The organism is Escherichia sp. MOD1-EC6842 (genome assembly GCF_002965705.1).
GTDB classification, from domain to species: Bacteria; Pseudomonadota; Gammaproteobacteria; order Enterobacterales; family Enterobacteriaceae; genus Escherichia; species Escherichia ruysiae.
The window spans coordinates 169,069-226,739 of sequence record NZ_PTRF01000007.1 but is presented as its reverse complement, the minus strand read 5'-3'; the positions used below and the strand labels follow the sequence as shown (position 1 = coordinate 226,739).

52 protein-coding genes and 3 pseudogenes (2 of these 55 only partly in view) are annotated in these 57,671 nt (G+C 50.1%); 25 read left to right on the top strand and 30 right to left on the bottom strand.

Annotated features, from left to right (window positions below):
* Positions 1-1,497, top strand: the 3' portion of a protein-coding gene (gene dosP, locus A7Z29_RS11380; RefSeq protein ID WP_105286806.1) for an oxygen-sensing cyclic-di-GMP phosphodiesterase DosP. The gene continues 909 nt to the left of window position 1, outside the view; only the last 1,497 of its 2,406 coding nucleotides appear in the window; its start codon lies off the left edge, out of view; it ends in the stop codon at positions 1,495-1,497.
* 67 nt (positions 1,498-1,564) lie between these two features.
* Here dosP and A7Z29_RS11375 read toward each other — a convergent pair whose 3' ends face one another.
* Both A7Z29_RS11375 and osmC read right to left on the bottom strand, forming a co-directional pair.
* Positions 1,565-2,488: an omptin family outer membrane protease gene (locus A7Z29_RS11375; protein ID WP_000928773.1), complete on the bottom strand. Its 924-nt coding sequence runs from the start codon at positions 2,486-2,488 to the stop codon at positions 1,565-1,567.
* A gap of 310 nt (positions 2,489-2,798) precedes the next feature.
* Positions 2,799-3,230, bottom strand: a complete 432-nt coding sequence (gene osmC, locus A7Z29_RS11370) for a peroxiredoxin OsmC (protein WP_000152304.1) — start codon at positions 3,228-3,230, stop codon at positions 2,799-2,801.
* 344 nt (positions 3,231-3,574) lie between these two features.
* Here osmC and bdm point away from each other — a divergent pair, with 344 nt between their 5' ends.
* The 5 genes and pseudogenes from bdm to A7Z29_RS11340 form a co-directional block, all read left to right on the top strand.
* Complete coding sequence (gene bdm, locus A7Z29_RS11360; protein WP_000495764.1) at positions 3,575-3,790, top strand: biofilm-dependent modulation protein; 216 nt, start codon at positions 3,575-3,577, stop codon at positions 3,788-3,790.
* A gap of 101 nt (positions 3,791-3,891) precedes the next feature.
* Positions 3,892-4,029 (top strand): stationary-phase-induced ribosome-associated protein, encoded by a 138-nt coding sequence (gene sra, locus A7Z29_RS11355; RefSeq protein WP_000841554.1) that lies wholly within the window; start codon positions 3,892-3,894, stop codon positions 4,027-4,029.
* Between the two features lie 156 nt (positions 4,030-4,185).
* The gene (maeA, locus tag A7Z29_RS11350) at positions 4,186-5,883 is read left to right on the top strand and encodes a malate dehydrogenase (RefSeq protein ID WP_000433478.1); all 1,698 of its coding nucleotides are present in this window, start codon (positions 4,186-4,188) and stop codon (positions 5,881-5,883) included.
* Positions 5,884-6,016: 133 nt separating this feature from the next.
* Positions 6,017-7,027, top strand: coding sequence for an alcohol dehydrogenase AdhP (gene adhP / locus A7Z29_RS11345; RefSeq protein ID WP_000642407.1), 1,011 nt, complete (start codon positions 6,017-6,019; stop codon positions 7,025-7,027).
* Between the two features lie 52 nt (positions 7,028-7,079).
* Positions 7,080-7,184: pseudogene (locus A7Z29_RS11340) on the top strand (HigA family addiction module antitoxin); the annotation flags it as partial.
* Between the two features lie 227 nt (positions 7,185-7,411).
* On the opposite strand, the gene fdnI reads toward A7Z29_RS11340, so the two are convergent.
* The 3 genes from fdnI to fdnG are packed head-to-tail and all read right to left on the bottom strand — an operon-like array spanning position 7,412 to position 12,002.
* Positions 7,412-8,065 (bottom strand): formate dehydrogenase-N subunit gamma, encoded by a 654-nt coding sequence (fdnI, locus tag A7Z29_RS11335; protein ID WP_000045648.1) that lies wholly within the window; start codon positions 8,063-8,065, stop codon positions 7,412-7,414.
* A complete protein-coding gene (fdnH, locus tag A7Z29_RS11330; RefSeq protein WP_001240581.1) occupies positions 8,058-8,942 on the bottom strand; it encodes a formate dehydrogenase N subunit beta in 885 nt (294 codons plus the stop codon). The genes fdnI and fdnH overlap by 8 nt, the downstream gene beginning before the upstream one ends.
* Before the next feature lie 12 nt (positions 8,943-8,954).
* Entirely contained in the window at positions 8,955-12,002 is a 3,048-nt protein-coding gene (gene fdnG / locus A7Z29_RS11325) for a formate dehydrogenase-N subunit alpha (protein ID WP_135522432.1), read from the bottom strand.
* Positions 12,003-12,233: 231 nt separating this feature from the next.
* On the opposite strand from fdnG, the gene yddG reads away from it, so the two are divergent.
* From yddG to A7Z29_RS11285, 7 genes are all read left to right on the top strand, one after another.
* Positions 12,234-13,115 (top strand): aromatic amino acid efflux DMT transporter YddG, encoded by an 882-nt coding sequence (gene yddG, locus A7Z29_RS11315; RefSeq protein WP_010347315.1) that lies wholly within the window; start codon positions 12,234-12,236, stop codon positions 13,113-13,115.
* 251 nt (positions 13,116-13,366) lie between these two features.
* On the top strand, positions 13,367-14,755 hold the full coding sequence (gene narU, locus A7Z29_RS11310; RefSeq protein ID WP_105290246.1) for a nitrate/nitrite transporter NarU: 1,389 nt from the start codon (positions 13,367-13,369) through the stop codon (positions 14,753-14,755).
* Between the two features lie 109 nt (positions 14,756-14,864).
* Entirely contained in the window at positions 14,865-18,605 is a 3,741-nt protein-coding gene (narZ, locus tag A7Z29_RS11305; RefSeq protein ID WP_105290245.1) for a nitrate reductase Z subunit alpha, read from the top strand.
* Complete coding sequence (narH, locus tag A7Z29_RS11300) at positions 18,602-20,146, top strand: nitrate reductase subunit beta (protein WP_000702538.1); 1,545 nt, start codon at positions 18,602-18,604, stop codon at positions 20,144-20,146. Before narZ ends, narH begins: the two co-directional genes overlap by 4 nt.
* A complete protein-coding gene (gene narW / locus A7Z29_RS11295; protein ID WP_001166381.1) occupies positions 20,146-20,841 on the top strand; it encodes a nitrate reductase molybdenum cofactor assembly chaperone in 696 nt (231 codons plus the stop codon). The genes narH and narW overlap by 1 nt, the downstream gene beginning before the upstream one ends.
* A complete protein-coding gene (narI, locus tag A7Z29_RS11290; RefSeq protein WP_000617141.1) occupies positions 20,838-21,518 on the top strand; it encodes a respiratory nitrate reductase subunit gamma in 681 nt (226 codons plus the stop codon). The genes narW and narI overlap by 4 nt, the downstream gene beginning before the upstream one ends.
* A 79-nt stretch (positions 21,519-21,597) precedes the next feature.
* Positions 21,598-22,491, top strand: coding sequence for a PhzF family isomerase (locus tag A7Z29_RS11285; protein ID WP_105290244.1), 894 nt, complete (start codon positions 21,598-21,600; stop codon positions 22,489-22,491).
* A gap of 110 nt (positions 22,492-22,601) precedes the next feature.
* Here A7Z29_RS11285 and nhoA read toward each other — a convergent pair whose 3' ends face one another.
* The gene (gene nhoA / locus A7Z29_RS11280) at positions 22,602-23,447 is read right to left on the bottom strand and encodes an N-hydroxyarylamine O-acetyltransferase (RefSeq protein WP_105290243.1); all 846 of its coding nucleotides are present in this window, start codon (positions 23,445-23,447) and stop codon (positions 22,602-22,604) included.
* A gap of 174 nt (positions 23,448-23,621) precedes the next feature.
* On the opposite strand from nhoA, the gene A7Z29_RS11275 reads away from it, so the two are divergent.
* Positions 23,622-24,191: a flavin reductase family protein gene (locus A7Z29_RS11275; RefSeq protein ID WP_000077277.1), complete on the top strand. Its 570-nt coding sequence runs from the start codon at positions 23,622-23,624 to the stop codon at positions 24,189-24,191.
* Between the two features lie 3 nt (positions 24,192-24,194).
* Here A7Z29_RS11275 and pptA read toward each other — a convergent pair whose 3' ends face one another.
* Positions 24,195-24,422 carry a tautomerase PptA gene (gene pptA, locus A7Z29_RS11270; protein WP_001120152.1) on the bottom strand — a complete coding sequence of 76 codons (228 nt, stop codon included), beginning with the start codon at positions 24,420-24,422 and terminating at the stop codon, positions 24,195-24,197.
* Between the two features lie 311 nt (positions 24,423-24,733).
* On the opposite strand from pptA, the gene A7Z29_RS11265 reads away from it, so the two are divergent.
* On the top strand, positions 24,734-26,710 hold the full coding sequence (locus A7Z29_RS11265; protein ID WP_085460733.1) for an alkyl/aryl-sulfatase: 1,977 nt from the start codon (positions 24,734-24,736) through the stop codon (positions 26,708-26,710).
* Between the two features lie 105 nt (positions 26,711-26,815).
* Positions 26,816-27,865 carry a GGDEF domain-containing protein gene (locus A7Z29_RS11260; protein ID WP_000236737.1) on the top strand — a complete coding sequence of 350 codons (1,050 nt, stop codon included), beginning with the start codon at positions 26,816-26,818 and terminating at the stop codon, positions 27,863-27,865.
* Here the strand turns inward: A7Z29_RS11260 and A7Z29_RS23710 are convergent.
* Positions 27,866-27,931, bottom strand: a pseudogene (locus A7Z29_RS23710) (glutathione S-transferase); the annotation flags it as partial.
* A 292-nt stretch (positions 27,932-28,223) separates the two neighbouring features.
* On the opposite strand from A7Z29_RS23710, the gene ansP reads away from it, so the two are divergent.
* Complete coding sequence (ansP, locus tag A7Z29_RS11255; protein ID WP_105290242.1) at positions 28,224-29,723, top strand: L-asparagine permease; 1,500 nt, start codon at positions 28,224-28,226, stop codon at positions 29,721-29,723.
* A 112-nt stretch (positions 29,724-29,835) separates the two neighbouring features.
* Here the strand turns inward: ansP and yncE are convergent, their stop codons facing one another.
* A complete protein-coding gene (gene yncE / locus A7Z29_RS11250; RefSeq protein ID WP_105290241.1) occupies positions 29,836-30,897 on the bottom strand; it encodes a 7-bladed beta-propeller protein YncE in 1,062 nt (353 codons plus the stop codon).
* A gap of 240 nt (positions 30,898-31,137) precedes the next feature.
* On the opposite strand from yncE, the gene pqqU reads away from it, so the two are divergent.
* Entirely contained in the window at positions 31,138-33,240 is a 2,103-nt protein-coding gene (pqqU, locus tag A7Z29_RS11245) for a TonB-dependent receptor PqqU (RefSeq protein WP_105290240.1), read from the top strand.
* A gap of 39 nt (positions 33,241-33,279) precedes the next feature.
* Here the strand turns inward: pqqU and curA are convergent, their stop codons facing one another.
* On the bottom strand, positions 33,280-34,317 hold the full coding sequence (curA, locus tag A7Z29_RS11240) for an NADPH-dependent curcumin/dihydrocurcumin reductase (protein WP_105290239.1): 1,038 nt from the start codon (positions 34,315-34,317) through the stop codon (positions 33,280-33,282).
* A gap of 180 nt (positions 34,318-34,497) precedes the next feature.
* Between curA and A7Z29_RS11235 the strand changes: the two genes are divergently transcribed.
* Entirely contained in the window at positions 34,498-35,016 is a 519-nt protein-coding gene (locus A7Z29_RS11235) for a GNAT family N-acetyltransferase (protein WP_010347329.1), read from the top strand.
* Positions 35,013-35,462, top strand: coding sequence for a DMT family transporter (locus A7Z29_RS11230; RefSeq protein ID WP_105290238.1), 450 nt, complete (start codon positions 35,013-35,015; stop codon positions 35,460-35,462). Before A7Z29_RS11235 ends, A7Z29_RS11230 begins: the two co-directional genes overlap by 4 nt.
* On the opposite strand, the gene ydcY is transcribed toward A7Z29_RS11230, so the two are convergent.
* Positions 35,463-35,696, bottom strand: a complete 234-nt coding sequence (gene ydcY / locus A7Z29_RS11225; RefSeq protein ID WP_000018633.1) for a DUF2526 family protein YdcY — start codon at positions 35,694-35,696, stop codon at positions 35,463-35,465.
* An 85-nt stretch (positions 35,697-35,781) separates the two neighbouring features.
* Positions 35,782-35,955 carry a GhoT/OrtT family toxin gene (locus A7Z29_RS11220; protein WP_000061189.1) on the bottom strand — a complete coding sequence of 58 codons (174 nt, stop codon included), beginning with the start codon at positions 35,953-35,955 and terminating at the stop codon, positions 35,782-35,784.
* Positions 35,956-36,148: 193 nt separating this feature from the next.
* Here A7Z29_RS11220 and yncL point away from each other — a divergent pair, with 193 nt between their 5' ends.
* Positions 36,149-36,244 carry a stress response membrane protein YncL gene (gene yncL, locus A7Z29_RS11210; RefSeq protein WP_071598995.1) on the top strand — a complete coding sequence of 32 codons (96 nt, stop codon included), beginning with the start codon at positions 36,149-36,151 and terminating at the stop codon, positions 36,242-36,244.
* Positions 36,245-36,342: 98 nt separating this feature from the next.
* On the opposite strand, the gene patD is transcribed toward yncL, so the two are convergent.
* The 8 genes and pseudogenes from patD to A7Z29_RS11170 all read right to left on the bottom strand — a co-directional run bounded on the left by patD (position 36,343) and on the right by A7Z29_RS11170 (position 44,047).
* Positions 36,343-37,767, bottom strand: a complete 1,425-nt coding sequence (gene patD, locus A7Z29_RS11205) for an aminobutyraldehyde dehydrogenase (protein WP_105290237.1) — start codon at positions 37,765-37,767, stop codon at positions 36,343-36,345.
* 21 nt (positions 37,768-37,788) lie between these two features.
* Positions 37,789-38,583 carry an ABC transporter permease gene (locus A7Z29_RS11200; protein ID WP_105290236.1) on the bottom strand — a complete coding sequence of 265 codons (795 nt, stop codon included), beginning with the start codon at positions 38,581-38,583 and terminating at the stop codon, positions 37,789-37,791.
* Positions 38,573-39,514: an ABC transporter permease gene (locus tag A7Z29_RS11195; protein ID WP_001251309.1), complete on the bottom strand. Its 942-nt coding sequence runs from the start codon at positions 39,512-39,514 to the stop codon at positions 38,573-38,575. The genes A7Z29_RS11200 and A7Z29_RS11195 overlap by 11 nt, the downstream gene beginning before the upstream one ends.
* Positions 39,515-40,528: an ABC transporter ATP-binding protein gene (locus A7Z29_RS11190; protein ID WP_000220384.1), complete on the bottom strand. Its 1,014-nt coding sequence runs from the start codon at positions 40,526-40,528 to the stop codon at positions 39,515-39,517.
* Positions 40,529-40,545: 17 nt separating this feature from the next.
* Positions 40,546-41,691: a putative ABC transporter substrate-binding protein YdcS gene (gene ydcS / locus A7Z29_RS11185; RefSeq protein ID WP_000047453.1), complete on the bottom strand. Its 1,146-nt coding sequence runs from the start codon at positions 41,689-41,691 to the stop codon at positions 40,546-40,548.
* 241 nt (positions 41,692-41,932) lie between these two features.
* Positions 41,933-43,342, bottom strand: coding sequence for an aminotransferase-like domain-containing protein (locus A7Z29_RS11180; protein WP_105290235.1), 1,410 nt, complete (start codon positions 43,340-43,342; stop codon positions 41,933-41,935).
* Between the two features lie 78 nt (positions 43,343-43,420).
* On the bottom strand, positions 43,421-43,837 hold the full coding sequence (hicB, locus tag A7Z29_RS11175) for a type II toxin-antitoxin system antitoxin HicB (protein WP_105290255.1): 417 nt from the start codon (positions 43,835-43,837) through the stop codon (positions 43,421-43,423).
* A 44-nt stretch (positions 43,838-43,881) separates the two neighbouring features.
* Positions 43,882-44,047: pseudogene (locus A7Z29_RS11170) on the bottom strand (type II toxin-antitoxin system HicA family toxin).
* 221 nt (positions 44,048-44,268) lie between these two features.
* Here A7Z29_RS11170 and A7Z29_RS11165 point away from each other — a divergent pair.
* Complete coding sequence (locus A7Z29_RS11165) at positions 44,269-44,499, top strand: DUF2554 family protein (RefSeq protein WP_000494236.1); 231 nt, start codon at positions 44,269-44,271, stop codon at positions 44,497-44,499.
* Between the two features lie 92 nt (positions 44,500-44,591).
* On the opposite strand, the gene rlhA is transcribed toward A7Z29_RS11165, so the two are convergent.
* Together rlhA and A7Z29_RS11155 are read right to left on the bottom strand one after the other, a co-directional pair.
* Positions 44,592-46,553 (bottom strand): 23S rRNA 5-hydroxycytidine C2501 synthase, encoded by a 1,962-nt coding sequence (gene rlhA / locus A7Z29_RS11160; protein ID WP_105290234.1) that lies wholly within the window; start codon positions 46,551-46,553, stop codon positions 44,592-44,594.
* A 72-nt stretch (positions 46,554-46,625) separates the two neighbouring features.
* A complete protein-coding gene (locus A7Z29_RS11155; RefSeq protein WP_000429135.1) occupies positions 46,626-47,162 on the bottom strand; it encodes a helix-turn-helix domain-containing protein in 537 nt (178 codons plus the stop codon).
* A 52-nt stretch (positions 47,163-47,214) separates the two neighbouring features.
* Here A7Z29_RS11155 and ydcO point away from each other — a divergent pair, with 52 nt between their 5' ends.
* Positions 47,215-48,426, top strand: a complete 1,212-nt coding sequence (gene ydcO, locus A7Z29_RS11150) for a BenE family transporter YdcO (protein ID WP_105290254.1) — start codon at positions 47,215-47,217, stop codon at positions 48,424-48,426.
* A gap of 34 nt (positions 48,427-48,460) precedes the next feature.
* Here the strand turns inward: ydcO and A7Z29_RS11145 are convergent, their stop codons facing one another.
* The 3 genes from A7Z29_RS11145 to tehA form a co-directional block, all read right to left on the bottom strand.
* Positions 48,461-49,129: a DUF3313 domain-containing protein gene (locus tag A7Z29_RS11145; protein WP_001261028.1), complete on the bottom strand. Its 669-nt coding sequence runs from the start codon at positions 49,127-49,129 to the stop codon at positions 48,461-48,463.
* 283 nt (positions 49,130-49,412) lie between these two features.
* Positions 49,413-50,006, bottom strand: coding sequence for a tellurite resistance methyltransferase TehB (gene tehB, locus A7Z29_RS11140; RefSeq protein ID WP_000586748.1), 594 nt, complete (start codon positions 50,004-50,006; stop codon positions 49,413-49,415).
* Positions 50,003-50,995 carry a dicarboxylate transporter/tellurite-resistance protein TehA gene (gene tehA / locus A7Z29_RS11135; protein ID WP_001190280.1) on the bottom strand — a complete coding sequence of 331 codons (993 nt, stop codon included), beginning with the start codon at positions 50,993-50,995 and terminating at the stop codon, positions 50,003-50,005. The genes tehB and tehA overlap by 4 nt, the downstream gene beginning before the upstream one ends.
* 123 nt (positions 50,996-51,118) lie before the next feature.
* Here tehA and ydcK point away from each other — a divergent pair, with 123 nt between their 5' ends.
* Entirely contained in the window at positions 51,119-52,099 is a 981-nt protein-coding gene (gene ydcK / locus A7Z29_RS11130) for a YdcK family protein (protein ID WP_105290233.1), read from the top strand.
* On the opposite strand, the gene rimL is transcribed toward ydcK, so the two are convergent.
* The 4 genes from rimL to hglS form a co-directional block, all read right to left on the bottom strand.
* Entirely contained in the window at positions 52,091-52,630 is a 540-nt protein-coding gene (gene rimL, locus A7Z29_RS11125; RefSeq protein WP_000140870.1) for a 50S ribosomal protein L7/L12-serine acetyltransferase, read from the bottom strand. The two genes, ydcK and rimL, sit on opposite strands and share 9 nt — an antisense overlap.
* Before the next feature lie 61 nt (positions 52,631-52,691).
* Complete coding sequence (locus A7Z29_RS11120; RefSeq protein ID WP_010351400.1) at positions 52,692-52,916, bottom strand: YdcH family protein; 225 nt, start codon at positions 52,914-52,916, stop codon at positions 52,692-52,694.
* A 141-nt stretch (positions 52,917-53,057) separates the two neighbouring features.
* The gene (opgD, locus tag A7Z29_RS11115; RefSeq protein ID WP_000375980.1) at positions 53,058-54,713 is read right to left on the bottom strand and encodes a glucan biosynthesis protein OpgD; all 1,656 of its coding nucleotides are present in this window, start codon (positions 54,711-54,713) and stop codon (positions 53,058-53,060) included.
* A gap of 224 nt (positions 54,714-54,937) precedes the next feature.
* Positions 54,938-56,281, bottom strand: a complete 1,344-nt coding sequence (gene hglS / locus A7Z29_RS11105; RefSeq protein WP_000013827.1) for a 2-oxoadipate dioxygenase/decarboxylase HglS — start codon at positions 56,279-56,281, stop codon at positions 54,938-54,940.
* Positions 56,282-56,497: 216 nt separating this feature from the next.
* Here hglS and A7Z29_RS11100 point away from each other — a divergent pair, with 216 nt between their 5' ends.
* Positions 56,498-57,421, top strand: a complete 924-nt coding sequence (locus tag A7Z29_RS11100) for a LysR substrate-binding domain-containing protein (RefSeq protein WP_000414570.1) — start codon at positions 56,498-56,500, stop codon at positions 57,419-57,421.
* A 37-nt stretch (positions 57,422-57,458) separates the two neighbouring features.
* Here A7Z29_RS11100 and A7Z29_RS11095 read toward each other — a convergent pair whose 3' ends face one another.
* Positions 57,459-57,671 carry the 3' end of a methyl-accepting chemotaxis protein gene (locus A7Z29_RS11095; RefSeq protein WP_105290232.1) on the bottom strand. Its footprint extends 1,428 nt past the window's final position, so the window shows 213 of its 1,641 coding nt (coding positions 1,429-1,641); the start codon falls outside the window, past its right edge; its stop codon occupies positions 57,459-57,461.

Sequence of the window (57,671 nt, the reverse complement as noted above, 5' to 3'; positions counted from 1 at the left end):
TGGGCGTCGTCCTCTCATGGGACAGAAGTAAAGAATGCACAAAGCTGGGCTGTTACCATTCGCCAGCGCGATGGCGCACCAGCGGGAGTTCTGCAAATCAAGACGGCTGCAGGGACAGAAACCAGTGCATTTGTCGAACGCGTGGCAGACATCAGCCAGCATATGGCCGCACTGGCGCTGGAACAGGAGAAAAGCCGCCAGCACATCGAACAGCTAATCCAGTTTGATCCGATGACCGGTCTGCCAAATCGCAATAATCTGCACAATTACCTCGATGACCTTGTCGATAGAGCTGTATCTCCGGTGGTTTATCTTATTGGCGTCGACCATATTCAGGATGTGATCGACAGCCTCGGCTATGCGTGGGCCGATCAGGCATTGTTAGAAGTCGTTAATCGCTTTCGCGAAAAACTCAAACCCGACCAGTATCTCTGCCGCGTTGAAGGTGCACAGTTTGTCCTCATTAGTCTGGAGGATGAAGTCAGCAACATTACCCAAATCGCTGATGAGCTACGCAACGTCGTTAGCAAACCGGTCATCATTGACGATCAGCCTTTTCCTTTAACCTTAAGTATTGGTATCAGTTACGACGTTGGTAAAAACCGTGACTACCTGCTTTCTACCGCCCACAATGCAATGGATTTCATTCGCAAAAACGGCGGTAACGGCTGGCAGTTCTTTAGCCCGACAATGAACGAAATGGTTAAAGAGCGGTTAATATTAGGCGCGGCGCTGAAGGAAGCGATCAGCAACAACCAGTTGAAGCTGGTTTACCAGCCGCAGATCTTCGCCGAAACGGGTGAACTGTATGGTATTGAAGCTCTTGCTCGCTGGTATGACCCGCAGCATGGACATGTTCCCCCTTCCCGGTTTATTCCCCTCGCAGAAGAGATTGGTGAAATTGAAAATATTGGTCGTTGGGTAATTGCTGAAGCCTGTCGCCAGTTAGCAGAATGGCGAAGCCAGAATATTCATATCCCGGCGTTATCCGTAAACTTATCTGCGCTGCATTTTCGCAGTAATCAGCTACCCAATCAGGTTTGCGATGCGATGGAAGCCTGGCAGATTGACGGCCACCAGCTGACGGTGGAAATCACTGAAAGCATGATGATGGAACACGATACGGAGATCTTTAAACGCATCCAGATCCTGCGGGATATGGGCGTAGGTTTATCTGTCGACGATTTCGGCACCGGCTTTTCCGGCCTGTCACGCTTAGTCAGCCTGCCGGTAACGGAAATTAAAATCGATAAAAGTTTTGTCGATCGTTGCCTGAGCGAAAAACGCATCCGTGCCTTATTAGAAGCCATTACCAGCATTGGGCAAAGCCTGAACTTAACCGTAGTGGCAGAAGGTGTGGAAACGAAAGAACAGTTTGAGATGTTACGCAAGATCCACTGCCCCGTGATTCAGGGTTATTTCTTCTCACGTCCTTTGCCCGCTGAGGAGATCCCTGGCTGGATGTCTACTACGCTACCGCTTCAAATCGACGCTTAGAACATCTTGCCCGCGCAGGCGGGCAAGATTTCATGTATTCATATTCCGCCATTCGCCCGACGCTATATTAAAATTTGTACTGAATGCCCGCGCCAATAATGTAATTATAGTTTTGCATCCCTGGCGAATCTTTCTCTTTTACGCTTTCACCCTTGTCTTTATAAGAAATTACTGTGTTACCAATATCATTAGAGAATCTACTCCATGATATTTCTGTGAAAATCCGCGCCTGTGAGTTAATGTTATACCCCGCATTAATAAGACCTGAATAATATTTTTGGTTGGATACTTTATCTTTAAATGTAATGTTGCGCAAATAATGCTGATCTGTTCCTTTCCCTTCTCCCCAGGCGCTATATTTAAATTGAGCAATAATATCAAAATCATGATAGACATATTTACCAGAAAGACCTAAATAAGGCGCACTGAATTTTTGTTGGTAGCCAATAACTCTTTGGTCATGAGGAATATCTCCAGTGTCGGCACCATTATCATAACTATAGTAACCTCCTTTCGCCAGCCAACTGAAACGCGTCTCCTGATAGCCTAACATAGCGCCGAGTTGGTAACTCGGATCCGTTAAAAACCAACCTGTCATATTGAGATCAAACTGATTTGCAAAATTCAACCGCGTTGCCGGGTGATGTGACCAATCGCTCCAGTGGTGCTGCCCCGGCTCCAGCCAGTCATAATCATCCATTAGCGTACCGGCAGACGCAATCGTCGTCCAGCCTTTAGCATTAAGCGTCAGCCATGAGATTGCATCCCAGGTTAGCCCCATTTTAATAATGGGGGTATTTTGAATTTTCCAGTCCAGTTGGCTAAGTTTACCGCCATCGCTATAAACAAACTCACCTGACTCACCATTCAGAAATGAAAGAGAAGCATCACCAAAAACATTGTCAGATAAGAAATTAAATTCTGAAGATGCGCTTGCATACTGACTTAGAGAAATTAAAGCAATAGCAAAAGAGACCTTTTTCATCAACATAGTTTCATCCTTATTAAACAATGTTAATTAGCTCATTAATTAAATTTAATTAATTCAAATTAATTAAATCAACTGAATCTTACAATGCCATAAATGTTTCTCACCATCAAACAGAGAACATAAATAAACAGAGTTTTACTGTTATTCTGAACGAAATAGGAGTTTACAACCTGATGCAATAATGATTGTTCGGGAACAGGCGGGAATAACGAAAAGAATGACGATGCCGTTTAAATGCGAGATTTCATTGAGATAAGCAGAAAATATTGGTGTAAATGCTTGCCGGATGACAACATCATCCGGCGAGTACTTATGCTTTCAACTGGTAATCCAGCGTAATTTCCGCTTTCAGTACCTGAGAAACCGGGCATCCGGCTTTTGCTTTCTGAATAATGCCGTCAAAGGTTGAGGCATCAATACCCGGTACGGCAACTTCACTCTTCAGTGCGATTTTGGTAATCGCGAAACCAGCATCGACTTTATCCAGCGATACATCGGCAGTGGTATCAATCGATGTTGGCGTGAATCCCGCTTCCCCCAGCATTAATGAAAGCGCCATCGAGAAACAAGCGGCATGTGCCGCGCCAATCAATTCTTCAGGGTTGGTTCCTTTTTCGCCTTCAAAACGCGTGTTAAACCCATACGGCTGTTGGTTCAGCACGCCGCTCTCGGTGGATACTGTTCCCTTCCCGCGTTTGATATCGCCTTCCCAGTGTGCCTGACCTTTCTTATGGATTGTCATTGTTGCTCTCCTGTGGGCTTAAAAAGGAAATTATAGACTACGTGAGAAACAGCACGAGGATAAGCAGGATATTCCGAATAAAATCCGGCGAAAATATTACCTCCGAACTTAAATAAAATTACCACAGCAGAAGGCGGGGAATATATGGTTTAAAAGATATTGCAGCAATATCAAGCAACGAATGCCAATAACAATAGTCATGAATATCATGCAGTTAAAATATAAAACACATCAACCAGGACTAATCTTAACAATGAAGCGGCAAATATTTGCCATGCTGAATGTGCTTTATAAATCTGCGATCCGTAGCAGACACCATAAATACACAGACACGGAGAATCACTATGTTTACTTATTATCAGGCAGAAAATTCAACAGCAGAACCCGCTCTGGTTAATGCCATTGAGCAAGGCCTTCGGGCAGAGCACGGTGTTGTCACTGAAGATGACATTCTCATGGAGCTGACCAAATGGGTGGAAGCTTCTGATAACGACATCCTCAGTGATATCTACCAGCAAACGATCAATTATGTGGTCAGTGGCCAGCACCCTATGCTTTAAGCTGCTATGCTTGATCGGCAACCTAATTTAGGGGTTTAGCACGTGTTTCTTCGCTACGGCGATGTTGTCCTTAAAACTAGCAACAGGATTGAGGAGTACAAATGAAATCGAACCGTCAGGCACGTCATATTCTTGGACTGGATCATAAAATTTCTAACCAGCGCAAAATAGTTACCGAAGGTGACAAATCCAGCGTGGTAAATAACCCAACCGGCAGAAAACGCCCCGCTGAAAAGTAATCCTTAACAATCAGTCCTCAATGACGATTAAACACCATTGCCTGCGCAATGGTGTTTTTGTTTTTATCTGCTTTATACTTGGGGTCGATGCCCTGGCGGTAAAGCAAAGACGATAAAAGCACCCCTGGGATGGATATTCAAAAAAGAGTGAGTGACATGGAACCAAAAACAAAAAAACAGCGTTCGCTTTATATTCCTTACGCTGGCCCTGTACTGCTGGAATTTCCGTTGTTGAATAAAGGCAGCGCCTTCAGCATGGAAGAACGCCGTAACTTCAACCTGCTGGGGTTACTGCCGGAGGTGGTCGAAACCATCGAAGAACAAGCGGAACGAGCATGGATCCAGTATCAGGGATTCAAAACCGAAATCGACAAACACATCTACCTGCGTAACATCCAGGACACTAACGAAACCCTCTTCTACCGTCTGGTAAACAATCATCTTGATGAGATGATGCCTGTTATTTATACCCCAACCGTCGGCGCAGCCTGTGAGCGTTTTTCTGAGATCTACCGCCGTTCACGCGGCGTGTTTATCTCTTACCAGAACCGGCACAATATGGACGATATTCTGCAAAACGTGCCGAACCATAATATTAAAGTGATTGTGGTGACGGATGGCGAACGTATCCTGGGTCTTGGTGACCAGGGCATCGGCGGGATGGGTATTCCGATCGGTAAACTGTCGCTCTATACCGCCTGTGGCGGCATCAGCCCGGCGTATACCCTTCCGGTGGTGCTGGACGTCGGCACCAACAACCAGCAACTGCTTAACGACCCGTTGTATATGGGCTGGCGTAATCCGCGCATCACTGACGATGAATACTATGAATTCGTTGACGAATTTATCCAGGCAGTGAAGCAACGCTGGCCGAACGTGTTGCTGCAGTTTGAAGACTTTGCACAAAAAAATGCGATGCCGTTGCTTAACCGCTATCGCCATGAAATTTGTTCTTTTAACGATGACATTCAGGGCACCGCAGCGGTAACGGTCGGCACACTGATCGCAGCCAGCCGCGCAGCAGGTGGTCAGTTAAGCGAGAAAAAGATTGTCTTCCTCGGCGCCGGTTCAGCGGGATGCGGCATTGCCGAAATGATTATCGCCCAGACCCAGCGCGAAGGATTAAGCGAAGAAGCGGCGCGACAGAAAGTGTTTATGGTCGATCGCTTTGGTCTGCTGACGGACAAGATGCCAAACCTGCTGCCTTTCCAGACCAAACTGGTGCAGAAACGCGAAAATCTTAGTGACTGGGATACCGACAGCGATGTGCTGTCACTGCTGGATGTGGTGCGCAATGTCAAACCAGATATTCTGATTGGCGTCTCAGGACAGACCGGGCTGTTTACGGAAGAGATCATCCGTGAGATGCATAAACACTGTCCGCGTCCGATCGTGATGCCGCTGTCTAACCCGACGTCACGCGTGGAAGCCACACCGCAGGACATTATCGCCTGGACCGAAGGTAACGCGCTGGTCGCCACCGGTAGCCCGTTTAATCCAGTGGTATGGAAAGATAAAATCTACCCTATCGCCCAGTGCAACAACGCCTTTATTTTCCCTGGCATCGGGCTGGGCGTTATTGCTTCCGGCGCGTCACGTATCACCGATGAGATGTTAATGTCGGCAAGTGAAACGCTTGCTCAGTATTCGCCGCTGGTGCTGAACGGCGAAGGTCTGGTACTGCCGGAACTGAAAGATATTCAGAAAGTCTCCCGCGCAATTGCGTTTGCGGTTGGCAAAATGGCGCAGCAGCAAGGCGTGGCGGTGAAAACGTCTGCCGAAGCTTTGCAACAAGCCATTGACGATAATTTCTGGCAAGCCGAATACCGCGACTACCGCCGTACCTCCATCTAAGCCTGCGCCCGGTAGTGAAGGCTACCGGGCAATTTCCCTCTCCCTTTTTCAGATCTCATCCATACTGGGTAGTGGCGAATAAATCTCATTTGCCTCACCTGCTATGCAGAACATCATCCGAAAAGGAGGAACTATGAAGGCTGCAGTTGTTACGAAGGATCATCATGTTGACGTTACGGATAAAACACTGCGCTCACTGAAACATGGCGAAGCCCTGCTGAAAATGGAGTGTTGTGGTGTATGTCATACCGATCTTCATGTTAAGAATGGCGATTTTGGTGACAAAACCGGCGTAATTCTGGGCCATGAAGGCATCGGTGTGGTAGCAGAAGTTGGCCCAGGTGTCACCTCATTAAAACCAGGCGATCGTGCCAGCGTAGCGTGGTTTTACGAAGGATGCGGTCATTGCGAATACTGTAACAGTGGTAACGAAACGCTCTGCCGTTCAGTTAAAAATGCCGGATACAGCGTTGATGGCGGGATGGCGGAAGAGTGCATCGTGGTCGCCGATTACGCGGTAAAAGTGCCAGATGGCCTGGATTCGGCGGCGGCCAGCAGCATTACCTGTGCGGGGGTCACCACCTACAAAGCGGTTAAACTGTCAAAAATTCGTCCCGGTCAGTGGATTGCTATCTACGGTCTTGGCGGTCTGGGTAACCTCGCCCTGCAATACGCGAAGAATGTCTTTAACGCCAAAGTGATCGCCATTGATGTCAATGATGAGCAGTTAAAACTGGCGACTGAAATGGGGGCAGATTTAGCGATTAACTCACGCACCGAAGACGCCGCCAAAATTGTGCAGGAGAAAACCGGTGGCGCTCATGCTGCGGTGGTAACAGCAGTAGCTAAAGCTGCGTTTAACTCGGCAGTTGATGCTGTCCGTGCAGGCGGTCGTGTTGTGGCTGTCGGTCTGCCGCCGGAGTCTATGAGCCTGGATATCCCACGTCTTGTGCTGGATGGTATTGAAGTGGTCGGTTCGCTGGTCGGCACGCGCCAGGATCTCACTGAAGCCTTCCAGTTTGCCGCCGAAGGCAAAGTGGTGCCCAAAGTCGCCCTGCGTCCGTTAGCGGACATCAACACCATCTTTACCGAGATGGAAGAAGGCAAAATCCGTGGCCGTATGGTGATTGATTTCCGCCGCTAAGAGGCCATTGCTGCGACTGCCAGTCCTGGTGTCGCAGCATCGCACTCTCTCCAACAGTTCGCCGCAAATGTGGCTGAATCTGCAAAACGCCTGGAGTCTGGCTGAGGCGGAAAAGACGGTGGATGTGTCGCGACTGCGCCGTCTGGTTACGCAATAAAAAATGGCACCTTATAAAGCGCCATTTAAAACTGATGACAAACGCAACATTGCCTGATGCGCTACGCTTATCAGGCCTACAAGTTCACTGCAATCTATTGGATTTGAAGGGTTTGTAGGCCGGATAAGGCGTTCACGTCGCATCCGGCATGAACAAAGCCTACGTTGTCTACAATATGAAAATGACGCCTTTTACAGCGCCATTTTCAGCTTAAAGTTCAAAAGAGATTATATCCCTTCTTCACTCTCTTTTTTTGCTTCTGCCTTCTCGATTTCACGATACCAGCGCGGATGGTGTTTCTTCGCCCAGCGACGGCTCACCTTCCCTTCGATCATCCCTTTAATCGACCCTTTCACCCAGAATGCCATATACATATGGATCAGGATGGCGTGGATCAGGATGATACCCGCTGCCGCGTGGATCAGCAGGCTATAACGGACAACCTGCATCGGGAAGTACTGCGCAAAGTACGGACGCCAGATGATCACCCCGGTCACCAGCAGCACGAAAATCATGCTCATGATTGACCAGAACATCATCTTCTGTCCGGCGTTGTACTTACCAACATCCGCCACTTTGTGCTCATTGCCTTTCAATACTTCGACAATGTTCAACAGCCACGGAATATCTTTCTTATCCGGGATGTTGTGATGCACAAAACGCACAAACATAAACATCAGCGCGACGAAAATCGCAATGCCGAAGAACGGGTGCAAAATGCGTCCCATCTGCGGCGTACCGAAGGTTTGCGTCAGCCATTGCAGCGTCGGGAAGAAGAACGAAATCCCGGACAGCGCCACCAGGAAGAAGCAAATCACCACGGTCCAGTGACAGGCGCGATCAATAAATTTGGTGCGCACAATCATTTTCGACTTACTCATGATGCTCCTCCTCGTCATCGTCCACTTCCTTATTCGGGCCAATACCGATGTAGTGGAAAATCAACCCGGCAAAAGTGGCGATAAAGCCAGCCGCTGCCAGCGGTTTCAACGCGCCTTTCCACAGGTTTACCGAGGTATCGATCTTCGGATCTTTCGGCAGACCATGATACAGCTCCGGCTGATCGGCGTGATGCAGCACGTACATAACGTGCGTACCACCGACCCCTTCCGGGTTGTAGACGCCAGCATGTTCGTAACCACGCGCTTTCAGTTTCGCCACGCGCTGTTCCGCCAGCTCCAGCATCTCCTTCTTGGTGCCGAAGTGGATAGCCCCGGTCGGACAGGTTTTCACACAAGCCGGTTCCTGGCCGACGCTGACGCGATCGACGCAGAGCGTGCATTTATATACCCGGTTATCCTCTTTGTTGAGGCGCGGAATATTAAACGGACACCCGGCAATGCAGTAACCACAGCCGATGCAGTTTTCCGACTGGAAATCGACAATCCCGTTAGCGTACTGAATGATTGCACCAGCAGACGGGCACGCCTTCAGGCAGCCCGGATCTTCACAGTGCATACAGCCATCTTTACGGATCAGCCACTCCAGCTTGCCGTTCTGTTCGGTTTCGCTAAAGCGCATCACCGTCCAGGACTTGGCGCTCAGATCGGCGGGGTTATCATAAACCCCGACGCAGTGCCCCACTTCATCACGGATGTCGTTCCACTCCGAACACGCCACCTGACAGGCTTTACAGCCGATACAGGTGGAAACGTCGATAAGTTTCGCGACTTCTGCTTTGTAATCACGCACCTGAGAAGGCGGCGTGATGGAGTTAGTTGCGGACCTTTTGATAATGTCCTGCGTTTCCATAGCCATCTGTTCGCCCCCTTACGCCTTCTCGATGTTTACTAAGAACGCTTTATATTCCGGCGTTTGCGAGTTTGCATCACCGACATTTGGCGTCAGAGTGTTAGCGATATAACCTTTACGCGCGACACCCTCAAAGCCCCAGTGGATTGGAATACCCACCGTTTCAACCTGCTGACCGTTTACATTCAGCGGTTTCAGACGGCGCGTTACCACAGCCACCGCGCGGATAAAGCCACGCTTGCTGGAGACAGTGACACGGTCACCATTGGCAATGCCTTTCGCCGCCGCCAGCGTTTCGCTGATCTCCACAAACTGTTCCGGCTGGGCGATTGCGTTGAGCAATGCGTGCTTGGTCCAGGTGTGGAAGTGCTCGGTCAGACGATAGGTCGTACCCACATACGGGAACTGCTCTTTTTTACCCATCCGCAGCGCGTCTTGTTCATACAGACGAACGACCGGGTTAGAAACCACGTTCGGATGCAGCGGGTTAGTTCCCAGCGGCGTTTCAATTGGCTCGTAGTGTTCCGGGAACGGACCTTCCGCCATTTTGTTAATGGCAAACAGGCGTCCCATCCCTTCCGGCTGCATGATAAACGGCCCGGTTGGCGTACCCGGCGCGGCATTGCCGAAGTCAGGAATATCGTTACCCGTCCACTTGCTGCCGTTCCACTGGATCAGCATCCGTTTCGGATCCCACGGTTTACCGTTGATATCCGCTGAAGCACGGTTGTACAGCACGCGACGGTTGAGCGGCCACGCCCAGGCCCATCCCAGCGTGTTCCCCAGACCGGACGGGTCGGAGTTATCACGGTTGGCCATCTGGTTGCCCTGCTCTGTCCAGCTACCGGTGTAGATCCAGCAAGAAGATGCGGTTGTACCGTCATCACGCAGATGTGCAAAGCTACTCAGCAACTGACCTTTCTTCGCAATCAGCACGCCATTGGCATCATAGAGATCTTCCAGCGCATAGCCGTTGTTCTCTTTTGCCACTTCGTCAGACTGCGGCTCGTGCGGTTGCTTGTAGTTCCAGCTCATTTTCATCAGCGGTTCTACGCCTTTACCACCTTCAGCTTTGTACAGCTCGCGCAGGTGATGGTAGATACCCGCCAGAATTTCGCCGTCGTTACGCGCTTCGCCTGGTGCGTCCTGGCCTTTCCAGTGCCACTGCAACCAGCGTCCGGAGTTGGCGATAGAACCATCTTCTTCAGCAAAGCAGGTCGAAGGCAGGCGGAATACTTCAGTCTGGATAGACGCCGGATCGACATCGTTCGACTCGCCGTGGTTCTGCCAGAAAGTAGACGTTTCAGTCACCAGCGGATCGATAACCACCATGTACTTCAGCTTACTCAGGCAGCTAACCACTTTGTTTTTGTCCGGGAAGGACGCAACCGGGTTAAAGCCCTGGCAGAAATAACCGCTGACCTTGCCTTCGTCCATCATGTTGAAATACTTGATGACGTCGTAGGTCTGGTCCCACTTCGGCAGCCAGTCGTAGCCCCAGTTGTTCTCTTTCTGCGCGGCATCGCCGTAGAAAGATTTCATCAGGCTAACGAAGAACTTCGGATAGTTGCTCCAGTAGTTCACCTGATCCGCCAGCGTCGCTTTCGGCGTGTTCGCTTCCAGATAAGACTGCAAATCAACCTGTTTTTCTGACGGCAGCGTCAGATAACCCGGCAGGCTGGTAGAGAGCAGACCTAAGTCGGTCAGCCCCTGAATGTTGGAGTGACCACGCAGTGCGTTCACGCCGCCGCCAGCCATACCCATGTTGCCGAGCAGCAACTGGATCATCGCCATAGTACGGATGTTCTGCGCACCGACGGTGTGCTGCGTCCAGCCCAGCGCGTACAGGAAGGTGGTTGTGCGATCCGGCGCGCTGGTGGAGGCCAGCACTTCACACACTTTCAGGAAGTCGGCTTTTGGCGTACCGCAGATGTTTTCCACGACGTCCGGCGTATAGCGGGAAACGTGCTCTTTTAGCAGGTTCCACACACAGCGCGGATGAGTCAGCGTGTCATCGCGTTTCGCATAGCCGTTTTCATCGAACTGATAGTTCCAGGACGATTTATCGTACTGGCGTTTTTCAGCGTCATAACCGCTGAACAGACCGTCTTCGAAAGCAAAATCATCACGCACCAGCAGGCTGGCGTTGGTGTAATGCTTAACGTATTCGGCATTGATTTTGTTGTTTTCGATCAGGTAGCGCAAAACGCCAGACAGGAACGTAATGTCCGTACCGGAACGAATAGGTGCGTAAATATCCGCCACAGAAGCGGTACGCGTAAAACGGGGATCGACAACGATCAGGGTTGCATCGTTGTTATTTTTCGCTTCCATCGCCCAGCGGAAACCGACGGGATGCGCTTCAGCAGCGTTACCGCCCATCACCATCACGACGTTAGCGTTTTTGATATCCACCCAGTGGTTGGTCATCGCACCGCGACCAAATGTTGGAGCAAGACTTGCTACCGTTGGTCCGTGTCAGACGCGCGCCTGGTTGTCTACCGCCAGCATCCCGAGGGAGCGGGCAAATTTTTGGGTCAGCATCCCGGTTTCGTTGCTGGCGCCGGAGGCACACAGCATACCGGTAGAAAGCCAACGGTTTACCGTTACGCCCTGCTCATTCTTTTCAATAAAGTTGGCGTCACGGTCAGCTTTCATCAGCTTCGCAATACGGGAGAATGCTTCTTCCCAGCTAATGCGCTGCCATTTGTCAGAACCAGGCGCACGATATTCCGGGTAACGCAGACGGTTTTCGCTGTTGACGTAATCCAGCAAACCGGCTCCTTTCGGGCACAGCGCACCACGACTTACCGGATGATCCGGGTCACCTTCAATGTGATAAATCGCTTCTCTGGCGTTTTTCGCGCCATCACCCAGGCTATACATCAATAGCCCGCAACCTACGGAACAGTATGTGCAGGTGTTACGGATCTCTTTAGCGCGTAATAATTTGTAGTTTCGCGCCTGAGCCAGTGCTTGCTTCGGGGCAAAGCCCAATGCCGCTACCGTTGTTCCAGCCATACCGCCCGCGCAGATTTTAAAAAATTGTCTGCGACTGACGTCCATTGCTTTCCTCTTTTTTCAGGGGTATTACTGCGCGAGGAAACTAACAGTAAAATTCTGAATCTTTTTGCGCGAAATCAAAAAGAACACGTGTTTGCCACAAAATAATCCGCCTGCGCAAATTGACCTACCTCAATGGCGGTAGAAAAACACACCACTGCCTGACAGGCCGGTTAAAAAAATGCTATAAATTTCAGCTTAATTTTTAACGGCAAGAGAGACTAAACAACGCGCATGACACGACAAAAAGCAACGCTCATAGGGCTAATCGCGATCGTCCTGTGGAGCACCATGGTGGGGTTAATTCGCGGCGTCAGCGAGGGGCTCGGCCCGGTCGGTGGTGCGGCGGCGATCTATTCATTAAGCGGGCTGCTGTTAATCTTCACCGTTGGGTTCCCGCGTATCCGGCAGATCCCGAAAGGCTATTTACTTGCTGGCAGCGTATTGTTCGTGAGTTATGAAATCTGCCTCGCGCTTTCCTTAGGTTATGCTGCTACCCGTCATCAGGCGATAGAAGTAGGCATGGTGAACTATTTATGGCCCAGCCTGACGATACTTTTCGCCATTCTTTTTAATGGTCAGAAAACAAACTGGCTGATTATTCCCGGATTGCTTTTAGCTTTGATGGGTGTCTGTTGGGTATTAGGCGGCGACAACGGGCTACAATATGATGAAATCATCAATAATATTACCACCAGTCCATTAAGTTATTTTTTGGCGTTTATTGGTGCGTTTATCTGGGCAGCTTATTGCACAGTCACGAATAAATATGCCCGTGGATTTAACGGCATTACTGTTTTTGTTCTTCTGACGGGGGCAAGTCTATGGATTTACTATTTTATAACGCCACAACCAGAGATGGTTTTTAGCTTTCCTGTCATCGTTAAACTCATATCTGCGGCATTTACTTTAGGATTTGCTTACGCCGCCTGGAATGTCGGTATTTTACATGGCAACGTAACGATTATGGCGGTTGGTTCTTATTTTACGCCTGTACTTTCTTCTGCTCTGGCTGCCGTGCTACTCAACGCACCGCTATCGTTCTCATTCTGGCAAGGCGCACTCATGGTCTGTGGCGGCTCTCTGCTCTGTTGGCTGGCGACACGTCACCGATAAGTTTCATGCTGCAACAAAGTTCGTTCAGGGTATGCGGATTGAAATATTAGTGAAGGCAATGATATATCTTTGTTACATTCAGTAACACATAACCCTTCAGATAATCCGCATTCTCACCGCGCGGCTGCGCTTTCTTATCTATTCTTTCAGTCAGTATCTCACCTGATTCTCTTAATTCTAAAAGTGGGTCATCGCGCCCAACGTCCTGTCTTTCTTTTTTTCATTACCAACGTGTGCATGTGAGGAAGAATATGGCACTGCAAAATGAGAAAAGTAATCGTTATCTTTTGCGCGACTGGAAGCCAGAAAATCCGGCCTTCTGGGAAAATAAAGGAAAACATATAGCACGAAGAAATCTCTGGATATCAGTCAGTTGTTTACTTCTTGCATTCTGTGTCTGGATGTTATTTAGCGCAGTCACCGTTAATCTCAATAAAATTGGCTTTAATTTTACGACCGATCAGCTTTTTTTATTAACCGCATTACCCTCCGTTTCTGGCGCATTATTACGTGTCCCCTACTCCTTTATGGTGCCTATATTTGGTGGGCGTCGCTGGACTGTTTTTAGTACCGCGATCCTGATTATTCCCTGCGTCTGGCTCGGTATTGCCGTACAAAATCCCCATACTCCTTTTGGAATATTTATTGTTATTGCCTTGCTGTGTGGTTTCGCTGGCGCGAATTTTGCCTCCAGTATGGGCAATATCAGTTTTTTCTTCCCGAAAGCAAAACAAGGTAGCGCATTAGGGATTAATGGCGGATTAGGCAATTTAGGCGTCAGCGTGATGCAACTGGTTGCGCCACTGGTGATTTTTGTTCCGGTATTTGCCTTTCTCGGTGTTAATGGCGTACCACAGGCCGATGGCTCGTTGATGTCGCTGGCGAACGCCGCATGGATTTGGGTGCCACTGCTGGCGATTGCCACTATCGCCGCCTGGTTTGGGATGAACGATATCGCCAGTTCACGCGCGTCAATTGCCGACCAGTTGCCCGTTTTACAACGTCTGCATCTCTGGCTGTTGAGTCTGCTCTATCTCGCCACCTTCGGTTCGTTTATCGGTTTTTCCGCTGGTTTTGCCATGCTGGCGAAAACTCAGTTCCCGGATGTGAATATACTGCAACTGGCGTTCTTTGGGCCGTTTATCGGCGCGATTGCCCGGTCAGTTGGCGGTGCTATCTCCGATAAATTTGGCGGCGTGCGGGTGACGCTTATCAACTTTATTTTTATGGCGCTTTTCAGTGCCCTGTTGTTCCTCACTCTGCCTGGTACAGGTTCCGGCAATTTCATCGCATTTTTCGTCGTGTTTATGGGGTTGTTCCTGACAGCGGGTCTGGGTAGTGGCTCCACCTTCCAGATGATTGCTGTCATCTTCCGCCAGATAACCATTTATCGCGTCAAGATGAAAGGTGGCAGCGATGATGAAGCGCAGCGAGAAGCGATCACCGAAACGGCGGCGGCGCTGGGCTTTATCTCAGCCATTGGCGCAGTTGGCGGCTTTTTTATTCCGCAGGCGTTTGGCATGTCGCTGAATATGACAGGCTCTCCGGTGGGCGCGATGAAAGTGTTTTTAATCTTTTACATCATCTGTGTACTGCTGACCTGGCTGGTCTATGGTCGGCGGAAGTTTAGCCAAAAATAAGAGATCGATGCCTGATGCGACGTGTCGCACCCGTAGGTCGGATAAGGCGTTTATGCCGCATCTGACAAGGCATCAGATCCCAAATCATTCCTGGAGCAGGAGTCATGTCATGAGTAAACTTTTGGATCGCTTTCGCTACTTCAAACAAAAGGGCGAAACTTTTGCCGATGGTCACGGACAGGTGATGCATAGCAACCGCGACTGGGAGGACAGCTATCGCCAGCGTTGGCAGTTCGACAAAATCGTGCGTTCCACCCACGGCGTTAACTGTACCGGCTCCTGTAGCTGGAAAATCTACGTTAAAAACGGCCTGGTGACCTGGGAAATTCAGCAGACCGACTACCCACGCACTCGCCCTGACCTGCCCAATCATGAACCACGCGGCTGCCCGCGTGGCGCAAGTTACTCCTGGTATCTCTACAGTGCAAACCGTCTGAAATACCCGCTAATTCGTAAACGGCTGATTGAACTGTGGCGCGAAGCACTTAAACAACACAGCGATCCGGTACTGGCGTGGGCATCAATTATGAATGACCCGCAAAAGTGCCTGAGCTACAAGCAGGTACGCGGGCGCGGTGGGTTTATCCGCTCCAACTGGCAGGAACTGAATCAACTGATTGCTGCCGCTAATGTCTGGACCATCAAAACTTACGGCCCTGATCGCGTTGCCGGTTTCTCGCCGATCCCGGCGATGTCGATGGTTTCTTACGCCGCCGGAACACGCTATCTGTCACTGCTAGGCGGCACCTGCTTAAGTTTCTATGACTGGTATTGCGACCTGCCGCCCGCCTCGCCGATGACCTGGGGCGAACAAACCGACGTACCGGAATCCGCCGACTGGTATAACTCCAGCTACATCATCGCATGGGGGTCTAACGTACCGCAGACGCGCACGCCAGACGCTCACTTCTTTACCGAAGTGCGCTACAAAGGCACCAAAACTATCGCCATTACCCCGGACTACTCCGAAGTAGCAAAACTGTGCGACCAGTGGCTGGCGCCAAAGCAAGGCACCGATAGCGCGCTGGCAATGGCGATGGGCCATGTGATCTTAAAAGAGTTCCACCTCGATAACCCCAGCGACTACTTTATCAACTACTGCCGTCGCTACAGCGATATGCCGATGCTGGTAATGCTGGAACCGCGCGACGATGGCAGCTACGTTCCCGGACGGATGATACGGGCATCCGATCTGGTTGACGGGCTGGGCGAAAACAACAATCCGCAGTGGAAAACCGTGGCGTTTAATACCGCTGGAGAACTGGTGGTGCCGAACGGTTCGATTGGTTTTCGCTGGGGAGAAAAAGGCAAATGGAATCTGGAATCCATTGCCGCAGGTTCAGAAACCGAATTGTCGTTAACCCTGCTCGGTCAACACGACGCTGTTGCTGGCGTGGCTTTTCCCTACTTTGGCGGCATTGAAAACCCGCATTTTCGCAGCGTAAAACACGATCCGATTCTGGTACGCCAGCTTCCGGTGAAAAATCTGACGCTCGCCGATGGCAGTGTCTGTCCGGTGGTCAGCGTTTATGATCTGGTACTGGCGAATTACGGTCTTGATCGCGGGCTGGAAGACGAAAACAGCGCGAAAGATTACGCTGAAATCAAAACCTACACGCCGGCATGGGGCGAGCAAATTACCGGCGTGCCGCGCCAGTATATTGAAACCATCGCCCGTGAATTTGCCGATACCGCCCATAAAACCCACGGACGTTCGATGATTATCCTCGGTGCTGGTGTTAACCACTGGTATCACATGGATATGAACTATCGGGGAATGATCAATATGTTGATCTTCTGCGGTTGTGTTGGGCAAAGCGGCGGGGGCTGGGCACACTATGTCGGTCAGGAAAAACTGCGTCCGCAAACCGGTTGGTTACCACTGGCCTTTGCGCTTGACTGGAACCGCCCACCGCGCCAGATGAACAGCACCTCATTTTTTTACAATCACTCAAGCCAGTGGCGCTATGAAAAAGTCACCGCTCAGGAATTGCTCTCACCGCTCGCCGATGCCAGTAAATACAGCGGTCATCTGATTGATTTCAACGTTCGCGCCGAACGCATGGGCTGGCTACCTTCTGCGCCGCAGTTGGGGCGTAATCCGCTCACGTTGAAAGCTGAAGCCGACAAGGCCGGATTATCACCCACTGAATTTACCGCTCAGGCGCTGAAATCGGGTGATTTGCGTATGGCCTGCGAGCAGCCAGATAACGGCAGCAATCATCCGCGTAACCTGTTTGTCTGGCGTTCTAACCTGCTTGGCTCCTCCGGCAAAGGCCATGAGTATATGCAGAAATATCTGCTGGGTACGGAAAGCGGTATTCAGGGGGAAGAACTTGGGCTGACGGAGGGAATTCAACCGGAAGAAGTCGAGTGGCAAACCGCCGCGATAGAGGGCAAGCTCGACCTGCTGGTGACGCTCGACTTCCGCATGTCCAGCACTTGTTTATTCTCCGATATCGTCCTGCCTACCGCGACCTGGTACGAAAAAGACGATATGAATACCTCGGATATGCATCCGTTTATTCATCCACTTTCAGCGGCGGTCGATCCGGCGTGGGAGTCACGCAGCGACTGGGAAATCTACAAAGGTATCGCCAAAGCATTCTCGCAAGTCTGCGTGGGACATCTTGGCAAAGAAACAGATATTGTACTGCAACCGTTATTGCACGACTCTCCGGCAGAACTCTCCCAACCGTGTGAAGTGCTCGACTGGCGCAAAGGCGAATGCGACCTAATCCCAGGTAAGACCGCGCCGAATATTGTGGCGGTGGAGCGCGACTACCCTGCTACCTATGAACGTTTTACCTCGCTGGGGCCGTTGATGGACAAACTTGGCAACGGCGGTAAAGGGATTTCGTGGAATACCCAGGATGAAATCGATTTCCTCGGCAAACTCAATTACACCAAACGCGATGGCCCGGCACAGGGGCGTCCGCTGATTGACACCGCTATTGATGCATCAGAGGTCATTCTGGCGCTGGCACCGGAAACCAACGGCCATGTAGCGGTAAAAGCCTGGCAGGCGCTGGGCGAGATCACCGGGCGTGAACATACTCATCTGGCGCTACACAAAGAGGATGAGAAGATTCGCTTTCGCGATATTCAGGCGCAACCACGTAAAATCATTTCCAGCCCCACCTGGTCCGGTCTGGAAAGCGATCACGTCTCCTATAACGCGGGATACACCAACGTTCACGAGTTAATTCCGTGGCGCACGCTGTCGGGACGCCAGCAGCTCTATCAGGATCATCCCTGGATGCGCGCCTTTGGTGAAAGCCTGGTGGCTTATCGCCCGCCTATCGACACCCGCAGTGTCAGTGACATGCGTCAGATCCCGCCAAACGGCTTCCCGGAAAAAGCACTTAACTTCCTGACGCCGCACCAGAAATGGGGCATTCACTCTACCTACAGTGAAAACCTGCTAATGCTGACGCTCTCGCGCGGCGGGCCGATTGTCTGGATCAGCGAAACCGATGCCCGCGAACTGACCATTGTTGATAACGACTGGGTGGAAGTGTTTAACGCCAACGGTGCGCTGACGGCTCGTGCGGTAGTCAGTCAGCGAGTGCCGCCGGGCATGACCATGATGTATCACGCTCAGGAACGCATTATGAATATCCCCGGTTCAGAAGTGACCGGAATGCGCGGCGGTATTCACAACTCAGTCACCCGCGTTTGCCCGAAACCGACGCATATGATTGGCGGTTACGCGCAACTGGCCTGGGGCTTTAACTACTACGGCACCGTCGGCTCGAACCGCGATGAGTTCATCATGATCCGTAAGATGAAAAACGTTAACTGGCTGGACGATGAAGGTCGCGATCAGGTACAGGAGGCGAAAAAATGAAAATACGTTCGCAAGTCGGCATGGTGCTTAACCTCGATAAATGTATCGGCTGCCACACCTGTTCGGTGACCTGTAAAAACGTCTGGACCGGGCGCGAAGGCATGGAGTACGCATGGTTTAACAACGTCGAAACCAAACCGGGCATTGGTTATCCGAAAAACTGGGAAGATCAGGAAGAGTGGCAAGGCGGCTGGGTACGTGATGTGAATGGCAAGATCCGCCCTCGCCTGGGCAGCAAGATGGGCGTAATAACTAAAATCTTCGCCAACCCGGTGATACCGCAGATTGACGACTACTACGAACCTTTCACCTTCGACTACGAACATTTGCATAGCGCGCCGGAAGGTAAACACATTCCCACTGCCCGCCCACGTTCGCTGATTGACGGCAAACGGATGGACAAAGTGATCTGGGGGCCAAACTGGGAAGAATTGCTGGGCGGCGAGTTTGAAAAACGCGCCCGCGACCGCAACTTCGAAGCCATGCAAAAGGAGATGTACGGTCAGTTTGAAAACACTTTCATGATGTACCTGCCGCGCCTTTGCGAACACTGCCTCAACCCAAGCTGCGTGGCGACCTGCCCCAGCGGCGCTATCTACAAACGCGAAGAAGACGGCATTGTGCTGATCGATCAGGATAAATGTCGTGGCTGGCGCTTGTGCATTAGCGGTTGTCCGTACAAAAAAATCTACTTCAACTGGAAAAGCGGCAAGTCGGAAAAATGCATCTTCTGTTATCCGCGAATTGAGTCCGGTCAGCCCACGGTCTGCTCCGAAACCTGCGTGGGGCGCATTCGTTATCTTGGTGTACTGCTCTACGACGCCGACCGCATCGAGGAAGCGGCGAGCACCGAGCGCGAAGTTGATCTCTATGAACGCCAGTGCGAAGTGTTCCTCGATCCGCACGATCCATCAGTGATCGAAGAAGCCCTGAAACAAGGTATCCCGCAAAACGTGATTGAGGCAGCCCAGCGTTCACCGGTTTACAAAATGGCAATGGACTGGAAACTGGCGCTACCGTTGCACCCGGAATATCGCACCCTGCCGATGGTCTGGTACGTGCCGCCGCTGTCGCCGATTCAGTCTTACGCCGACGCGGGCGGACTGCCCAAAAGCGAAGGCGTACTTCCCGCCATCGAAAGCCTGCGTATTCCGGTGCAATACCTCGCCAATATGTTGAGTGCGGGCGATACCGGCCCTGTACTGCGGGCGCTGAAACGGATGATGGCAATGCGCCACTATATGCGTTCGCAAACCGTAGAAGGTGTAACTGATACCCGCGCGATCGACGAAGTCGGGCTGAGCGTCGCCCAGGTGGAAGATATGTATCGCTATCTCGCTATCGCCAACTATGAAGATCGGTTTGTCATTCCGACCAGTCATCGGGAAATGGCGGGCGACGCCTTCGGTGAACGCAACGGCTGCGGCTTTACTTTTGGCGACGGTTGCCACGGCTCTGATACTAAATTCAATCTGTTCAACAGTAGCCGAATCGATGCCATCGACATTACCGAAGTACGCAATAAAGCGGAGGGCGAATAATGCAAATCCTCAAAGTGATCGGCTTGTTGATGGAGTATCCGGACGAGCTGCTATGGGAGAACAAAGACGACGCGCTGGCGCTGATTCGCCACGACGCGCCGATGCTCACCGATTTCACCTGCGACCTGCTTAATGCGCCGCTGTTGGATAAACAGGCTGAATGGTGTGAAGTGTTTGACCGTGGACGCACCACTTCGCTGCTGCTATTTGAACATGTTCATGCCGAGTCACGCGATCGCGGTCAGGCAATGGTGGATCTGCTGGCGGAGTATGAAAAAGTCGGCCTGCAACTAAATTGTCGCGAGTTGCCTGATTATCTGCCTTTGTATCTGGAGTATTTAAGTGTGCTACCCGACACCCAGGCTAAAGAAGGTTTGCTCAACGTTGCGCCAATCCTCGCCCTGCTCGGCGGGCGCTTAAAACAACGTGAGGCGCCATGGTATCCGTTGTTTGACGCCCTGCTGCATCTGGCGGGAAGTACACTCTCAAGTGACAGTGTCACAAAACAGATACGCAGCGAGGAGCGCGACGACACCCGTCAGGCACTGGATGCGGTGTGGGAAGAGGAACAGGTGAAGTTTATTGAAGATAACGCCACGGCGTGTGACAGCTCGCCGCTTAATCAATATCAGCGACGCTTTAGTCAGGATGTCGCACCGCAGTATGTGGACATCAGTGCGGGAGGTGGGAAATGATTCAGTATCTGAACGTCTTTTTTTACGATATCTACCCGTACTTGTGTGGCACGGTTTTTATCCTCGGAAGCTGGTTGCGCTACGATTACGGGCAGTACACCTGGCGTGCCTCCTCAAGCCAGATGTTGGATAAACGCGGAATGGTGCTGTGGTCGAACTTGTTCCATATCGGTATTCTGGGGATCTTCTTCGGTCATCTGTTCGGCATGTTAACGCCGCACTGGATGTACGCGTGGTTCCTTCCGGTGGCGGTAAAACAGCAGATGGCGATGATCCTCGGCGGTATTTGCGGGGTGTTGACGCTGATTGGCGGTGCGGGGCTGCTGGTGCGTCGTTTAACAAATCCGCGTATCAGGGCGACGTCTTCTGGTGCGGATATCCTGATCCTCGCCATTTTGTTAATTCAGTGCATTCTTGGGTTAACCACCATTCCCTTTTCAGCACAACATCCGGACGGCAGTGAAATGATGAAGCTGGTGGGATGGGCGCAAAGCATCGTCACTTTCCAGGGCGGCGCATCGACGCATCTTGATGGCGTAGCTTATATCTTCCGCGTTCATCTGGTGTTGGGAATGACCATCTTCCTGCTCTTCCCGTTCACCCGACTGGTGCATGTATGGAGCGCACCGTTTGAGTACTTTACCCGCAGGTATCAGATTGTGCGCTCACGGCGATAATTCTCATGCTGGCCGGATAGCCTTTCGCTCTCCGGCCGATTGCAGGCTATGATAGTTCTCCAGCCACAGGAGAACAGTAATGAAACCGCAGATTTACCACGTCGATGCTTTTACCTCTCAACCGTTTCGCGGCAATTCTGCCGGTGTTGTATTCCCTGCCGATAATCTTAGCGAAGCGCAAATGCAACTTATCGCCCGCGAGTTAGGCCATTCGGAAACGGCTTTTCTGCTGCGCAGTGACGACAGCGATGTACACATTCGCTACTTTACGCCAATGGTTGAAGTGCCAATTTGCGGTCACGCGACGGTAGCAGCGCACTATGTACGTTCAAAGGTATTGGGTTTGGGAAATTGCACCGTCTGGCAAACATCGTTGGCGGGAAAGCACCGTGTCACTATCGAAAAACAAAACGGTGATTATCGTATTTCTCTGGAGCAAGGCTCGCCGGGCTTTGAACCGCCGCTGGAAGGTGGAGCTCGCGCGGCAATTATCAACGCGCTTCATCTCACTGAGGACGATATTCTGCCAGGCTTGCCAATTCAGGTGGCAACAACAGGACACTCAAAAGTGATGATTCCGCTGAAACCAGAAGTGGATATCGATGCCCTTTCGCCTGACCTTGCTGCGCTGACCGCTATCAGTAAACAGATTGGCTGCAATGGTTTCTTCCCCTTCCAGATCCGCCCAGGCAAAAATGAAACCGATGGTCGCATGTTCTCGCCTGCGATTGGTATTGTGGAAGATCCGGTGACCGGCAATGCCAATGGCCCAATGGGCGCATGGTTAGTGCATCACAACGTATTGCCCCACGATGGCAACGTGTTGCGTGTTAAAGGCCATCAGGGACGAGCTCTGGGGCGTGACGGCGTGATTGATGTGACAGTGACTATTCGGGACAACCAACCGGAGAAAGTCACCATTTCTGGCACAGCGGTGATTTTGTTTCATGCCGAATGGGCCATTGATCTCTGAAACCGTTGCCGGTCCCAATTGCCTGATGCGCTTCGCTTATCAGACCTACAAGCGTGAATCTGTTGGCTAATTTAGGCCGGATAAGGCGTTTACGCCGCATCCGGCACAAACTATTTCCCTGCCTCCGGATGTGTGTCGAACGCTGCCATCACCAGTGCCAGTTCATCCACGGTAAACCCATGTTTCGCATCATCCACGCCCAGCCCAAATTGTTCCTGCATCACGGCATATAACGACGCCACATCCGATAGATTCCGCTGATCCACCGCGTGCCCATTTTCATAATGGGTGAAATGGAAATTGGTCAGCGTCAGCTTGCCACCGTCCGGCAAATGGCGGCACATCAACAGATGATGGCGAAAATGCGACTGCGGCCAGTGCGCCGACCAGAAATTGCCCATCACATAATCACTTTGTTGCTGCTCGCAGAGATCAAAACGGTACATCGACTGCCAGTGCTGATGATGATTAAACTGCAAAACCCAGTTATCACCCTCCTGCAACAACCGATACTCTCCGTGTGGCGTGGTTTGTGCGATATCCGGCACTAAACGGATTGGCGCGGTCAGCGTCTGACCACCAAAACCGACGTCGGCAATCCATTGTTCACCCTCCAGTTCTACTAACAACAGACGGTGCGTGCGCGGCGGCAACGATGGTGGGTTAGATAACACCACGCGACCTAACAAACTGCGAACGTTAAATCCCAGCTCACGTAACACTCGCTCAAACACACCATTCTGCTCAAAACAGTAACCGCCACGTCGCGCAGTCACCAGCTTCTCTTCAAGCGATTGATCATCAAGCTGGATTTCTCTCGGCAGCAAAACGTCGAGATTTTCAAATGGAATAGTGCAATTGTGTTTCAGGTGTAATGCTCGTAGCGTATCGATATTGACCGCAGCAGCACCCGTCCAGCAAATACGGGCAAAATAGTGATTCAGAATGGGCGTCATCAGGCGTTTCCCTTAGTGGTTTTCTCAATTTATAACCTGGAATGGACGCCACACCGGCTATTTTGTGCGATCGCGGACAAGCATCACGTTCGCAAATCGCCAATCCCGTTAATTTCGTTACTTATTGCGTTACGAGCTACGCTTTTAAAACCACTTTCTTAGCGAGGCGATACCGTGAGCCAATTTATTCCCGTTGAGTTGCATCATGCCAGCCGTCTGTTAAACCACGGCCCTACCGTCCTGATCACCAGTTTCGATGAGCAATCCCAGCGACGTAACATTATGGCTGCGGCCTGGTCGATGCCCGTGGAGTTCGAACCACCACGCGTGGCAATTGTGGTCGATAAATCGACATGGTCACGGGAGTTGATTGAACGTAGTGGCATGTTTGGCATTGTGATCCCAGGCGTCGCAGCAACAAACTGGACGTGGGCAGTGGGCAGCATTTCTGGGCGTGATGAAGATAAGTTTAACTGTTATGGCATTCCGGTTGTGAAAGGTCCGGTGCTTGGCTTGCCGGTGGTCGAAAAGAAATGTCTGGCATGGATGGAGTGCCGCTTGCTTCCCGCGACTTCTGCGCAAGAAAAATACGACACGTTGTTTGGCGAAGTGGTATCAGCAGCGGCAGACGCTCGTGTTTTTGTCGAAGGCCGCTGGCAATTTGATGACGATAAACTCAATACGCTACATCATTTAGGCGCTGGCACCTTTGTTACCAGCGGCAAGCGTGTTACGGCAGGTTAAGCATTACATGCTGTAACCGGGTTTCTTTATCAACGTCTCCATTTGGGGCGCGATCTCGGCGTCCCAGACAGCTTGCCACGATTCCGGTTGTATCTGGTGTAGGGCAATGCTTATCGAACTTTCTTTACTGTTCAGATGGCGAATAATGACGTCGGTAATCTCCGCCGCCAGTGCCGTTTTTTGTTGTTCATCCAGTTCACGGGGAAAACATTTAATGTCTATGTGTGGCATTGTTGTGCTCCTTTTTAAAGACTGCCAGCAAAATTAGCACAAGCCGAAAACGTCATGTGTTATTTGATGCGAAATGATGTGCGATATATACGCCGTCACTTTAATAACGTACATATACTATTAGCTTCCGCACCAATAAGCACCCGTCCTGTAACATACAGAATCTATTCTTTATTTATTATCATATTAAGAAGATTCACGACATCCAGCTTGCTGATTTATTAATGCCAATTATAGTTATTCTTGCCCTCAATCATAATTTTCAATCGTAATATCCTTTCTTTTATAAAGTCTTTCTGGAGACACTTGCGATGCAGCTTAACCATATTGCTAAAAGTCTGCTAGTCATGGGATTATTCACAACAAGTTCACTTCCTCTCATCGCAGCAGAAGCGCCCAAAGAGGCCTCCGCTGCCACCCAACAAGCGAATAACGCACTTTATAGTCAATTGCCGTTTTCCGATAACAGCGATTTTGCTGATGCTCATAAAGGTTTTATTGCTCCTTTACCTCAGGAAGTGATTAAGGGTGAACAAGGGAATGTAATCTGGAACCCACAGCAATATTCTTTTATCAAAGAAGGCGATAAAGCACCTGATACTGTCAATCCAAGTTTATGGCGTCAGGCGCAACTGATAAATATCAGCGGCTTATTTGAAGTGACTGAAGGCGTCTATCAGATTCGCAATCTCGATTTATCAAATATGACCATCATTGAAGGTAAAGAAGGTATTACCGTTGTTGATCCACTGGTTTCAGCAGAAACAGCTAAAGTTGGCATGGATCTTTATTATAAAAATCGCGGTCAAAAACCAGTGGTGGCGGTTATCTACACGCACAGTCATGTCGATCACTACGGCGGCGTTCGCGGTGTGGTTGATGAAGCTGATGTTAAGTCAGGAAAAACAAAAATTTATGCGCCAGCCGGATTTTTAGAAGAGGCTGTTTCAGAAAATATTATGGCTGGCAATGTAATGAGCCGTCGAGCCAGTTATATGTACGGTAATTTGTTGAAACCTGATGCTAAAGGTCAGGTCGGCGCTGGGCTGGGAACAACGACCTCAGCCGGAACGGTTACATTGATTGCCCCTACCAACTACATCACCAAAACCGGACAAAAAGAGACTATCGACGGGCTGACCTATGATTTTTTGATGGCGCCCGGTTCCGAAGCACCTTCCGAAATGCTGTGGTTTATTGAAGAAAAGAAACTGATCGAAACCGCAGAAGATGTCACGCACACCCTCCACAACACCTATTCGCTGCGTGGTGCCAAAATTCGTCAACCTCTCCCGTGGTCTAAATACATCAACGAAGCCCTCAATCTGTGGGGCGATAAAGCGGAGATTATTCTTGCCCAGCATCACTGGCCAACCTGGGGTAACGATAACGTTGTCAAACTGCTAAAAAGCCAACGCGATTTGTACCGTTATATCAACGATCAAACGCTACGCATGGCGAATCAGGGGCTGACTCGTGATGAAATTGCCGCAAACTTCAAATTGCCCTCTTCACTTGCTAACACCTGGGCGAATCGCGGTTATTACGGTTCAGTGAGCCATGATGTTAAAGCAACTTATGTGCTTTATCTTGGCTGGTTTGATGGTAACCCCGCGACTCTTGATGAACTGCCACCAGAAGAAGCCGCTAAAAAATTCGTGGAGTATATGGGCGGTGCTGATGCCATTTTACAAAAAGCCAAACAGGATTATGACCAGGGAAATTTCCGCTGGGTTGCCCAGGTTGTCAGTAAGGTGGTGTTTGCCGATCCAAACAACCAGGCTGCAAGGAATCTGGAAGCCGATGCGCTTGAACAGTTAGGCTACCAGGCCGAATCCGGGCCGTGGCGTAATTTTTATCTCACTGGCGCACAGGAATTACGCAATGGTGTGCAAAAACTGCCTACGCCAAATACAGCCAGTCCTGACACCGTTCGTGCCATGACGCCGGAAATGTTCTTTGATTATCTTGCTGTGCATATAAATGGCGAGAAAGCGGCAGACGCTAAAGCAGTATTGAATTTTGATTTCGGTGAAGATGGCGGCACTTATAAAGTGGAACTGGAAAACGGTGTGCTCAATCACACGGCTGATACGCAAGCCTCTGACGCCGATGCGACTATCACCCTCTCCCGCGATGTCCTGAATAAAATCATCCTGAAGGAAGAGACATTAAAAGAAGCCACGGATAAAGGCGAAGTAAAAATCACTGGAAATGAGGAAAAACTCAACGAACTGTTAGGTTATATGGACAACTTTGAATTCTGGTTCAATATTGTAACGCCATAATTTTCGTGTAAGTCGGGCAGGTTCCCTGCCCTTTTTGGGTTATAAACAAACATGTATTCTGACAAAAGAAAACACCCTCATTATTCATGGAAAAACCGCCAGGATATGGTTATTCGCGGTATGGCGATTAGCCTGCCGTGGTTTGCGTTGATTAACATCAGTTTTTCATCGTTGGTTTTGCTTCGAGGGGTATTGTTTAATGAAGGCACGACTCCATGGTTTAATGAGAAAAATCTTGTACATACGATTGATATTTCATCATTAGGTATTCTGCTAATCAGTGGTCTTTTATTAGTTAGCCCACGCAACAAAGTACAGTATATTCAGCAGTTATTGGTTATTCTAAGCCTACTATGGTCATGGTGTTGTTTTTATTTTATCGCACACTGGACGCTGCCTTTTGCATATCCACTGTGCGTATTACTAATGCTTAGTGCCGTTGTTGCGCTATATTTCCACACCCCATCACTCCTCGCATTTGTCATTCCATTATGGTTTACCATCCCGTTAGCCAGTCTTGTGCTCAATCAGTATGTGAATATTCATTTCGCTGTTATCTGGAGCATTTTTTCACTGGCTCTCTATGGCGGACGTTTTATTTTGTTGCGTTGGTTTGAAGAAGCATGGCAACAAAATAAGTACAACAACCAGTTGATTCATCGCCTCGATGCATTAGCTCATCGCGATCCCTTAACTGGAGTGGCAAACCGACGAGCGTTGGATAGTATTTTACGCGATGCCGTCGAACAAAAGACGTCGTTCGTTTTAATTATGCTGGATGTCGATTTTTTTAAACGCTACAACGACACTTATGGGCACCCTGCTGGCGATCGTTGTCTGATACAAGTTGCCAACGCACTGCAACGTGCAATTCGCCAGCCCGAAGATGTAGTTACGCGCTATGGCGGTGAAGAGTTTGCCATTATTCTTTTCAATGCGGGCTTGCAGGAAGCCGAAGCGATAGCAGCCAGAGTTAAGCAAGAACTTAAACTGGCGGCTATCCCGCATCAGGCATCTGCTGTTAGTGCATTTGTTACGGTTAGTCAGGGGATTGCCTGTTCTGCTCCTGCAAAAACGGCTGAACAAATAGTTGCTGATGCCGATGCCGCGTTATATCGGGCGAAAGAAAATGGGCGAAATCGGTGGGCTAAATAACTCTATTCCGCTGACATCAACAAACTTATAGGGAATATCAGCCAAAGTCAGCATCAGTTCACTCATGGTGGAACCCCATACATCTTAATCATATTTCCCCCGCACAGCGTTAAAGCTTAAGTGTAGGTCAGTAAACAGGACAACCCGGACTAAGATTTGTCATTTTTTCAGCAATCCTTTTAATCCCCACTCAACTTGTAAGGGGATATTTTGCATCGTTTATCGATAACAGGTAGGATGCTGCGCCGATAGTTTTATACCCATAAAGAATAATGGTAATAACTGTCATCGCCAGGATGAATAAACATTGTTCATGGCGGCTTATAAGACTTTTTCAACGAAGCAATCAGGGAGAGCAATGAGTAAACACGACACCGACACTTCAGATCAACACGCCGCGAAACGCCGCTGGCTTAATGCCCATGAAGAGGGTTATCACAAAGCGATGGGTAATCGCCAGGTGCAGATGATCGCCATTGGCGGCGCGATTGGGACTGGTTTGTTTTTAGGCGCGGGTGCCCGACTGCAAATGGCCGGCCCGGCACTGGCACTGGTCTATTTAATCTGCGGCCTGTTTTCGTTTTTTATTTTGCGTGCGTTGGGTGAGTTGGTATTACATCGCCCTTCCAGTGGTAGTTTTGTCTCTTATGCCCGTGAGTTTTTGGGTGAGAAAGCCGCTTATGTTGCCGGCTGGATGTACTTCATCAACTGGGCGATGACCGGGATTGTCGATATCACCGCCGTCGCACTATATATGCATTACTGGGGCGCGTTTGGCGGCGTGCCGCAATGGGTATTTGCACTCGCTGCGCTGACCATCGTTGGCACCATGAATATGATTGGTGTGAAATGGTTCGCAGAGATGGAGTTCTGGTTTGCGCTGATTAAAGTGCTCGCCATTGTGACCTTTTTGGTCGTGGGTACAGTGTTCCTCGGTAGCGGTCAGCCGCTGGATGGCAACACCACTGGCTTTCATTTAATTACCGATAATGGCGGCTTCTTCCCCCACGGTTTGCTGCCTGCGCTGGTGTTAATTCAGGGCGTGGTATTTGCTTTTGCCTCCATCGAAATGGTCGGAACTGCCGCCGGAGAATGTAAAGATCCGCAGACTATGGTGCCAAAAGCAATTAACAGCGTGATTTGGCGTATTGGCCTGTTTTATGTCGGTTCCGTGGTGTTGCTAGTTATGTTATTGCCGTGGAGTGCCTATCAGGCCGGTCAAAGTCCCTTTGTGACCTTCTTCTCTAAACTCGGTGTGCCGTACATTGGCAGCATCATGAATATTGTGGTATTGACCGCTGCCCTCTCCAGCCTGAACTCTGGCCTGTACTGCACCGGGCGTATTTTGCGCTCGATGGCGATGGGCGGATCTGCGCCGGGTTTTATGGCGAAAATGAGTCGCCAGCATGTGCCGTATGCCGGGATTCTGGCGACGCTGGTTGTGTATGTCGTCGGCGTATTCCTCAATTATCTGGTGCCGTCGCGCGTATTTGAGATTGTCCTGAACTTCGCGTCATTGGGAATTATCGCCTCGTGGGCGTTTATCATTGTTTGTCAGATGCGCCTGCGTAAAGCCATCAAAGAAGGTAAAGCAGCGGAGGTCAGTTTTAAACTGCCTGGCGCGCCCTTCACTTCCTGGCTGACATTACTGTTTTTACTGAGTGTTCTGGTGCTGATGGCGTTCGATTACCCGAACGGGACTTATACCATCGCGGCGCTGCCGATTATCGGTATTCTGCTGGTTATAGGCTGGTTTGGTGTGCGCAAACGCGTTGCTGAAATTCACAGCACTGCGCCAGTCGTCAAGGAAGATGAAGAACAACAGGAAATTGTGTTTAAGCCTGAAACGGCGAGTTAATTGCAAAATTGCCCGGCTACGTGCCGGGCAAATTCAAATTACTGACGAAGGTGCCGGATGCGGCGTGATAAAAGTCAGGCAAGTCACTCCATTTTCACCCTCGCCATATCTATTACAGCGCAATACGAATCACATCGTCCGGCTGAGTGGCTTCTTGCTGTTTAGTCGATTTTTGCTTCACGCTGACATACAACGTTTTGCCATCGGCAGACAGCGCAAGGCTGTTAGGATGAGTCGGCGTATCGAACGTTTTCACCACTTTGTAGTTTTTCGCGTCAATCACACTGACTTTACCCACCTGCCGATGCGTCACGTAGGCTTCATTACGCGCCGGGTTAAACAACACAGCCATGGATTCCGGTGCTGCTACCTTCGCCAGAATATTGCCGTTACGGGTATCGACCACCAGCACTTCTGCCGCTTTGGAGTCAGTGATAAACGCTCGCTGGTTGGCAGTATCGAGACTGATGTTGATAAAGAAATGCTCTTTGCCATCATCCAGCAGCTTTTTACGGCTCAGGATTTTGTTGTCGGCAGTGTCGATGGTAATCAGTTCACCATCGGCGTTAGTGGTATAGAGACGTTTGCCTTTGCTATCCAGCGCCAGGCCGGTGCTCATTTTACCGGTGTTCTGGATGGCGGTTTTCAGTTTGATATTCTCGCCATCAACCACCCAAATCACACTCTCTTTCCCAATACCGCTGATGTAAACAGTGTTCGTGGCATCGTCAGCAACCAGCTCACGTGGCTGCAGCGGACGCACCTCTTCTGTACGTTTGCGATCGTCCAGCACCAGACGCCCTTTCACTTCGCCCGTTTTGGCATCAATTGCCGTGACCGCACTGTTTACTGTGTTACCAAACCACAGCGTTTGCGTCGCGTTGTTGATAGTGGCACCAAACGGCTTGAGATCGTTATGGATCGCCTGAGTGACTTCCAGAGTCACCGGATCGAGACGATAAACCACACCGCCTTTGTCCAGTTTGCGGCTTTGCGAAGTGGCGAGCCACAGCGCGTTTTCTTGCTGGCTATAAGCCATTTCGTAGGCACCTTTACCTACCGCTTTACGCAGCATTTCTTCTGCGGCCTGCGTACTGAATGATGAAGCAACAAGCAATGAACCTAACAGTAATGAACCACGCAGGCGCGATGAAAACAGATGACGTAAATGCATGACGACTCCCTTTGATGAACCGATTTATAGCTGCTTCACAATGCTTCGTTGAGCATAATCTTCGTTACACCCTTGTTATAAATGGGAATGGTAATCATTATTTTCTCAAATGTGGAGCATTTCTTGTTGTTACGACTACAATTTTCTCAATTGATTAACGTATTGTGCCGTTTCGTTTTCTATAAATTTACAAACTTATTACCATTGAAGCGTTTTCCCATTCTTAACCTGGCTTTTTTCATGAAGATTTTTTCCGTCCGACAGACCGTTTTACCCGCACTGATTCTCCTTTCTCCTTCCACTTTTGCCGCTAATGAACAAACCATGATTGTTAGCGCCGCGCCGCAGGTAGTTTCTGAACTGGACACACCCGCTGCGGTAAGCGTGGTCGATGGCGAGGAGATGCGTCTGGCCACACCACGCATCAATTTGTCTGAATCACTGACCAGTGTGCCTGGTTTGCAGGTACAAAACCGGCAGAACTATGCGCAGGATCTACAACTGTCTATTCGCGGATTTGGCTCCCGTTCCACTTACGGTATTCGCGGTATTCGCCTGTATGTTGATGGTATTCCCGCTACCATGCCCGACGGACAAGGGCAAACATCCAATATCGATTTAAGCAGTGTGCAAAATGTGGAAGTGCTGAGAGGCCCCTTCTCTGCCCTGTATGGCAATGCGTCCGGCGGCGTAATGAACGTCACTACCCAAATCGGCGAACAGCCGCCAACTATTGAGGCCAGCAGTTACTATGGCAGTTATGGTAGCTGGCGCTATGGACTGAAAGCGACAGGCGCAATGGGCGACGGCACCCAACCTGGCGATGTTGATTACACCGTTTCGACCACGCGTTTTACAACTCACGGCTATCGTGACCATAGCGGCGCACAGAAAAATTTAGCCAATGCCAGACTGGGCGTACACATTGATGACGCCAGTAAGTTAAACCTGATTTTCAACAGTGTGGATATCAAAGCCGATGACCCTGGTGGGTTGACCGAAGCTGAATGGAAAGCGAATCCGCAACAAGCGCCTCGTGCAGAACAGTACGACACGCGAAAAACCATCAAGCAAACTCAGGCAGGGTTGCGTTATGAGCGCAGCCTGAGTTCGCGGGATGATATGAGCGTGATGATGTACGCAGGTGAACGGGAAACGACCCAGTATCAATCGATTCCGATGGCACCCCAACTTACCCCATCTCATGCGGGCGGCGTAATTACTCTGCAACGTCATTACCAGGGTATAGACAGCCGCTGGACACATCGTGGAGAGCTAGGAGTTCCGGTCACTTTCACTACTGGCCTGAACTATGAAAACATGAGTGAAAACCGCAAGGGTTACAATAACTTCCGCCTTAATAACGGCGTGCCGGAGTACAGGCAAAAAGGTGATCTGCGCCGCGACGAGCGCAATCTGATGTGGAACGTCGATCCCTATTTACAAACCCAGTGGCAACTAACTGACAAACTATCGTTGGATGCTGGTGTGCGCTACAGCTCCGTGTGGTTTGACTCTGACGATCATTACGTTACCCCGGGTAACGGTGATGACAGCGGTGATGCCAGTTATCACAAATGGCTTCCTGCGGGATCGTTGAAATACGCCATAACCGATGCCTGGAACGTCTATCTGGCAGCCGGGCGCGGTTTTGAAACGCCAACCATTAACGAGCTTTCTTACCGTGCTGACGGGCAAAGTGGCATGAACTTTGGTTTAAAACCGTCCACCAACGACACAATCGAAATCGGCAGTAAAACGCGTATCGGCGATGGCTTGTTTACCGCTGCGTTATTCCAGACTGATACCGATGATGAAATCGTTGTTGATAGCAGTAGCGGCGGGCGTACCACGTATAAAAATGCCGGGAAGACGCGCCGTCAGGGGGCTGAACTGGCCTGGGATCAGCGTTTTGCCGGAGATTTCCGTGTGAAAGCGTCGTGGACGCGGCTTGACGCAACTTATCGCAGCAATGTTTGTAACGCTCAGGACTGTAATGGTAACCGAATGCCCGGGATCGCCCGCAATATGGGCTTTGCGTCATTAGGTTATGTACCAGAAGAAGGCTGGTATGCAGGCACAGAAGCACGTTATATGGGCGATATCATGGCGGATGACGAAAATACGGCAAAAGCGCCCTCTTACACTCTCGTCGGTTTGTTCACCGGTTACAAATATAATTATCGCAATATGACAATAGATTTATTTGGTCGTGTCGATAATTTATTCGATAAAGAATATGTCGGCTCGGTGATTGTTAATGAATCGAATGGTCGATATTACGAGCCTGCGCCTGGGCGGAATTATGGTGTAGGCGTAAATCTCGCATGGCGATTTGAATAATATTCATTAGTGGCGGCAAGAATGCCGCCACCTGAAATGTTAATCATCATCCGCAACACGGATCACGACTTTGCCGAAGTTTTTACCATTCAGCAGACCAATGAATGTCTGCGGGGCGTTCTCTAAACCATCGGTAATTTGTTCACGATAGTGAATTTTCCCCACCTTCACCCATTGCCCCATCTCTTGCTGGAACTCATGGATGCGATGACCATAATCCTGGCTAATAATAAACCCTTGCAGGCGAATACGTTTTTTCAGCACCGTAGCCATAAGTAGCGGTAAACGATCCGGCCCGGAAGGCAGGTCGGTGGCGTTATAGCCGCTCACTAAACCGCAAACGGGAATACGCGCGGATGTATTGAGTAAAGGCAGCACCGCATCAAACACCTTACCACCAACGTTTTCATAATAGATATCAACGCCTTTCGGACACGCGTTCACGAGTTGTTCGGCAAAATCATCTGCATGATGATCAAGGCAAACATCAAAACCGAGAACGTCTGTGGCATGGCGACATTTTTCCGCGCCACCGGCAACACCCACCACGCGGCAACCTTTTAGTTTGCCGATTTGCCCCACTGTCGCACCGACCGGCCCCGTTGCTGCAGCAACCACTAGCGTTTCACCCTCTTTAGGTTGACCGATATCCAGCAGCCCCATATAAGCCGTAAAGCCTGGCATCCCCAGCACACCCAGTGACCACGAAGGATTTTCCGGATGATCGCCAAGTTTCACCAGATCATCGCCACTGGATATGTCGTAATCCTGCCAACCGCTGTAACCCAGCACCCAGTCGTCAGGCTGGTAATCCGGATGATTAGATTCCACCACCCGACTCACCGTGCCGCCGACCATCACGCCACCAATATCAACCGGTGGTGAATAAGATGGCTCATCGCTCATGCGCCCGCGCATATACGGATCGAGCGACAGGTAGACCGTGCGCAGTAACACCTGTCCTTCACCCGGCGTGGCGACATCATCTTCTTCAAGACGGAAATTCTCCGGAACCGGCGCGCCGTGTGGACGCGACGCCAGAACCCAACGGCGATTACGTTGCTTTTGTTGACCCATAATGCTCTCCTGTGCTTTTGGCATGAATCCATCAATAGTAGCAGGCTCACTGGATTGGTTTAGTTTGCAGCCGTCACATCACTACTGCGACACGCAATAATTTCATCGAGGAATCCGTTGCTTCGGGCTGTTTTCGATAGTATTGATAACGTCATCATCATTATTTTATCGAGGCTTAAGATGTCCATCCGTTCTGCCCGCAAAGCCGATTGTGCTGCAATTGCGGAAATTTATAACCACGCTGTACTGCATACGGCAGCTATCTGGAACGACCAGACTGTGGATACAGATAACCGCATTGCCTGGTTTGAAGCACGAACTTTATCGGGTTATCCGGTGCTGGTGAGCGAAGAAGATGGCGTAGTTACAGGATATGCCTCGTTTGGTGACTGGCGTAGTTTCGACGGTTTTCGCCATACCGTGGAACATTCGGTTTATGTCCATCCGGATCATCAGGGCAAAGGTCTTGGGCGAAAATTGTTACGCGCGTTGATTGATGAAGCGCGGAACTGCGGTAAGCATGTGATGGTTGCCGGCATAGAATCACAAAATCAGGCGTCGTTGCATCTGCACCAGTCGCTGGGATTTGTCGTCACAGCGCAAATGCCCCAAGTTGGTACTAAATTTGGTCGCTGGTTGGATCTCACCTTTATGCAATTGCAGCTTGACGATCGTAGCGAACCGGACTCACTTGGATGAATCATTCGCTTACCCTTGCCTTTTTGATCGCTGCCGGGATTGGTCTTGTGGTGCAAAACACATTGATGGTACGCATCACCCAGACATCCTCCACCATTCTCATCGCCATGCTGCTGAATTCACTGGTGGGGATTGTGCTGTTCGTGTCTATTTTATGGTTTAAGCAAGGAACAGCAGGCTTTGGCGAACTGGTGTCCAGCGTGCGCTGGTGGACTCTAATCCCTGGTTTGTTGGGATCGTTTTTTGTTTTCGCCAGTATCAGCGGATATCAGAATGTTGGCGCGGCAACGACCATTGCGGTACTGGTCGCCAGTCAACTTATTGGTGGTCTGGTGCTGGATATTTTCCGCAGTCATGGCGTACCACTTCGGGCGCTGATTGGCCCAATTTGCGGGGCAGTTTTGTTGGTAGTTGGCGCCTGGCTGGTGGCCAGACGCACGTTTTAATCAGAGGATGGTGCCGCCTTTGGTTAATTGTTCGTGGCGTGCCTCCATATCTTCTTTATGCTTGCGTCCGTGATGAGCGATTGCGGTACGCAAACGCTGCTGCTGTGTGTAGCGATCTTCCCGGCTTAACTCTGCGTCATCACTCAGGGCGATTAACAACTCGTTCATATGGGCAATGACGCTCTCCTCAATCGCGGCATCCACGCGCGCGATGACTTCATCCAGATGCGACATACTTTCTCCTCAGCCACTTGTGAAATTTATCGATTCACTCAAATGATATAAGTCTGCGTTGTGCCGTCAAGCCAGCGTGTAAGATTTAAAATAGTGAAAACAGTAGCGCCACCGGAAAACTCATTGGCCATGTAATCCCCACCAGAAAGGCGCTCAGAAAGCGAATGCTCTTCTTATCGTGGGAAAGAAACCAGGTAATGAGAAAGGCGATTGCTGCCATGGCAGCATAAAAAACAAGCATATATTGATAAAGAGACATGTATGGGCGTCCAGCCAGATGAATAAAACGCGCGCAAATATGCGTCATTTCTTGATGTGTATCAAGTTTTCAGTCCATTTGAGATAAATTCAATAACCTACCGCATGTTCTTGTCCATCTTCAGAATAAGTATGATTGCGGATTTTCTTAACCCGTACTATACACATAAGGGCTATGACAAAAGGTGGCAAAAATGAACGTTTCCAGTAGAACTGTAGTGCTGATAAATCTCTTTGCTGCTGTTGGGTTGTTTACTCTTATCTCTATGAGATTTGGATGGTTTATCTGATGTAGCAAAATTGCACGCAGTACGCACTGTCAGAGAAAAATCAACTCTCTGACAGTGCGTTAGATCTTCTCACACTCTCCAGATTTACAACATTATCCTTAATGTTTAACCATTACGTGGCGTACTACGGTGTAATCTTCCAGCCCATAAAGTGACATATCTTTGCCATAACCTGAAAGTTTCTGCCCGCCGTGCGGCATTTCACTCACCAGCATGAAATGGGTATTAACCCAGGTGCAGCCATATTGCAGACGTGCGCTGACGCGGTGCGCTCTACCCACATCTTTCGTCCATACTGAAGAAGCTAAGCCATACTGGCTGTCATTCGCCCAGTTAACTACTTGCTCTTCGTTGTCGAAGACCGTCACGCTGACTACCGGCCCAAATACCTCTCTTTGGACGATAGCATCTTCTTGTAACGCACCAGCCAGCAGTGTAGGCGCATAATAATAACCATTACCCTGCCGCTTTTCACCGCCGGTGATCACCTTAATGTGTCCCGTCGCCTTCGCCTCTTCCACCGCCCGGCTGACGCGTTCGAGATGCGCCAGTGAACTTAACGGGCCAAGCTCTGTGGATTCATCATCCGGCGCGCCTGATTTCAACGTTGCCACTGCGGCACCGAGTTTTTCTACCAGCACGTCGTAAATGCCTTTTTGCGCGTAGATACGGCAGGCAGCAGTACAATCTTGCCCGGCATTGTAATAGCCAAATGTACGGACACCTTCGACAACCGCTTCAACGTCAGCATCATTAAAGACAATCACTGGCGCTTTACCGCCAAGTTCCATATGAGTGCGCTTGATGGACGGTGCCGTTTGACTGATGATGTGCTCACCAGTGGCGATAGACCCCGTCAGCGACACCATGCGCACTTTTGGATGTCCGGTCAGCGGATCACCCACCGTTTTGCCTCTGCCAAACAACACGTTAATCACGCCTGCCGGGAAGATATCTTTCGCCAGTTCTGCCAGCTTCAACGCTGTTAGCGGGGTGATTTCTGATGGTTTAAGCACCACGCAGTTCCCTGCCGCCAGCGCCGGAGCCAGTTTCCACGCTGCCATCATCAGCGGGTAATTCCACGGCGCGATAGAAGCCACAACCCCCAACGGATCGCGGCGGATCATCGAAGTATGACCTTCAAGATATTCGCCAGCCGCCAGACCGTTCAGGCAGCGCGCCGCACCGGCGAAAAAGCGAAAGACATCGACAATCGCCGGAATTTCATCATTGAACGCACTATGCAGCGGTTTGCCACAATTACGGGACTCCAGTTCGGCAAAAACCTGACCATTTTCTTCGATAACATCAGCCAGTTTCAGCAGGCATTCCGCACGCGCTTTCGGCGTGGTTTGCCCCCATTCGGCAAATGCTGCATCTGCCGCGCGCACAGCAGCATCGACCTGCTCTGCGGAGGCCTCGGCAATCTCCAGTAATACTTCCCCCGTTGCCGGATTATAGACAGGCTGTTTTTCCCCTTCGCCGCTAACCAGTTCTCCGTTAATCAGTAACTTATGTTGCATAGCATATTCCTGTATCAGTGGTTATTGACCATTGTCGCCTTCGCGGGTTAGCCACCAGGCTCCCAGGATCGGCAAGGTTGTTACCAACATAACCAGCAGTGCCACCACGTTGGTTACCGGTACATCACGTGGTCGCCCAAGCTGATTGAGCAACCACAACGGTAACGTTCGTTCATGACCTGCCGTAAAGGTCGTAACGATGATTTCATCGAACGACAAGGCAAACGACAGCATTCCTCCTGCCAGTAGCGCCGAACTGAGATTCGGTAACACCACGTATCGGAAGGTTTGCCAGCCATTGGCCCCAAGATCCATTGACGCCTCAACCAGACTCCATGAGGTACGGCGAAAACGGGCGATGACATTGTTAAACACCACCACTACACAAAAAGTCGCATGACCGACTACGATGGTGAAAAACCCCGGCTCCAGATTGATAGTTTTAAACGCGGTTAATAACGCCAGGCCTGTGACAATGCCCGGCAGCGCAATGGGCAGCAGCAATAACAGCGAAATGGCGTTTTTGCCGAAAAAGTCTCGTCTCCAGAGCGCGGCGGCGGCCAGCGTCCCTAATACCAGCGCAATTAATGTCGCCAGCGCCGCCACTTTAAGTGACAGTGTCACGGAATCAAGAATGTCACTACGCTGTGCTGCCACGCTAAACCAGTGCAGCGTCAGACCTTGCGGTGGAAAACTAAACGCCGCATCTTCAGTGTTAAAAGCATAGGCCGCGATAATCAGGATGGGAAAATGGAGGAAAACCACGCCGCCCCAGGCCGCCAGTTTGAGGAAAAACGGTGCGCGCTCAGAGTGCATCGAACGCTCCCAGACGTTTCACGAACGCCAGATACAGTGCGATCAAAACAATCGGCACCAGGGTGAACGCTGCTGCCATCGGCATATTGCCAATCGCGCCTTGCTGCGAGTAAACCATGTTGCCGATAAAATACCCCGGCGGGCCAACCAGCTGCGGGACAATAAAATCGCCCAGCGTTAGCGAGAAGGTAAAAATAGAGCCGGCTGCAATGCCAGGGATCGCCAGCGGTAACACCACATAACGGAAGGTTTGCCGTGGACGTGCGCCTAAATCCGCTGAGGCTTGCAAAAGTGACGAGGGCAAACGCTCCAGCGCCGCCTGCACCGGCAGAATCATGAACGGCAGCCAGATGTAGAGAAACACCAGAAAGCGACCCAGTCCGGAAGTTGACAGTGTATTACCACCCACCGCCGGTAGCGTGAGAAACGCAGTTAATAACGGTTCCAACCCCAAATGCTGTAAAAACCACTGCGCCACGCCATCTTTCGCCAGCAATAACGTCCAGGCATAGGCTTTGACGATATAGCTCGCCCACATCGGCAACATTACCGCAATGTAAAAAAACGCTTTCATCTTACCGCTGGTGTAGCGCGCCATATACCACGCCATCGGAAAGGCCAAAAAAGCACTGGCGATGGTCACAGCAACTGCCATTGTTAACGTGCGCAGAATGATGTCGTAATTGGCCGGATTAAACAGCGCGCGGATATTCGCCAGAGTCAGTTCCGGTGTTACCGACATAGTGAAATCATCAAAGGTATAGAAGCCCTGCCATAACAGCGTCAGCAGCGAACCGAAATAGACGATGCCAAACCACATCAACGGGCCAAGCAGCAGCAAAAACAGCCCCAGCCCCGGATTCCGCCAGAAGAAACCTGACACCTTGCCCAGACCTGGACGTGAAGGTGATTGCAATACGTTCATCGCCATTCACCTCTCCTCAACCAGCGGCACCATCACATCGCGCGCCCAGGAAACCATCACCTGTTGTCCTGGAGTAAGCGTAGCGGGGAGTTCTTCCCCCGTCATATTGGCCTGACTTACCAGCAGTTTTTCACCGCCGCTCAGTGTCAGTTCAAAACGGGTCGCCGCGCCCTGATACTGCACCGCCTGGATCGTGCCATTAGCCTGCACTTCGCCAGGTGTATTGAGGCGAATATGTTCCGGGCGCAATGCGAAGCTACCCATCATTCCGCAAAGTTTCTCTGCCATCAGCGCATCAAAAACGTTGGATGTACCGACGAATCCGGCAACAAACGGCGTGCGCGGGCGCATGTAGAGATCACGTGGTGAATCGACCTGCTCAATGCGACCGTTGTTGAACACCGCCACACGGTCGGACATTGATAATGCTTCCCCCTGATCGTGGGTGACGAAGATAAACGTGATGCCGAGAGATTGTTGCAGCTTTTTCAGCTCAAGTTGCATCTGCTCACGCAACTTGAGATCCAGCGCGCCGAGTGGTTCATCCAGCAATAATACGCGTGGTTCATTTACTAATGCTCTGGCGATAGCAACCCGCTGGCGCTGACCACCAGAAAGTTGTGACGGCTTACGTTGCTGAACAAAACCCAGCGCCACTTTTTCCAGCGCCTCTTGCGCCATGATGTAACGCTTTTTTTTCTCCACACCTTTGACCATTAACCCGTAGGCCACGTTATCGAGAATCGACATATGGGGAAACAGCGCATAGTCCTGGAAAACGGTATTAACATCCCGCTCCCACGGTGGCAGATTGCTGGCGGGTTTACCAAAGATAGCGATCGCCCCGCCGGAAAGTTGTTCAAATCCGGCAATCAGGCGCAGGCAGGTGGTTTTGCCGGAGCCGGACGGCCCCAGCATTGAAAAGAACTCACCATCTTTTATCGCAATACTGACGCCATCTACCGCGCGCACGTCACCGTACAACCGCGAGACGTTGTCAAACTCCACTGCGTACGTCATAAAACACCTCAGCGAAGTTAGCGACCGCCCATAATGGCAATGTAATCCTGCGTCCAGCGACTGTAGGGAACAAACTTGCCCCCTTCTGCTATAGGCGTTTTCCAGAAAGCAATTTTATCGAAATAGTTAAAACCGTTGGTCTCACAGCCTTTTTCGCCTAATAACGGACTGGCTTTACATCCTTCCGGCACTACCGGCAATGAGCCAAACCAGGCTGCCACATCACCCTGCACTTTTGGCGTTAATGACCAGTTCATCCATTTGTAGGCGCAAACCGGATGTTTCGCTTCGCTATGCAGCATGGTGGTATCAGCCCAGCCGGTAACCCCCTCTTTCGGGAATACTGTGGCGATTGGTTGGCCTTCGGCTTTCAACGCGTTGGCCTGATAGGGCCAGGCACTGGAAGCGACCACACCCTCGTTTTTGAAATCGCTCATTTGCACGGTGGTGTCATGCCAGTAGCGATGTATCAAACTATGTTGATCGCGCAGCACTTTCAGCACCGCCTGGTACTGTTCTTCGGTAAGTTGGTACGGATCGCTGATGCCCAACTGCGGCTGCGTAGCTTTGACGAACAACGCGGCATCGGCAATATAAATGGGGCCATCATAGGCCTGTACCCGACCTTTATTACTCTTGCCGTCCGGCAGATTCTGCTCAACAAAAACCACTTGCCAGCTATCCGGCGGTGTCGGGAAGGTTTTGGCGTTGTACATCAACAGGTTAGGCCCCCACTGATACGGCGTACCATATACTTTACCGCCAACGTTAAACCAGTCGCCTTTTACTACACGCGGATCGAGTGTTTTCCAGTTAGGAATTAGCGCGGTATTAATCGGCTGCACGCGTTTACCCATAATCAAACGCAGCGAGGCATCGCCGGACGCCGTGACCAGATCGTAACCCCCTTTGGTCATCAGACTGACCATTTCATCGGAAGTCGCGGCGGTTTTCACATTTACCGCGCAACCTGTCTCTTTTTCGAATTGCGTTACCCAGTCGTATTGTTTATCAGTTTGTCCGCGTTCGATGTATCCCGGCCAGGCAATAATATCCAGTCGCCCTTCCGGTTTATCTAAATTGGTAGGCGGTTCGGCGGCGTGAGCGGTCATTATAGTCATGGTGAGCGCACACAGGCTGCTGCGGGCAAATGTCTTGCTCATAAGGTCTTACTCCTGTCGTAATTAATTGTTCAGCCGCCGTGCCGTAAAAATATCTCCTTGTTTAACCATAGACGGCGGCTTGCAGGCACACCTTCACCCCTGAGAAAATTTAATCAGGTTGTGAGCTAACGCGCATTATGCCGTCTGTGAAGCTATCTTCTGGAGTATAGACAAGGGGTTACGAAATATGGCTTCTATTCGAAATTCATATTACACAACCTGAGAGGAATTAAATTGAAAGTTACTTCAGATGTTCTTGAATAAGTTTGCCTAATTCTTTTACTGCCTGTTCTTCGCGCTCTCCCCATTGCCACGCGGTATTAAAACGGAAAAAACGCGACCAGCGTTCGCCAGTAGAAAACATTTTACCCGGCGCAATACTGATGTGATGCGCCAGTGCCGTCAGACTTAATTCGCCTGCATCTAACGGTTCGGGAAGTTCCAGCCAGAGAAAATAACCACTGTCGTTATGGTGTATTTTCACCTCCGCAGGCAGGTAACGCAGCAGCGCCTGCCAGGCGCGTTGTTTGCGTTCCGCAAGCTGACGACGTAGACGACGCAGATGCGCATCGTAGCGGCGTGTAGAAAGGTAATCCACCAGGGCAAGCTGCATCGGTGAACTGGTGGAAAGTGTACTCATCAACTGCAAACGTTGGATTTTACGCGCATGTTTTCCTGCGGCGACCCAACCGATGCGAAAACCTGGCACCAGGCATTTGGAGAATGATGAACAATGCAGCACGCCATCGTGGCGATCCCACGCTTTTGCGGGCAGCGGTTTTTCCCGTCCGAAGTAAAGTTCGCTGTAGACGTCATCTTCAATCAGCATCACGTTGTACTGACTAAGGAGTTCTACCAGCCGCGCTTTTTTCTGTGGCGTTAAGGTAAAACCGAGCGGGTTCTGGCTGTTGGTCATTAACCAGCACGCTTTCACCGGATACTCTTGTAACGCCAGTTCAAGCGCCTGAAGGTCGATCCCTTCGTTAACATCCGTCGCTACCGATAACGACTTCAGCCGTAACCGCTCCAGCGCCTGCAACGCGCCGTAGAAACAAGGATTCTCGACAATCACCCAATCACCCGGCTCGGTTACCGCTTGCAAACTGAGGTTTAATGCCTCTAACGCCCCGGCGGTGATGACGATTTCATCGGGCGAAATTGTGATGCCCTGTAAGGCATAGCGACGAGCAATAGCCTGACGAAGCTCAGCATTCCCTGGAGGTAAGTTTTCAATCACGCTCATCGCCGTTGCGGTTTTGCTTACCTGTGCCAGGGAGCGATTGAGTTGTTGAAGCGGAAACAAGCGCGGATCGGGAAAAGCGGATGCAAACGGCACCACTGAAGGATCGCGACTGGCCTGCAACATGTCAAAAATATAAGTATTGATATCGACTGTTTCATCACGTGTGACTGGAACGACTGGGGCTTTCGGCATTTTTAATGCCTGTGGTGCAACGTAATAACCCGACTGCGGTCGCGCGATAATATGCCCCTGACTTTCGAGTAACTGGTAGGCATGGCTGACGGTCATAAAGCTCATACCAGAAAGCGCCACCTGTTCACGCAACGAAGGCAAACGATCGCCGGGTTGCCAGATGCCCGACGCAATCTGCTCGCGTAATTGTTCTGCCAGTTGCTGGTATTTTTTCATTATCGGATCGTTTTTATGTGCAGATGATCCGGCAGTCTATATCAGTTGTTAAAAATGACAACTTTTCGTTAACTGTAATTAAACCATCACCAGCGATAACTCTTTGCCAAGCGCCTTAGCCGCAAGCTGGACAGCGTCGATTTTTGTCGCGTGGTGCAAATCAAACAAGCGGGTGATCTCCTGCTTAGGTTTACCAATTCGCTTCGCCAGCTCTTGCTGAGTAATGTCTGACTGCAAAAAAGCATTTAACAGCAATACTTTAGAGGCAACGCTCAAAGGCACTTCAATAAAGTGATCGTGACTATTTAATGGCGAAGGTAACGGGATAAGCTCGTTGTCTTCAAAATAAAAATCAAATGCGGTGATTAAGGCATCTTTTGCTGCCTCCATCGCTTCAGCGACAGTTTCGCCCTGGGTCAACGCTTCAGGGATATCCACAAAAGAAACCATATAACCGCCTTCCGGCGCGGGTGTAAGAGTGACGGGATAACGCATAATTTCGACTGTCTCTCGCATGTCATTAACCTTTTAATTGGCGATTAACTCAAACCGAGTTGTTTCAGAATTGCTTTCTTTAATCTCTTCACTTGGGTGACGCGGCATGACACTGCGCCTCCCGTGAAACCTGAGTTTTAAATGGTTGCTGCCATTCGCTACATCGACGCCCTGAGAGTCGAGCCAACGTCTGAACTCGCTTTGTTTCACATCGCCTCCCTGCCGCTGAGTATATCAATAAAGTAAACATTAATGTTTACCTCCGTGTGTAATTTGCTCGAAAATAGCACTTAATCGCCGCAACGGCAGAATGCGATGCCAAATAAGGAAGGCTGATTCCAGAATTTCTTTGCGCTAATTTGCAAAACTGAATAATAACCTCAAGAAACTATCGGCATCATAGCGGCAAAAGGTAAGAAAAAGGTGTCGGGATGTTTACGAAGGCGTTAGCGGTTGTCTTATTAACGTGTGCGCTGTTCTCTGGACAGTTGATGGCAGGACACAAAGGACATGAATTTTTGTGGGTAAAAAATGTGGATCATCAACTGCGTCATGAAGCGGACAGTGATGAATTGCGCGCCGTTGCGGAAGAATCGGCAGAAGGTTTGCGCGAGCATTTTTACTGGCAAAAGTCACGCAAACCAGAAGCGGGACAGCGTTGAGTCGGTTGTTGCCGGATACGGTATGAACGCCTTACCCGGCCTGTAATATCTGCAAATTCAATAAGTTGTTAACAGGTCTGAAAATTTGCGTTTTACCCTTTTCGCTTCGGCAATGTTTTCATCAGTTCATCCGGGCTTACGGAGGCGACAACACTCCCCGGTAACGGCATTTTCAGAATGTGATTTTTGATTTTGCCAATGACGTGCATCTCACACGGCCGGCAATCAAACTTTAGCGTTAACACTTCATCGCCGTTAACCAGTTGCATTGGCGTTGCTTTCCAGCTTTTGATATTGCCTTTCGCCTGTTTCGGGCACAGATTGAAGGCAAAGCGCAGACAATGCTTGGTGATCATTACCGGCACTTCGCCCTTCTCTTCATGCGCTTCATAGGCAGCATCAATCAGTTGCACACCATAGCGATGATAAAATTCACGAGCTTTCTGGTTGTATACGTTCGCGAGGAAACTCAAATGCGTTTGCGGATAAACTGGCGCAGGGTCAGCAACCGGTTTACGACTACCGCGCTGATAACTGGCAAGACGCGCAGCATCCAGCATTTCAGCAGCCTCACGGCGGAACTGATTTAACAGACTGTTTGGCACAAACAGCGCCCCCGGCAAATTAATTTGCACATCGCGGGCGTAATAGATGGTTTGCCCAAGCTTCGACAATCCCTCTTTCAGATTGAGGAGTGCTTTTTCGGCGTTATTCGCTTCGTCGAACTGCCCGTCCAGCGTATGAGTGATACTGACGCCCTCTTCACTGGTCAGAGTCAGAATCAGTTGTTCCTGCCAGCCGCCCAGTTCAATGTCTACCGCCACCCGACGTTCGCTGGAGGTTTTGGTCAACGCCTGCTGCCAGTTATGGTCGAGGTTGCGATTAAGCGGATGGTGCGGGCGAATTTTGTGCAGCTCCACTGGCATCTCATTTGGCCAGACGCGGTACTGATTTTCCCCAGTTTTCTCTACCGTGTTGGCACGAAAGCCGACGACTTCACGCTTAATCATTACGTTCAGTCCATCGCCGTTAGCCAGCGGTTCGGTAACCTCAACATCAAGATGATCTTTCGACACTTTCAATACTTCACCCACCGGCAGGCCGATAAATTTCGGTGAATCGAATGCGCCAATATCGCCTTTACGCGCATTAACAAAGTAGTCGGTGCTGCCACGATGGAAGGTTTTTTCCGTCGACGGTACGAAGAAGTGCTCAGTACGACCGGATGAAGCTCGCGCCAAATCGCTACGTTCTTCAATAATGGCATCCAGCATCTGGCGATAATGGGCGGTGATATTCTTCACGTAGCTCATATCTTTGTAACGCCCTTCAATCTTGAAGGAACGCACGCCTGCATCAATCAAAGCGCCCAGGTTGGCAGTCTGATCGTTATCTTTCATCGACAGCAGGTGTTTTTCATAGGAAACCACCCGCCCCTGATCGTCTTTCAATGTATATGGCAAACGGCACGCCTGCGAGCAATCGCCACGGTTGGCGCTACGCCCTGTTTGCGCATGGGAAATGTAGCACTGACCGGAATATGCCACGCACAATGCACCATGAATAAAGAACTCAATGGTCGCGTCCGTGGCCTGATGAATCGCACGGATCTGCTCAAGATTCAGCTCTCGCGCCAGCACAATCTGCGTAAAACCGACGTCCGAAAGAAACTTTGCTTTCTCTACAGTGCGAATATCACACTGCGTACTGGCGTGCAGTTCAATCGGCGGAATATCAAGTTCCAGAATCCCCATATCCTGAACGATCAGTGCATCAACGCCTGTCTGGTAAAGGTCGGTAATCAGTCGCTGCGCCGGTTCCAGTTCATCGTCATGCAAAATGGTGTTAAGCGTGACGAAAATTTTTGCACCATAACGATGGGCAAATGGCACCAGCTCGGCAATATCTTTCAGGCTATTACTGGCATTATGACGGGCACCAAAACCAGGTCCGCCGATATAAACAGCATCGGCACCGTGCAAAATAGCTTCGCGGGCAATGGCGGCATCGCGTGCCGGGCTTAACAGTTCAAGACGATGAGAAGATACGGTCACTTTCTTATCCAGTAGCTGAAAAATGGCGGCTATTTTAGCCACAAGCGCGACGTTGCGAAATAGTTTTCCCGCTTAACTACGCGGGTAATGGATGAGGGAATGAAAATGTACGGTTTGCTCCCCACAATTACGATAGACATGCCTGACGTCGGCAGCAAAACGAACACCTTCTCCACAATTAAGACTACGCCATTCACCATCAACGCACAGATCAAGCTGTCCATCAATGACGACAACATGCTCAATTACCCCTTTTTCGTGCGGCGTCGATTCGCTTATTGCACCGGGTGCCATCTGAATCGAGAAGTGTTCAAAGCAGAGTTGCGGATCATAAGGAAACAGCGAAGTGATCACCATTGCCTGCTGTTGTGGATCATAAACTGATGGCGTAATGGTCTGCGGCGGCGAAATAAATGTCGAAAATGGCACGTTCATCCCGGTGGCAATTTTCCAGAGTGTCGCGACCGTCGGGCTGGACTCATTGCGCTCAATCTGCCCTAACATGGCTTTAGAAACGCCCGTGGCGTCTGCCAGTCGCGAAAGACTCCAGCCTCGCTGCTGACGAAGATGTTTAAGCGTAGTGGATAAAAAGCGAGCGAGATTTTCCATGCGACTCCTCCGGCAAAACAGGAGTTTATCACTTGTGCGTTATAACGGACAGATGCTACGGTGCCTGTACGCTATAACGCACGAGGTGACTATGCGTCTGTTTTCTATTCCTCCCCCCACGCTACTGGCGGGGTTTCTGGCGGTATTGATTGGCTACGCCAGTTCAGCAGCAATAATCTGGCAAGCGGCGATTGTCGCCGGAGCAACCACTGCACAAATCTCCGGCTGGATGACGGCGCTGGGACTGGCAATGGGAGTCAGTACGCTGGCGCTGACATTATGGTATCGCGTGCCTGTTCTCACCGCATGGTCAACGCCTGGCGCGGCTCTGTTGGTCACTGGTTTACAGGGGCTAACACTTAACGAAGCCATCGGCGTTTTTATAGTCACCAACGCATTAATTGTCCTCTGCGGCATAACGGGACTCTTTGCTCGTCTGATGCGCATTATTCCGCACTCGCTTGCGGCGGCAATGCTTGCCGGGATTTTATTACGCTTTGGTTTACAGGCGTTTGCCAGTCTGGATGGTCAGTTTACGTTGTGTGGCAGTATGTTGCTGGTATGGCTGGCAACCAAGGCCGTTGCACCGCGCTATGCGGTAATTGCCGCGATGATTATTGGGATCGTGATCGTTATCGCGCAAGGTGACGTTGTCACAACGGATGTTGTCTTTAAACCCGTTCTCCCCATTTATATTACCCCTGAATTTTCGTTTGCTCACAGTTTGAGCGTTGCACTCCCCCTTTTTCTGGTGACGATGGCATCGCAAAACGCACCGGGTATTGCGGCAATGAAAGCGGCCGGGTATTCGGCTCCGGTTTCGCCACTGATTGTATTCACTGGCTTGCTGGCGCTGATTTTTTCCCCTTTCGGGGTTTATTCCGTCGGTATTGCGGCAATTACTGCCGCTATTTGCCAAAGCCCGGAAGCGCATCCGGACAAAGATAGGCGTTGGTTGGCTGCCGCCGTTGCGGGCGTCTTTTATTTGCTTGCGGGTCTGTTTGGTAGCGCCATTACCGGAATGATGGCAGCCCTACCGGTTAGCTGGATCCAGATGCTGGCTGGTCTGGCGCTGTTAAGCACCATTGGCGGTAGTTTGTATCAGGCGCTACATAATGAGCGTGAGCGCGACGCTGCTGTGGTGGCATTTCTGGTAACAGCGAGCGGGCTGACATTGGTTGGGATTGGTTCGGCGTTTTGGGGATTAATTGCCGGCGGCGTCTGTTACGTGGTGTTGAATTTAATTGCTGACAGAAACCGATAATAAGAAGCGCCATCTTACGATGGCGCAACTGGCATTACTTTTTGTTAACGTCAAACATGGTGGCATCGGTCGCCATGTCATCAATAACTTGCTTAATATTTTCGAAAGCCATTGGCGTACTTTCGTTATTCAGGTCTTTACCTTCGCCCTGACGAACGACTTTGATAACAGGTTTATTGGTAGCCGCATCAATCAGTTCACCTTCAAAGTACAGGCGGGTATCCATGGTACGGTGACCGGTTGCCATTTGTGTTCCCGCTACCACTAATGCAACAGGAACCACTTCATAGAATTGCAGTCCTTCTTTGCTAGTATCAACACCAGTAATAGCACCACGGAAAATCAGACTACGCGGGCCAGCAGTGGTAACCAGTGGTTTGCGCTGCGCAATCGCTTCTTTCATTTCGGTATTGGTATAACTCAAAATTCTATCCAATACTTTCTGCCCTACCTGAGTAGAAGGTTTCGGCACCGGATAATAAGTGATTGGATTCCAGACAATACTGTCATATTTACTTTGGTCGAAATCAGGGGAAACCCAGCGTAAAACGGGTTTACCTGTTGCCGATGTTGTTTCTTGAAGATCTGAGTAATTCTTTAAAAAGCCAGAGTATTTATCCGGCTGGGTGATTTTAGAGGCACAGCCGGACAGAGCCAACAAGCCGCATAAAGCTGCAACTTTCGCAATTGATGTGGTACGCATGAATAGTTTCCTGAGATGCTTATATTACTTTTTAAGTTATAGCAAAAAGCACCGCTTCGTGTTGTGGCAAAAAAAGTGTTGGCAGAAATAAATTTATCGACCCCTTTTTCGACAATATAGTCAATGCTGAAAAAGGAGCTGAGTCAATCATCATTGATTTATTTTCAGAGACTTGAGGCGATAAAAAAGCACATCCGCTGTGACTTATTTCACATCATCCTGCTAAAAAATATGCTTACCGAATAGATCAACAGGCAAACTTCTTACGTTGATCCTTTTCAGGTCATTTTTTACGTGCCAGCATAGTAGCGAAACGCAGTTTAATACGATTACCGTTGGCATCGGTGCGGTGTAATTCACCGACATCTTCATTGTATTTCAATAAATCCCAGCCTTCATAATAACGACGTAGCTCTCCCTCTTTGAAGGCAAACGGAAAGCCGACGGTACATGGAAAATCAGTAGTATCCATCGCAGCCACAATCAGGTTGTAACCGCCAGGTTTAGTGCAACGTTGCATATTGCCAATCAGCCCTGGGATGGTTTTCGCCTCCAGGAACATCAGCACCACAGTAGAAAGAATAAAATCGTACTGTCCATCAAACGTGAGGCTATTCAGATCGACAACCTGAGTACGTAAATTTTCCAGATTTTCAATGGCTTTAATGCGCTCAACGTTGGCAATACTCATGGCATTTTTATCCCATGCGTCAACATCATAACCATTGGCTGCAAGGTAAAGACTGTTACGACCATTGCCACAGCCCAAGTCCAGCGTTTTCCCCGGTTTAACGATTTTCACCGCTTCCAGAACTTCGGAGTGTGTGCGGGTTAATTCGTATTTGTTAGTAAAGTAGTTTTCGTCACGAATGATCATTCTTTGTCCTCGGATTTCATTAAAACGGCGCGCTCAGTTCTGATTAACAATTTTCCCTGCATCAGAAGCGCGAAAGTACGGATGAGCAGTAATGCAATAATAAAATTGGTAAAGATAAACAACGGCACCGCCAGCGTATGGAAAAAACCATTATCGCTACCGCTTCCCAGATGCAAACCGGTGGTAGCCAGCGCGGAAACACCGAACGAAAAACTCCAGAATGAGGCATTAAACGGCTGTGAGAGATACCACGGCATCAGGCGCAGCATAAACAGTAATTGCAGCAGCCCATAGCCAAAGAGCATTTTCGCCAGCGTGTCCCCCTCGCCGCCGTTGACGCTTAACCAGGCACTACAGGCCACCAGAGCCGGAGCGAGTTGAATGCCAAGCGATGTCCGCAGCGCCGTGGGTAATTCTCCCGAGCTGCGCAGTCGTTGAAGGATCACCGGTTCAAGGCTTAACCAGGAGAAGACGCCAGCGCCTAAAAATACCAGTCCGGCATCGGTATAACCCAGCGCACCGCAGGCCATCGCGCTGATAAAGTTATTGGCAACAGTAGGCAAATAAAGCCCTGGTGTCGTCGCTTCTTCTGGGTGAGAACCGCGCCATAATCCGGCAGTTTGCCAGGCAGCGTAAACCAGTTGAATCACTACCCCAACGCTGAACAGACATACTGCCAGCGGGCGAAACCACGGGACAAAACCAATCGCCACCAGCATCGTCGTTGCCGGAAACAAGCTCACAAAACTGCTCATCACCGGATGGCGAACTTCCGCCAGCACGCTTTGCGGAAAGCGCATCAGTCGGGTAATGAATGCGGTGGTCAATAATCCCCAGATGATCATCGCCAGAATCACCAGCCCATCCCCCAACCAGTGACTAACCTGCCAAACCTGGCTGGCATAGCGCCAGGCAAATCCCATCCCTATCGTCCCCAACACAATGCCAAAATAACCTGCCGGTAAATTGAGCACTTTATCGCTCTGCATCTTGTTACTCATTTTGTTTAATTTATAAAGTATATTTGAAATGCATTTTATGGAAATTTCTCAAACATAGCCAGAGTCGCAGAATTTGCTACGGTTATAGTAAGTCACCTGCGGGAAAACGCTATGCGCAAATATCGTCTAAGTGAAGAGCAACGAGCCTTTAGTTATCAGGAAGATGGCTTCAAAAAAAGTGTGCTATTACGGCAGATTATTGCCATAGCCGATTTTAATGATGTGATAGCAGGGACGGCTGGTGGTTGGATCGATAGCGAAACTGTGCTGGCGCAGGAAGGAAATTGCTGGATTTACGACCAGAATGCTCTTGCGTTCGGCGGAACGGTGATTTCCGGTAATACGCGTATTACCGGCGCCAGCGTGCTATGGGGAGAGGTTTGCACGACGGATAACACCTGGATCGATAACAGTGAAATCAGCCATGGCGTCCATGTAAGTGACAGTGTCACCATTCGTGATTCAATAGTTTGCGGTCAGTGCAGAATTTTTGGTCAGGTCTGTATCGATCAACATTCAATGATCGTCGCCACACAAGGCTTAACGCCCGACCACCATCTTCTGCTACAAATTTATGACCGCGCCAGCGTCAGCGCCTCACGCGTTGTCCATCAGGCGCAAATTTATGGCGATGCCGTCGTCCGCCATGCTTTTATTGAGCATCGTGCCGAAGTTTTTGATTTTGCGCGTATTGAAGGTAATGAAGAAAACAACGTCTGGCTGTGCGACTGTGCGAAAGTCTACGGTCACGCACGTGTGATTGCCGGAACTGAAGAAGATGCGATTCCAACAATTCATTACAGCTCACAGGTGGCGGAATATGCCATTGTAGAAGGCAATTGCGTGTTAAAACATCATGTCCTGATTGGCGGAAATGCCGTTGTGCATGGCGGTCCGGTTCTGCTTGACGATCACGTTATAATACAAGGAAAGAGCCGTATTACAGGTGCGGTAATGATTGAAAACCATGTGGAGATAACCGACCACGCCGTCGTTGAAGCCTTTGGTGGCGACACCATTCATGTCCGTGGTCCAAAAGTCATTAACAGTGAGGAACGTATTACGCGAACGCCGCTGGCTGGGTTATTGTGAATCGATAATGCGCGCGTATAAATTCACATCATCATAGACATCATTCAGGAACTCAGCCTGTTTCAGGCAACCTTCCAGGCTAAAACCATTGCGCAAGGCAACCTGGTTGCTTTGCGGGTTGTCCACCCGACATTTGATCACAAAGCGTCTAAGTTCACCAGACTGGGCGTAATGGTGAATCAATGCCTGTAGCGCCTGAGAAATGATCCCCTGTCCCTGATGGGATTCGTCCAGCCAGTAGCCGATTTCGGCGGTTTTATTTAGCGGTTCAATTCGATTAAAAGAGATAACGCCGACGAGTTCATTTTCTTTGAAGATCATGAACATTTTGGCGTAACCGCGTTGATGCAACATCATATTACCCTGCACCGTTTTTCGCGTGTCCTCTTCGCTGTGAACAAACTGCGGCCAGTTTAGCGACTGCTGTAACCAGTTTTTATTTTTGCAGGTTAACTGATAAAGAGGTGTGACGTGACTTTCTGCAACGGCATGTAATTCAAGTGAGTCGCTTACTTTTATCGTTTCAGTCATCTTATCTCCTGTTACTCTTTGCAGTCGTTAAAAAGCCGCCTGGCAGGCGGCTTAGGAAAGTTTACACCTCTTTGACGCTCTCCTGTTGCAGGATTTTAAGCATCTCATCCTTCATTTGTAATTTCTGTTTTTTCATGCGAGCGACTTCCGCATTGTATCCTCGACCGTCAGAGCCTTCCTTTCTGGCAATTTCATGATCAAGTTTATTATGTTTATCAAACAAGGACATAAAGCGAGGATTTTCGTTTTTCAGACGGGATATTAAATCTCGATATTCTGGAAACATACGCACTCCCTGTTAGTGGCTGACAACGTGTATATGGAATATACAACATCAGATTACCCATTTAACTTGAGGAAAAATGCGAGCGGGATCGTGTTTAACCAGACGGCACCCTCCCGGAAGAAGGTGCCTAAAAAATGAAGATTAGTTCATCACGCGATCGTCAACATACTGGCGCTTATCCGGTGCTGGAGGGAAATACTGATACAGCCATGTTTCACTGATGGCATCGCCCTGGCAGCGCAAATACATACGCATATCGACCGGATCAGTTGAGTCCGAAGTCGGATACCAGTCAAACTGAATACGGTAACCATCAATCGGCTCAATGTAGAGAATTTCTATTTGTTTCGCTTCACCACTGGAAAGTGTGATAACAGGCTCAATCCCTTTCGGCGCAGCCGCTTTCAGATCACCACCGACAAAATCGACGGCAAAACGACGAGCCCATTTTTCCGGATAATGTTCACCTGGCGCCCAGCCTTCCGGGAAGCCTCCCATGCCGGTACGCGTCGCCATAACTCGTGCTAATGGACAATGAACGGGAGGCTGTGCACTCCAGTAAAGACGATACTGAAACGCCAGTTCGTCGCCCGCTTTGATTGCTTTCTCTGGTTGCCAGAAACAGACAATATTATCCAGCGTTTCTCCCGTCGTCGGGATCTCCATCAAACCGATAGTGCCCTTACCCCACTTGTTACGCGGTTCCACCCACAGACTTGGGCGTTTGTTATACCAGCCCATAATGTCCTGATAATGGGAGAAATCACGATCCAGCTGCAACAAGCCAAACCCTTTTGGATTGTTATCGGTATAGGCATTGAACTGCAATTTCTGCGGATTATTCAGCGGACGGCAGATCCACTCGCCATTGCCCCGCCACATGGAAAGACGGTCGGAATCATGGATTTGCGGATGAATGGTGTCGCACATACGACGTTCGTTAGTCCCGCAACTGAACATACTGGTCATCGGCGCGATGCCCAGTTGTTTAATGTCTTTACGCGCATACAGGTGATTTTCGACATCCATAATCACCTGGTTCTTCTCACAGTGGATGGTGAACTTGTAAGCACCAGTAATGCTGGCGCTATCGAGCAACGCATAAACGGTAAAAGTGGTCGCGCCAGGTTTTACCGTATCGAACCAGAAGGCGGTAAAGTCGGGGAACTCTTCTTTGCTGTCGGTGTAAGTGTCGATCGCCAGACCACGCGCCGACAAACCATATTGATAAGTGTCATCAACGGCACGGAAATAACTGGCACCGAGGAAAGAAACCACGTCGCGGCGCGCCAGCTCCGGTGCTTTAAATACACGGAATCCCGCAAAACCGAGATCGCTTTGCCCTTCTAATTGTTTGGTATCAACACCCGCATCGTTGTATTTGAACAACTCCGGACGGAAGTGTATTTCGCGCGCCAGATGTGTTGCTGGATCAACAGAGAACATGCGAACGCGGCGGCGAAACCCCATTCCCATATGGAAGAACTGAGCGTCCAGTTGGCGGTTCTCAACGTTATGCCAGAGTGATTTTTCGGCGTCATACTGAATGCTGTTATAAGCCTGCGGCGTCATCGTCGCCAGCGTATCGGGTAACGGACGCGGTGCACCACGCCACGCTGTTTGCGCTAAGTCGTGCGCCATTGACTGTAAAATAGAGAAGTCAAAACGCTGGGTTTGCCCGTCGGCAATATCAGATTCTGCTGCGAACGCAGCCTGAGAAAAAAGAGAAGCAATGCCGCTAGTCCCGCACACGGCGGCCATAGCCATTGAACCTTTAATAAATCGTCTACGATCCATACCTGAAAGTGAGTCCTTCTGGTGTAGTGAATGGTCCCGCGCTGGTCGTATTCAGCGGCAAGAAAATGCTTATTAATGACCGCTCACTCTAGACAATATTTATTAATAATCCAATTGTTGAACTCAGAGAATATGCATAAATCGGCAATTTTTTTCTGTCGATGGGATGAGCCTGATTCGTTTGTAAAATCAGGCAAATTTTTGCAAAGTCGGTTGGACAGAATTTAAAGCAAACCACAGCGGCGTTTACTGCGTTCTTCCGCTTCCTGGTACAACTGAAACTCATCAAATACCGGACACCCCAGCGCCAGTTCAAAAGCCTCCCGGCTGGCATTACCGTGACTGCGCATTTGCGTTTCATTACCCAGATTCGACTGGAAGATCCCCGCAGCACTAACCGGCAGGAAATCCTCATAGGTAATAGGTTGCGCCACTACCCAACCACGTTCGATCAAAGGTTGTGGATCGTCTCCGGGATGGATCGCCTGACGATGCGCCTCACCCGATGGCGTCAGGCGATAGCGAAACCATGCCAATCCCTGCTGGCGCATCAGAAATTCACTGTCCGGAAAGGCGCTGAAGGTTTCCTGCAAATGCAGTTGGTGAGTGAGATTATCCTGTCCGATTCCGGCGTTACGCAGAAGCTCATCATACAGTTGCCGTCCTTTCGGCGTTAATGCCACACCACGTTGCTCTATCTCACCAAAGCGTGCGGTATGCGTTCCCTGCTTTTGCCCTGCAAACAACACGGTCTCTTCCAGCGCCTTAAAACTGGTCTGGCGCAGTAAAATCGGCACCTCGCGGCGCGGCGGCCCTTCGATCAGAATTTTGGGTTCAATACCGCATTCGGGCATCATCGACTGCACCCGGTCAATGTCGAGCGTGCGTGGCGTCAGGTGGTTAATATGGCAGCCAGGAAAACAGACCACATCAGCAATCAGTCGATGTTCGTTGTGCAACGCGCGATAGGTTTCTTCATCTACTGTTGCTGACTGATGCCAGCGAAACGTCTCCAGGACTTCCTGCACAAACTCCCGCGCCTGAGCTTTGCTAAAGCCGCCCTCCCGATCATATACATCTAACAGTTGCCGACAACGCGGGGTAAAGATATCGCGCTGATGTAAAATCTCCGCCGCCTTCTGGCGCAAGGTTTCGTTTTCGATGAGTTCAAGGCGAAGTAATGAGGTAAAAACCCGGAAAGGATTACGCGCCAGCGAGGCATCATCGATAGGACGAAATGCTGTGGAATGTACCGGCACGCCCGCCTGCGAGAGATCGTAATAACTGACCGGATACATCCCCATAATGGCAAATATCCGCCGTAGAGTGGCAAGCTCTTGTGCGGTGCCGACGCGAATCGCCCCATGACGTTCAACGTTAAGTCGCGCCAGTTCGTCCGCATTTACCATTTTTTCATGCAATTGGGGATTGTTTTCCAGCACAGACAGATTGACGTCAGCCACCAGTTCCAGCAGCGTACCGTACTGTGGAACTTCTTGCTGATACATGGCTGACATAGCCTGCGAAAACTGTTCCCGAATCTCATCCGCCGTGATGCTGTTCGCCATAATCTCTGCCTCCAGTGGTCAGTAATCTGGAGTGTAGGTAACCACATTTACTCTGGTGGGAAGAATTTACAAACTGTGATCTCCCCACGAAATCAGTAAAACCACGCCTGAAAACGTAACAAAATTGCTTTATATGTTAATAATATTTTGCAATCAAGTTATCATAATCAAACAACTTCACTTGTCAGCGGCACCGCTTCGTTTTTAACATCGCTTATGGAAAAAAATAGTCTGTTTAGTCAGCGCATCCGTTTGCGCCACCTTCATACTTTCGTAGCTGTCGCACAACAAGGAACTTTGGGGCGCGCGGCTGAAACCCTTAATTTGAGTCAACCTGCGCTCTCTAAGACATTGAATGAACTTGAACAATTGACAGGCACCCGCTTATTTGACCGTGGACGTCAGGGCGCGCAGCTCACCTTACCTGGTGAGCAATTTTTAACCCATGCAGTCAGAGTGCTTGACGCCATCAACACCGCAGGTCAGGCGCTTAATCGTAAAGAAGGGCTTAACAATGATGTTGTAAGGGTTGGTGCGTTACCCACTGCTGCACTGGGGATCTTGCCTTCCGTTATTGGTCAGTTTCATCAGCAACAAAAAGAGACCACTCTGCAAGTTGCTACCATGAGTAACACCATGATTCTGGCAGGCTTAAAAACGGGAGAAATTGATATCGGTGTTGGCCGGATGTCAGATCCTGAACTGATGACCGGGCTTAATTACGAATTGCTGTTTCTCGAATCGCTGAAACTGGTTGTCCGGCCTAACCACCCGCTTCTTCAGGAAAACGTGACGCTAAGCCGGGTACTGGAATGGCCGGTTGTCGTATCGCCGGAAGGCACTGCGCCCCGCCAACATTCAGATGCGTTAGTACAAAGCCAGGGCTGCAAAATTCCTTCGGGTTGTATTGAAACGCTTTCAGCATCGCTTTCGCGTCAGCTTACGGTTGAATATGACTATGTGTGGTTTGTCCCTTCTGGCGCAGTAAAAGACGACCTGCGTCATGCCTCGCTGGTGGCGCTGCCTGTTCCGGGACATGGCGCAGGCGAACCGATTGGAATACTGACCCGCGTAGATGCAACGCTCTCTTCCGGCTGTCAGCTAATGATTAACGCAATTCGGAAATCAATGCCATTCTGAAAGGTGAAGGGATCTTGCGATCCCTTCTTTGACATTATCACGCCGTTGCCAAACTAACCGAGTTGCCTGCCCCTCGTTGATCCACAGGTAACGATTGTTTCTTCAGGCGGAATACATCCACAGCCTCAGTTAATCGTGTCGCCTGCTCTTCAAGCGACACCGCCGCTGCAGACGCCTCCTCCACCAGAGAGGCATTCTGTTGTGTTACTTTATCCATTTCAGAAATCGCCTGGCTAACCTGCGTTATTCC

Bases quoted from the DNA above. Each gene is read 5' to 3' on its own strand.
- A7Z29_RS11375 (WP_000928773.1), bottom strand. From the start codon at position 2,488: ATGTTGATGAAAAAGGTCTCTTTTGCTATTGCTTTAATTTCTCTAAGT.
- osmC (WP_000152304.1), bottom strand. From the start codon at position 3,230: ATGACAATCCATAAGAAAGGTCAGGCACACTGGGAAGGCGATATCAAA.
- bdm (WP_000495764.1), top strand. From the start codon at position 3,575: ATGTTTACTTATTATCAGGCAGAAAATTCAACAGCAGAACCCGCTCTG.
- sra (WP_000841554.1), top strand. From the start codon at position 3,892: ATGAAATCGAACCGTCAGGCACGTCATATTCTTGGACTGGATCATAAA.
- maeA (WP_000433478.1), top strand. From the start codon at position 4,186: ATGGAACCAAAAACAAAAAAACAGCGTTCGCTTTATATTCCTTACGCT.
- adhP (WP_000642407.1), top strand. From the start codon at position 6,017: ATGAAGGCTGCAGTTGTTACGAAGGATCATCATGTTGACGTTACGGAT.
- fdnI (WP_000045648.1), bottom strand. From the start codon at position 8,065: ATGAGTAAGTCGAAAATGATTGTGCGCACCAAATTTATTGATCGCGCC.
- fdnH (WP_001240581.1), bottom strand. From the start codon at position 8,942: ATGGCTATGGAAACGCAGGACATTATCAAAAGGTCCGCAACTAACTCC.
- yddG (WP_010347315.1), top strand. From the start codon at position 12,234: ATGACACGACAAAAAGCAACGCTCATAGGGCTAATCGCGATCGTCCTG.
- narU (WP_105290246.1), top strand. From the start codon at position 13,367: ATGGCACTGCAAAATGAGAAAAGTAATCGTTATCTTTTGCGCGACTGG.
- narZ (WP_105290245.1), top strand. From the start codon at position 14,865: ATGAGTAAACTTTTGGATCGCTTTCGCTACTTCAAACAAAAGGGCGAA.
- narH (WP_000702538.1), top strand. From the start codon at position 18,602: ATGAAAATACGTTCGCAAGTCGGCATGGTGCTTAACCTCGATAAATGT.
- narW (WP_001166381.1), top strand. From the start codon at position 20,146: ATGCAAATCCTCAAAGTGATCGGCTTGTTGATGGAGTATCCGGACGAG.
- narI (WP_000617141.1), top strand. From the start codon at position 20,838: ATGATTCAGTATCTGAACGTCTTTTTTTACGATATCTACCCGTACTTG.
- A7Z29_RS11285 (WP_105290244.1), top strand. From the start codon at position 21,598: ATGAAACCGCAGATTTACCACGTCGATGCTTTTACCTCTCAACCGTTT.
- nhoA (WP_105290243.1), bottom strand. From the start codon at position 23,447: ATGACGCCCATTCTGAATCACTATTTTGCCCGTATTTGCTGGACGGGT.
- pptA (WP_001120152.1), bottom strand. From the start codon at position 24,422: ATGCCACACATAGACATTAAATGTTTTCCCCGTGAACTGGATGAACAA.
- A7Z29_RS11265 (WP_085460733.1), top strand. From the start codon at position 24,734: ATGCAGCTTAACCATATTGCTAAAAGTCTGCTAGTCATGGGATTATTC.
- A7Z29_RS11260 (WP_000236737.1), top strand. From the start codon at position 26,816: ATGGTTATTCGCGGTATGGCGATTAGCCTGCCGTGGTTTGCGTTGATT.
- ansP (WP_105290242.1), top strand. From the start codon at position 28,224: ATGAGTAAACACGACACCGACACTTCAGATCAACACGCCGCGAAACGC.
- yncE (WP_105290241.1), bottom strand. From the start codon at position 30,897: ATGCATTTACGTCATCTGTTTTCATCGCGCCTGCGTGGTTCATTACTG.
- pqqU (WP_105290240.1), top strand. From the start codon at position 31,138: ATGAAGATTTTTTCCGTCCGACAGACCGTTTTACCCGCACTGATTCTC.
- curA (WP_105290239.1), bottom strand. From the start codon at position 34,317: ATGGGTCAACAAAAGCAACGTAATCGCCGTTGGGTTCTGGCGTCGCGT.
- A7Z29_RS11235 (WP_010347329.1), top strand. From the start codon at position 34,498: ATGTCCATCCGTTCTGCCCGCAAAGCCGATTGTGCTGCAATTGCGGAA.
- A7Z29_RS11230 (WP_105290238.1), top strand. From the start codon at position 35,013: ATGAATCATTCGCTTACCCTTGCCTTTTTGATCGCTGCCGGGATTGGT.
- ydcY (WP_000018633.1), bottom strand. From the start codon at position 35,696: ATGTCGCATCTGGATGAAGTCATCGCGCGCGTGGATGCCGCGATTGAG.
- A7Z29_RS11220 (WP_000061189.1), bottom strand. From the start codon at position 35,955: ATGTCTCTTTATCAATATATGCTTGTTTTTTATGCTGCCATGGCAGCA.
- yncL (WP_071598995.1), top strand. From the start codon at position 36,149: ATGAACGTTTCCAGTAGAACTGTAGTGCTGATAAATCTCTTTGCTGCT.
- patD (WP_105290237.1), bottom strand. From the start codon at position 37,767: ATGCAACATAAGTTACTGATTAACGGAGAACTGGTTAGCGGCGAAGGG.
- A7Z29_RS11200 (WP_105290236.1), bottom strand. From the start codon at position 38,583: ATGCACTCTGAGCGCGCACCGTTTTTCCTCAAACTGGCGGCCTGGGGC.
- A7Z29_RS11195 (WP_001251309.1), bottom strand. From the start codon at position 39,514: ATGGCGATGAACGTATTGCAATCACCTTCACGTCCAGGTCTGGGCAAG.
- A7Z29_RS11190 (WP_000220384.1), bottom strand. From the start codon at position 40,528: ATGACGTACGCAGTGGAGTTTGACAACGTCTCGCGGTTGTACGGTGAC.
- ydcS (WP_000047453.1), bottom strand. From the start codon at position 41,691: ATGAGCAAGACATTTGCCCGCAGCAGCCTGTGTGCGCTCACCATGACT.
- A7Z29_RS11180 (WP_105290235.1), bottom strand. From the start codon at position 43,342: ATGAAAAAATACCAGCAACTGGCAGAACAATTACGCGAGCAGATTGCG.
- hicB (WP_105290255.1), bottom strand. From the start codon at position 43,837: ATGCGTTATCCCGTCACTCTTACACCCGCGCCGGAAGGCGGTTATATG.
- A7Z29_RS11165 (WP_000494236.1), top strand. From the start codon at position 44,269: ATGTTTACGAAGGCGTTAGCGGTTGTCTTATTAACGTGTGCGCTGTTC.
- A7Z29_RS11155 (WP_000429135.1), bottom strand. From the start codon at position 47,162: ATGGAAAATCTCGCTCGCTTTTTATCCACTACGCTTAAACATCTTCGT.
- ydcO (WP_105290254.1), top strand. From the start codon at position 47,215: ATGCTACGGTGCCTGTACGCTATAACGCACGAGGTGACTATGCGTCTG.
- A7Z29_RS11145 (WP_001261028.1), bottom strand. From the start codon at position 49,129: ATGCGTACCACATCAATTGCGAAAGTTGCAGCTTTATGCGGCTTGTTG.
- tehB (WP_000586748.1), bottom strand. From the start codon at position 50,006: ATGATCATTCGTGACGAAAACTACTTTACTAACAAATACGAATTAACC.
- tehA (WP_001190280.1), bottom strand. From the start codon at position 50,995: ATGCAGAGCGATAAAGTGCTCAATTTACCGGCAGGTTATTTTGGCATT.
- ydcK (WP_105290233.1), top strand. From the start codon at position 51,119: ATGCGCAAATATCGTCTAAGTGAAGAGCAACGAGCCTTTAGTTATCAG.
- rimL (WP_000140870.1), bottom strand. From the start codon at position 52,630: ATGACTGAAACGATAAAAGTAAGCGACTCACTTGAATTACATGCCGTT.
- A7Z29_RS11120 (WP_010351400.1), bottom strand. From the start codon at position 52,916: ATGTTTCCAGAATATCGAGATTTAATATCCCGTCTGAAAAACGAAAAT.
- opgD (WP_000375980.1), bottom strand. From the start codon at position 54,713: ATGGATCGTAGACGATTTATTAAAGGTTCAATGGCTATGGCCGCCGTG.
- hglS (WP_000013827.1), bottom strand. From the start codon at position 56,281: ATGGCGAACAGCATCACGGCGGATGAGATTCGGGAACAGTTTTCGCAG.
- A7Z29_RS11100 (WP_000414570.1), top strand. From the start codon at position 56,498: ATGGAAAAAAATAGTCTGTTTAGTCAGCGCATCCGTTTGCGCCACCTT.